General features: G+C 62.5%; 52 protein-coding genes (2 of these 52 only partly in view). 21 read left to right on the top strand and 31 right to left on the bottom strand.

All coding sequences use genetic code 11. The features are described from left to right. The 6 genes in view from G405_RS0110250 to G405_RS0110225 are tightly spaced (at most 57 nt apart) and all read left to right on the top strand, a layout consistent with a single transcriptional unit that may run on beyond the window. Positions 1-362, top strand: partial view of a DUF1036 domain-containing protein gene (locus tag G405_RS0110250; RefSeq protein ID WP_022701430.1) — the 3' portion only. It extends 616 nt beyond the left edge of the window; only the last 362 of its 978 coding nucleotides appear in the window; the start codon falls outside the window, past its left edge; it ends in the stop codon at positions 360-362. Then, positions 359-1078: a pyrimidine 5'-nucleotidase gene (locus tag G405_RS0110245; RefSeq protein ID WP_022701429.1), complete on the top strand. Its 720-nt coding sequence runs from the start codon at positions 359-361 to the stop codon at positions 1076-1078. The genes G405_RS0110250 and G405_RS0110245 overlap by 4 nt, the downstream gene beginning before the upstream one ends. Then, positions 1075-1905, top strand: a complete 831-nt coding sequence (dapD, locus tag G405_RS0110240) for a 2,3,4,5-tetrahydropyridine-2,6-dicarboxylate N-succinyltransferase (RefSeq protein ID WP_022701428.1) — start codon at positions 1075-1077, stop codon at positions 1903-1905. The genes G405_RS0110245 and dapD overlap by 4 nt, the downstream gene beginning before the upstream one ends. A gap of 57 nt (positions 1906-1962) precedes the next feature. Next, positions 1963-3126: a succinyl-diaminopimelate desuccinylase gene (gene dapE / locus G405_RS0110235; RefSeq protein ID WP_022701427.1), complete on the top strand. Its 1164-nt coding sequence runs from the start codon at positions 1963-1965 to the stop codon at positions 3124-3126. Next, complete coding sequence (locus G405_RS0110230; RefSeq protein WP_022701426.1) at positions 3123-3698, top strand: hypothetical protein; 576 nt, start codon at positions 3123-3125, stop codon at positions 3696-3698. The genes dapE and G405_RS0110230 overlap by 4 nt, the downstream gene beginning before the upstream one ends. A 49-nt stretch (positions 3699-3747) precedes the next feature. Continuing rightward, positions 3748-5451: an amidohydrolase gene (locus G405_RS0110225; protein ID WP_022701425.1), complete on the top strand. Its 1704-nt coding sequence runs from the start codon at positions 3748-3750 to the stop codon at positions 5449-5451. A gap of 2 nt (positions 5452-5453) precedes the next feature. On the opposite strand, the gene G405_RS0110220 is transcribed toward G405_RS0110225, so the two are convergent. Continuing rightward, positions 5454-6266, bottom strand: a complete 813-nt coding sequence (locus tag G405_RS0110220) for a glucose 1-dehydrogenase (RefSeq protein ID WP_022701424.1) — start codon at positions 6264-6266, stop codon at positions 5454-5456. Between the two features lie 100 nt (positions 6267-6366). After that, complete coding sequence (locus G405_RS0110215) at positions 6367-6741, bottom strand: Kazal-type serine protease inhibitor domain-containing protein (protein ID WP_022701423.1); 375 nt, start codon at positions 6739-6741, stop codon at positions 6367-6369. Positions 6742-6883: 142 nt separating this feature from the next. On the opposite strand from G405_RS0110215, the gene G405_RS0110210 reads away from it, so the two are divergent. The 3 genes from G405_RS0110210 to truA all read left to right on the top strand — a co-directional run bounded on the left by G405_RS0110210 (position 6884) and on the right by truA (position 9600). Beyond that, on the top strand, positions 6884-7843 hold the full coding sequence (locus G405_RS0110210; protein ID WP_022701422.1) for an SDR family NAD(P)-dependent oxidoreductase: 960 nt from the start codon (positions 6884-6886) through the stop codon (positions 7841-7843). Between the two features lie 66 nt (positions 7844-7909). After that, positions 7910-8842, top strand: coding sequence for a methionyl-tRNA formyltransferase (gene fmt / locus G405_RS0110205; protein WP_022701421.1), 933 nt, complete (start codon positions 7910-7912; stop codon positions 8840-8842). A 2-nt stretch (positions 8843-8844) separates the two neighbouring features. Beyond that, positions 8845-9600, top strand: coding sequence for a tRNA pseudouridine(38-40) synthase TruA (truA, locus tag G405_RS0110200; protein ID WP_022701420.1), 756 nt, complete (start codon positions 8845-8847; stop codon positions 9598-9600). Here the strand turns inward: truA and G405_RS0110195 are convergent. Together G405_RS0110195 and def are read right to left on the bottom strand one after the other, a co-directional pair. Next, the gene (locus tag G405_RS0110195) at positions 9597-10178 is read right to left on the bottom strand and encodes a hypothetical protein (protein ID WP_022701419.1); all 582 of its coding nucleotides are present in this window, start codon (positions 10176-10178) and stop codon (positions 9597-9599) included. The two genes, truA and G405_RS0110195, sit on opposite strands and share 4 nt — an antisense overlap. Further along, the gene (gene def, locus G405_RS0110190; RefSeq protein ID WP_022701418.1) at positions 10175-10702 is read right to left on the bottom strand and encodes a peptide deformylase; all 528 of its coding nucleotides are present in this window, start codon (positions 10700-10702) and stop codon (positions 10175-10177) included. The genes G405_RS0110195 and def overlap by 4 nt, the downstream gene beginning before the upstream one ends. A gap of 130 nt (positions 10703-10832) precedes the next feature. Here def and G405_RS15700 point away from each other — a divergent pair, with 130 nt between their 5' ends. Further along, the gene (locus G405_RS15700) at positions 10833-11744 is read left to right on the top strand and encodes an alpha/beta hydrolase (RefSeq protein ID WP_022701417.1); all 912 of its coding nucleotides are present in this window, start codon (positions 10833-10835) and stop codon (positions 11742-11744) included. On the opposite strand, the gene rmuC is transcribed toward G405_RS15700, so the two are convergent. Beyond that, positions 11735-13222, bottom strand: a complete 1488-nt coding sequence (rmuC, locus tag G405_RS0110180) for a DNA recombination protein RmuC (protein ID WP_028284724.1) — start codon at positions 13220-13222, stop codon at positions 11735-11737. The two genes, G405_RS15700 and rmuC, sit on opposite strands and share 10 nt — an antisense overlap. Positions 13223-13324: 102 nt before the next feature. Between rmuC and G405_RS0110175 the strand changes: the two genes are divergently transcribed. Next, positions 13325-14455, top strand: coding sequence for a GNAT family N-acetyltransferase (locus G405_RS0110175; protein ID WP_156861465.1), 1131 nt, complete (start codon positions 13325-13327; stop codon positions 14453-14455). A gap of 76 nt (positions 14456-14531) precedes the next feature. Beyond that, positions 14532-15659 carry a PQQ-dependent sugar dehydrogenase gene (locus G405_RS0110170; protein WP_022701414.1) on the top strand — a complete coding sequence of 376 codons (1128 nt, stop codon included), beginning with the start codon at positions 14532-14534 and terminating at the stop codon, positions 15657-15659. A gap of 87 nt (positions 15660-15746) precedes the next feature. Here G405_RS0110170 and G405_RS0110165 read toward each other — a convergent pair whose 3' ends face one another. From G405_RS0110165 to G405_RS0110145, 5 genes are all read right to left on the bottom strand, one after another. Beyond that, positions 15747-18395, bottom strand: a complete 2649-nt coding sequence (locus G405_RS0110165) for a TonB-dependent receptor (RefSeq protein WP_022701413.1) — start codon at positions 18393-18395, stop codon at positions 15747-15749. A 325-nt stretch (positions 18396-18720) separates the two neighbouring features. Further along, positions 18721-19680, bottom strand: coding sequence for a zinc transporter ZntB (locus tag G405_RS0110160; RefSeq protein ID WP_022701412.1), 960 nt, complete (start codon positions 19678-19680; stop codon positions 18721-18723). A 29-nt stretch (positions 19681-19709) separates the two neighbouring features. Then, the gene (locus G405_RS0110155; RefSeq protein WP_022701411.1) at positions 19710-20366 is read right to left on the bottom strand and encodes a dienelactone hydrolase family protein; all 657 of its coding nucleotides are present in this window, start codon (positions 20364-20366) and stop codon (positions 19710-19712) included. A gap of 70 nt (positions 20367-20436) precedes the next feature. After that, positions 20437-21138, bottom strand: coding sequence for a response regulator transcription factor CtrA (gene ctrA / locus G405_RS0110150; protein WP_022701410.1), 702 nt, complete (start codon positions 21136-21138; stop codon positions 20437-20439). Between the two features lie 277 nt (positions 21139-21415). Next, positions 21416-22861, bottom strand: a complete 1446-nt coding sequence (locus tag G405_RS0110145; RefSeq protein ID WP_022701409.1) for a KamA family radical SAM protein — start codon at positions 22859-22861, stop codon at positions 21416-21418. A 352-nt stretch (positions 22862-23213) separates the two neighbouring features. Here G405_RS0110145 and fliI point away from each other — a divergent pair, with 352 nt between their 5' ends. The 3 genes from fliI (at position 23214) to G405_RS0110130 (ending at position 25744) form a co-directional block, all read left to right on the top strand. Next, positions 23214-24524, top strand: a complete 1311-nt coding sequence (gene fliI, locus G405_RS0110140) for a flagellar protein export ATPase FliI (RefSeq protein ID WP_022701408.1) — start codon at positions 23214-23216, stop codon at positions 24522-24524. 9 nt (positions 24525-24533) lie between these two features. Next, positions 24534-24953: a flagellar export protein FliJ gene (fliJ, locus tag G405_RS0110135; RefSeq protein WP_022701407.1), complete on the top strand. Its 420-nt coding sequence runs from the start codon at positions 24534-24536 to the stop codon at positions 24951-24953. Between the two features lie 356 nt (positions 24954-25309). Then, positions 25310-25744 carry a hypothetical protein gene (locus tag G405_RS0110130; protein ID WP_156861463.1) on the top strand — a complete coding sequence of 145 codons (435 nt, stop codon included), beginning with the start codon at positions 25310-25312 and terminating at the stop codon, positions 25742-25744. Between the two features lie 6 nt (positions 25745-25750). Here the strand turns inward: G405_RS0110130 and G405_RS0110125 are convergent, their stop codons facing one another. The 7 genes from G405_RS0110125 to G405_RS0110095 form a co-directional block, all read right to left on the bottom strand. Continuing rightward, a complete protein-coding gene (locus tag G405_RS0110125) occupies positions 25751-26581 on the bottom strand; it encodes a CheR family methyltransferase (RefSeq protein ID WP_022701405.1) in 831 nt (276 codons plus the stop codon). Continuing rightward, complete coding sequence (locus G405_RS0110120) at positions 26578-27654, bottom strand: protein-glutamate methylesterase/protein-glutamine glutaminase (protein ID WP_233346023.1); 1077 nt, start codon at positions 27652-27654, stop codon at positions 26578-26580. Before G405_RS0110120 ends, G405_RS0110125 begins: the two co-directional genes overlap by 4 nt. A gap of 13 nt (positions 27655-27667) precedes the next feature. Continuing rightward, on the bottom strand, positions 27668-28033 hold the full coding sequence (locus G405_RS0110115; protein WP_022701403.1) for a response regulator: 366 nt from the start codon (positions 28031-28033) through the stop codon (positions 27668-27670). Positions 28034-28048: 15 nt separating this feature from the next. Continuing rightward, positions 28049-28498, bottom strand: a complete 450-nt coding sequence (locus G405_RS0110110; protein ID WP_022701402.1) for a chemotaxis protein CheW — start codon at positions 28496-28498, stop codon at positions 28049-28051. A 12-nt stretch (positions 28499-28510) separates the two neighbouring features. Next, positions 28511-31264 carry a chemotaxis protein CheA gene (locus G405_RS0110105; RefSeq protein ID WP_022701401.1) on the bottom strand — a complete coding sequence of 918 codons (2754 nt, stop codon included), beginning with the start codon at positions 31262-31264 and terminating at the stop codon, positions 28511-28513. Positions 31265-31366: 102 nt separating this feature from the next. Next, positions 31367-32044 carry a histidine phosphotransferase family protein gene (locus tag G405_RS0110100; protein ID WP_022701400.1) on the bottom strand — a complete coding sequence of 226 codons (678 nt, stop codon included), beginning with the start codon at positions 32042-32044 and terminating at the stop codon, positions 31367-31369. A 65-nt stretch (positions 32045-32109) separates the two neighbouring features. Then, on the bottom strand, positions 32110-32349 hold the full coding sequence (locus G405_RS0110095) for a hypothetical protein (protein ID WP_028284722.1): 240 nt from the start codon (positions 32347-32349) through the stop codon (positions 32110-32112). Between the two features lie 228 nt (positions 32350-32577). Here G405_RS0110095 and G405_RS0110090 point away from each other — a divergent pair, with 228 nt between their 5' ends. Then, positions 32578-34068, top strand: a complete 1491-nt coding sequence (locus tag G405_RS0110090) for a M23 family metallopeptidase (RefSeq protein ID WP_022701398.1) — start codon at positions 32578-32580, stop codon at positions 34066-34068. Between the two features lie 7 nt (positions 34069-34075). Here the strand turns inward: G405_RS0110090 and G405_RS0110085 are convergent, their stop codons facing one another. Further along, the gene (locus G405_RS0110085) at positions 34076-34915 is read right to left on the bottom strand and encodes a dienelactone hydrolase family protein (protein WP_022701397.1); all 840 of its coding nucleotides are present in this window, start codon (positions 34913-34915) and stop codon (positions 34076-34078) included. Between the two features lie 286 nt (positions 34916-35201). Between G405_RS0110085 and G405_RS0110080 the strand changes: the two genes are divergently transcribed. Further along, positions 35202-35636: a glyoxalase superfamily protein gene (locus tag G405_RS0110080; protein WP_022701396.1), complete on the top strand. Its 435-nt coding sequence runs from the start codon at positions 35202-35204 to the stop codon at positions 35634-35636. Between the two features lie 63 nt (positions 35637-35699). Here G405_RS0110080 and clpB read toward each other — a convergent pair whose 3' ends face one another. From clpB to G405_RS0110055, 5 genes are all read right to left on the bottom strand, one after another. Continuing rightward, a complete protein-coding gene (gene clpB, locus G405_RS0110075) occupies positions 35700-38321 on the bottom strand; it encodes an ATP-dependent chaperone ClpB (RefSeq protein ID WP_022701395.1) in 2622 nt (873 codons plus the stop codon). A 281-nt stretch (positions 38322-38602) separates the two neighbouring features. Then, a complete protein-coding gene (gene speE / locus G405_RS0110070) occupies positions 38603-39490 on the bottom strand; it encodes a polyamine aminopropyltransferase (protein WP_022701394.1) in 888 nt (295 codons plus the stop codon). 152 nt (positions 39491-39642) lie between these two features. Beyond that, positions 39643-40092, bottom strand: coding sequence for an adenosylmethionine decarboxylase (gene speD / locus G405_RS0110065; RefSeq protein ID WP_022701393.1), 450 nt, complete (start codon positions 40090-40092; stop codon positions 39643-39645). Between the two features lie 56 nt (positions 40093-40148). Further along, complete coding sequence (locus G405_RS0110060) at positions 40149-41204, bottom strand: 1,9-bis(guanidino)-5-aza-nonane synthase (protein WP_022701392.1); 1056 nt, start codon at positions 41202-41204, stop codon at positions 40149-40151. 2 nt (positions 41205-41206) lie between these two features. Beyond that, positions 41207-42457, bottom strand: a complete 1251-nt coding sequence (locus G405_RS0110055) for a type III PLP-dependent enzyme (RefSeq protein WP_022701391.1) — start codon at positions 42455-42457, stop codon at positions 41207-41209. A gap of 339 nt (positions 42458-42796) precedes the next feature. On the opposite strand from G405_RS0110055, the gene G405_RS15695 reads away from it, so the two are divergent. From G405_RS15695 to G405_RS16985, 3 genes are all read left to right on the top strand, one after another. Continuing rightward, the gene (locus G405_RS15695) at positions 42797-44017 is read left to right on the top strand and encodes a substrate-binding domain-containing protein (RefSeq protein WP_022701390.1); all 1221 of its coding nucleotides are present in this window, start codon (positions 42797-42799) and stop codon (positions 44015-44017) included. A 125-nt stretch (positions 44018-44142) separates the two neighbouring features. Further along, on the top strand, positions 44143-44796 hold the full coding sequence (locus tag G405_RS0110045) for a MarC family protein (RefSeq protein ID WP_022701389.1): 654 nt from the start codon (positions 44143-44145) through the stop codon (positions 44794-44796). A gap of 74 nt (positions 44797-44870) precedes the next feature. After that, positions 44871-45047, top strand: coding sequence for a hypothetical protein (locus tag G405_RS16985; RefSeq protein ID WP_022701388.1), 177 nt, complete (start codon positions 44871-44873; stop codon positions 45045-45047). 1 nt (position 45048) lies between these two features. Here G405_RS16985 and G405_RS0110035 read toward each other — a convergent pair whose 3' ends face one another. The 6 genes from G405_RS0110035 to G405_RS0110010 form a co-directional block, all read right to left on the bottom strand. Next, on the bottom strand, positions 45049-46593 hold the full coding sequence (locus G405_RS0110035; protein WP_022701387.1) for a bifunctional GNAT family N-acetyltransferase/carbon-nitrogen hydrolase family protein: 1545 nt from the start codon (positions 46591-46593) through the stop codon (positions 45049-45051). A 144-nt stretch (positions 46594-46737) separates the two neighbouring features. Beyond that, positions 46738-47571 (bottom strand): N-carbamoylputrescine amidase, encoded by an 834-nt coding sequence (aguB, locus tag G405_RS0110030; protein WP_028284720.1) that lies wholly within the window; start codon positions 47569-47571, stop codon positions 46738-46740. Then, positions 47571-48755, bottom strand: a complete 1185-nt coding sequence (locus G405_RS0110025; protein WP_022701385.1) for a serine hydrolase domain-containing protein — start codon at positions 48753-48755, stop codon at positions 47571-47573. The genes aguB and G405_RS0110025 overlap by 1 nt, the downstream gene beginning before the upstream one ends. Positions 48756-48759: 4 nt before the next feature. After that, entirely contained in the window at positions 48760-49776 is a 1017-nt protein-coding gene (locus tag G405_RS0110020) for an agmatine deiminase family protein (protein WP_022701384.1), read from the bottom strand. Between the two features lie 53 nt (positions 49777-49829). Next, on the bottom strand, positions 49830-51425 hold the full coding sequence (locus G405_RS0110015; protein ID WP_022701383.1) for an alkaline phosphatase D family protein: 1596 nt from the start codon (positions 51423-51425) through the stop codon (positions 49830-49832). 168 nt (positions 51426-51593) lie between these two features. Next, entirely contained in the window at positions 51594-54851 is a 3258-nt protein-coding gene (locus G405_RS0110010; RefSeq protein WP_022701382.1) for a TonB-dependent receptor, read from the bottom strand. Between the two features lie 367 nt (positions 54852-55218). On the opposite strand from G405_RS0110010, the gene G405_RS0110005 reads away from it, so the two are divergent. Next, a complete protein-coding gene (locus G405_RS0110005) occupies positions 55219-56775 on the top strand; it encodes a glycosyltransferase family 39 protein (RefSeq protein ID WP_028284718.1) in 1557 nt (518 codons plus the stop codon). 3 nt (positions 56776-56778) lie between these two features. On the opposite strand, the gene msrA is transcribed toward G405_RS0110005, so the two are convergent. Further along, the gene (gene msrA / locus G405_RS0110000; RefSeq protein ID WP_233346022.1) at positions 56779-57414 is read right to left on the bottom strand and encodes a peptide-methionine (S)-S-oxide reductase MsrA; all 636 of its coding nucleotides are present in this window, start codon (positions 57412-57414) and stop codon (positions 56779-56781) included. Positions 57415-57481: 67 nt separating this feature from the next. Then, positions 57482-57671 carry the end of an N-acetyl-gamma-glutamyl-phosphate reductase gene (gene argC, locus G405_RS0109995; RefSeq protein ID WP_022701379.1) on the bottom strand. The gene runs 755 nt beyond the window's last position, so 190 of the gene's 945 nt are visible here — the last part of the coding sequence; its start codon lies beyond the right edge, outside the window; it ends in the stop codon at positions 57482-57484.

Here is a 57671-nt window from a genome sequence, read left to right as displayed (position 1 = left end):
AAGTGTGCAATGACGCCAATCTGCCCGTCGGCGTCGCGGTGGCGCGGGCGGTTGGCGACGGATTTGAAACCCGCGGCTGGTGGCGCATTGCGCCGGGCGGCTGCGCTCAAACCCTGTCCGCCCAGCTGACAGGCGACGAGACCTATGTCTACGCCCAGCTGATCGACGGCGACGCGCTGCGTCCGCTGGCGTCCGGCACGGAAGCGTTTTGCATCACGCCCGCGCGTTTCACCAGCCAGACTCGCGGTGAGTGCGAGGCGTCCGGCTTTCAGCCCGCCCTGTTTCGGGCCGCGCCTGCCGCTGAGAATGGCGGCAGCATGATGCGGCTTGATCTTGATGACTTTGAGGAACCCCTTCCGTGAACCGAACCCCTGACCTGCACCATGTGGACACCTGGGTGTTCGACCTTGATGAGACGCTCTATCCCGCCGACGCGGCGGTGATGAGTCAGGTCATCGACAAGATGACAGACTGGGTTCAGCGCGAGTTTTCAATGACGCGCGAGGAAGCCCACGCCCTGCAGCAGCACTATTACACAACCCATGGCACCACGCTGAACGGGCTGCTCCTCAACAATCAGGTCAGCGACCTCGCCGCGTTTCTGGATTTCGTGCATGACGTGGATCACTCGGTGATCACACCGGACCCCGAGCTGGCCGACCATGTGGCCGCCCTCAATGGTCGCCGCATCGTCTACACCAACGGATCGCGCAAGCATGCCGAAAAGGTCATCGACCGGCTGGGGCTGAACGGGCTGTTTGAAGACCTTTACGACATCGAAGCCGCGGATTTTACGCCCAAACCGCACCGGGCGGGGTTTGAGCGCTTCACCGGGCATTTCTCGATCGCGCCGCAAAGCACGGTGATGTTTGAGGATTCGGTCAAGAACCTGCAAACCGCCCATGAGATCGGCTTCACCACCGTGCTGGTGCATCCCCCCGTGGAAGCGCTCGCGGATGGCGCTGCGCCCGAACCGCTGATACATCCCGATCATATTCACTACGCCGTGGACTGCCTGCGCACCTTCCTGGGCGACTGGCATGTCGCTGCGGACACAGCAAAGAAGACGACGCCATGAACCATGATGCGCTGAAATCGGTCATCGACGCCGCCTGGGACATCCGCGACCAACTTACCCCCCAGACCCAGGGCGAGGTCCGTGATGCGGTCAACACCGCCCTCAACCAGCTCGACAGCGGCGAAGCCCGCGTCGCCAGCCGCGGCGAGATCGGCGACTGGGTGGTGCATGAATGGCTGAAGAAGGCGGTCCTGCTGTCCTTCCGTCTCAACCCCAACCGGATCATTCCCGGCGGCGCCGATCATGGCCCGTGGTGGGACAAGGTCGCCTCGAAATTTGAAGGCTGGGACGCTGCGGAGTTCGAGCGTGCAGGTTTCCGCGCCGTGCCCCCCGCCGCCGTGCGCCGCGGCGCCTTCATCGGCAAGGGCGTGGTGCTGATGCCGTCCTACGTCAATATCGGCGCCTATGTGGATGAAGGCACCATGGTGGACACCTGGGCCACGGTCGGCTCTTGCGCCCAGATCGGCAAGAATGTGCATATCTCCGGCGGCGCTGGCATTGGCGGCGTTCTTGAGCCTCTGCAGGCCAATCCGGTGATCATCGAGGACAATTGCTTCATCGGCGCCCGCGCCGAAGTCGCCGAAGGCGTGATCGTGCGCGAAGGCGCCGTGCTGGCCATGGGCGTGTACTTGAGCGGCTCCACCAAGATCATCGACCGGGCCACCGGCGAGATGTTCCGTGGCGAGGTGCCGCCCTACGCCGTCGTCGTGCCGGGCAACCTGCCCGGCGAAGACGGCAAGCCGGGGCTCTATTGCGCCGTCATCGTCAAACGCGTGGACGCACAGACCCGCGCCAAAACCTCGATCAACGCGCTGCTGCGCGATTAGACCCTAACTGACCTGTCAGGCATGGCGCCGCGCGCGAAAACGCCCTAAATCTGCGCCATGCTTGATCTGTCTTCGCTCACCGACCCCATCCCGCTCGCCCGCCGCCTGATTCAGGCGCCGTCCGTGACTCCCAAGGACGCGGGCGCGCTCGACGTGTTGTCAGAGGCGCTTGAAGCGCTCGGCTTCGTTTGCCAGCGGTTCAAGTTTGAAGAGGTCGACAATCTCTACGCGAGGCTTGGAAGCGCCGCGCCGGTGTTCTGCTTCGCCGGTCATACCGACGTGGTGCCCGCCGGCGATGACGCCGCCTGGAGCCGCGGTCCGTTCGAAGCGGAAATCGCCGATGACGTCCTGTGGGGACGCGGCGCATCTGACATGAAAGGCGCCATCGCCGCCATGGTCGCCGGCGTCGCCCGGCATCTGCAAAGCCAGGGCGCGCCCGCAGGCTCCATCGCTTTCCTGATCACCGGCGATGAAGAAGGCCCGGCGGTCAACGGCACCAAGAAACTGCTCAAGGCGATCACCGACAAGGGCGAAAAACTCGACCATTGCCTGGTGGGCGAACCCACAAACCCGCATCACCTGGGCGATACAATCAAGGTGGGACGCCGCGGTTCGTTGAACGGGGTGATCACGGTCACCGGCCAGCAGGGTCATGTGGCTTACCCTGAGAAGGCCGAGAACCCGATCCCTGTCCTGATCGACCTTTTGAACCGGCTGACCTCGCGCACCCTGGATGAGGGCGCACCGCATTTTCAGCCCTCAAATCTCGAGGTCACAACAATTGATGTGGGCAACGCCCCCCATAACGTGATCCCGGCCAGGGCCAGCGCGAAGTTCAATATCCGGTTCAACACCGCCCAGTCCGGCGATGATCTGAAACAATGGATACGTGAAGAAGCCGCCGCCGCTGAAAACGGCACGTTCTGCGAGATTGATCTCGATCTCACCGTCACCGGGGACGCGTTTCTGACCAAGACCGGCCCGTTCACCAGCTTGCTCCGCGACGCGGTCAAGGACCACACGGGACGCGAACCGGCGCTGACCACGGGCGGCGGCACGTCTGACGCGCGCTTCATCAAGGATTACTGCCCGGTGGCCGAATTCGGCCTGGTGGGCGAAACCATGCACCAGGTGGATGAGCGCGTGCCCGTCAGCGATGTGACCGGGCTCGCCGCGATCTATGCAGACGTGCTCGACCGGTATTTCAAGACGTTTCCATGATGAACCAAGCCCTCAAGGATATGCGCTCTGGCGTCGACGGCGTGTTTGCGCTGATGATGTTCAAGTCAGACTGGCGCAAGCACTTCGACATGAGCGTGACCGGCGTCGGCCGGTCCTTCATCGGCGTCGTTCTGGGCCTGCCCGCCTTCATCTTCCTGATCTACGGCATCAATTACTTCATCGCCGACAACGCCAGCTATTTCGAAGCGGACGCGAGCTATTCGCTTCTGGACGCCATGCTGAGCTGGGCGCGCTTCTGGCTGGTCTTCCCGGTGGTCGCCATGGGCATGGTGATGGTTCTGGGCGTGAAAGACCGCTACGCCAGCTGGCTGGTGACCCATAACTGGACGGTCTTGTTGCTAGTCCATGTCCAGGCGCTGATGCTGGCGCTCTACCCTGCCGGGCTGGCCGATGCGGGCGCCATGGGGCAAGTCACCTCGCTTTACAATTTCGTGCGCCTGTTCGTGCACTGGCGTGTGGCGCACGCCGCGCTGGGCTTGCCGCCCCTGCTGGCGGCGGCGGCGGCTGGCGTGCCCCTGATCATCGACTGGATGATCATGACCGTGACCTGAGGCCCGCACCGCGCTAGTTTCCCTCTCACATCGTCCTGGGGAGGGATATATGATCCGCACGTTTTCACTGGCCGCGCTGTCCTTCAGCGCTTGCTCGCTGGCGCTGGGCGCCTGTTCCGAACCGCTCGACCCGCAGGTTGCGGGTCCTGACGCCGCTGACCGGGTGTTCACCGGCGGCCTGATCTACACCGGCGTCGAGGCGAGCCCCACTGCCGAGCTGGTCGCAGTTGATGACGGACGGATCGTCTTTGTGGGCAGCGCCGCAGACGGTGAGGCGTTCATCGGCGAAGACACGCAGACCGTAGACCTGGCGGGCGCAACGCTGTTTCCCGGTTTCACTGACGCGCACGCCCATGTCATCGGCGTGGGCGAGCGCGAACGTACGCTGAATCTCGAAGGAACCGCCTCCGTCGCTGATCTGCAGGCCCGCATTGCGGAGGCCGCCTCGGACGCCAGCGCCTCGATCATCTCCGGCCGTGGCTGGATCGAAACCCATTGGCCCGAAGAGCGCTTCCCCAACGCCGCCGATCTGGATGCGGTCGAGGCCGAGCGTCCAGTCATCCTGGTGCGTGCGGACGGCCATGCGCTGGTCGCCAACACCGCCGCGATCGAAGCCGCCGGGATCACTTCGGAGACGCCTGACCCCGAAGGCGGCGCTATACTGAAAGATGAGAGCGGCCAGCCCAACGGCATGTTCATCGACACCGCGATGGCGCCCTTTGCGGCGCTGGCGGGCCAACCCGACGACGAGGAGCGTGAGACTCTTTATCGTCTGGGCGCTGAAGTGATGGCGTCCCAGGGCTGGACCAGCGTGCACGATATGAGCGTGCCCTATGCGGACGTGGACATCATGGCGCGCCTCGCCGAAGACGGCGCGTTTCCGATCCGCGTGTCGGTCTACGCCAATCCGGAAGACTATGACGCGGTCGCCGCCCAGGCCCCTCGCATCGAGGGCGATGGCCGGGTCGTGGCGCGCGGCGTGAAATTCTACATGGACGGCGCGCTCGGCTCCCGCGGCGCAGCACTGTTAGAACCCTATGACGACGCGCCGGACACCACCGGCCTGTTCCTGTCTGAAGAAGAGCGCGCGGAAGCGATGATGCAGCGCGCCTTGCAGGATGGCGTCCAGCTCGCCATTCACGCCATCGGCGATGCAGGCAATCGCGAAGTGCTCAACTGGATGGAGGATAGCTTCGCCGCCATTCCCGCCGAGGCGCGCGCCGTGGCCGAGCCTCGTTGGCGCGTGGAGCACGCCCAGGTGCTGCACCCCAACGACATTCCGCGCTTTGGCGAGATGGAGGTGATCGCCTCCATGCAGCCCAGCCACGCCATTGGCGATCTGCACTTCGCCGCCAGCCGCATCGGCCTGAACCGGCTGGAAGGCGCCTATGCCTGGCGGACGCTGATCGAGGACGGCGCGATGATCGCGGGCGGCTCTGACGCTCCGGTAGAGCGGGGCGAGGCGCGGATCGAGTTCTACGCCGCCGCCGTACGCCGCGATCTCAACGGCTTTGCCGACGAGCACTGGAATCTCGATCAGGCGCTGGATCGTGAAACCGCGCTGAAGCTGTTCACGATCTGGCCGGCCTACGCCACCTTCCGCGAGGACGAGCTGGGCACGATCGAAGTGGGCAAGCTGGCGGATTTCTCCGTCTTTGACCGCGATCTGATGACCGTGCCGGACGCCGAGCTGGCGGAGGCCCGTCCGGTGATGACGGTGGTCGACGGCGAGGTCGTCTGGCGCGCGGAGTAAACTCAGTCCTCAGCCCGGCGCGGTGAAGACGCCGCGCCGGCGAGGATGCCGCCATCCAGATGCAGATCTGTCCCGGTCATGTAGCTGGAAGCGCTTGAGGCGAGAAAGAGCGCCGCATCCGCCACTTCTTCAGGACGGCCGAAACGGCCCATGGGGATGCCAGCCTCCACATCCGCGACGGCGCGGTCGCGGGCGTCGCCTTCGCCCAGCATGTCCTCCCACATGGGAGTCAGCACGGCGGCGGGGAGAATGGCGTTGCAGCGAATGTCATAGCCTGACTGGGCGCAATAGAGCGCCACGGTGCGCGTATGGTTCAGGACCGCGGCCTTTGACGCCGCATAAGCGGCCGCGGCGGGAATGCCCACCACGCCCGAGCGCGAAGACAGATTGATGATTGAGCCGCCCTTGCGCGCCTTCATCAGCTTGATCGCCCACTGACAGCCCAGCATGACGCCATCGGTGTTGACCTGATGCACGGCGCGCCAGGCGTCCAGCGTCACATGCTCGGGATCGTGAAGGCTCGGCGCCTCACCGCCAAAGCCCGTGATGCCGGCGTTATTGACCAGAACATCCAGCCCGCCCCAGCTTTGCTCGACCCACTCCGCCGCCGCTGACCAATCGGCTGGCTCACCCACGTCCAGAGTTCGCGCGTGCGCCCGCTCGCCCAGTCGTGCGGCCAGCGCCTCGACGCCGGCGCCGTCAATATCGGTCAGAAGCACCTGAGCGCCTTCAGCCACGAACGCTTCAGCGATCGCAGCGCCAATGCCGCGCGCAGCGCCGGTGATCAGAGCGGTCTTGCCGGTCAATTGAGCCATGGGGCATCTCCTGTCGTCAGACAGGCTGCTTACCCGGTTCCAGCGCGTTGCGGAACCGGGCGCTCAAGCCAATGACTGAGCGAAAGCCGTCATTCAGCGCTTACTGGCGCGCCTGACACTCGCCCTCATGCACCACGCTGGCGCCCGCAGCGGCGGCGGTGCAGGCATTGCCGTAGGTCTGGCCGTCACAGCCGCAGACCGGGCGATACTCGCGGGTGCATATTTGCGGGCGCGCGGTGCAAACGCCCATCTGGTCCGCGGCGCCGCATTGGGCCGTGGGCGCGTAAGCGCAATAATTGGCTCCGGCGTCTGCGCCTTCGCACCTGACGCCCGCCATGCCGCCGCAGGCTTCGCCCAGCCCAACGACACGCCAATCGCCGCCCCCAGGGCCGCCATTGACCGGGCCGTCACCCGGCGTCGCAGCGCTACAGGCGCCCAGCACCAGAACCGCCAGTAAAGTCAGAATAGTCCGCATGTTCGTCCCCTTTGAAACGCCTAAGCCCTTTCAGCCTAGCATGGCTTGCTGACCCGTGCCTGAACGGCGCGCCATCAGAAAGCTGGCGTCCTGTGATTTGACGCGCGACACTGAAACGCACAGCGAGAGGATAGGTTCGATTATGACTGATGACCGCCAGCAGCCCGTCGACAGCCCGTTTCACATGCGCTCCACCGCCAAGGAGGTCGCCCAGGCCGCGGACCTGGCCGGAAAGACCGTGATCGTCACAGGCGGTTATTCCGGCATCGGGCTTGAGACCACGCGCGCCCTGTCTGACGCGGGCGCCCGCGTGATCGTCACCGTCAGGACGCCAGAGAAGGCCCGCTCCGCTCTGGACGGACTGCCGGTCGAAACCGTGACGCTCGACCTGATGGAACCCGACAGCGTCAAGACAGGCGCGCAAGAGATCCGCGCTCTGACACCGGACGGCATCGACCTGCTGATCAATAACGCCGGCATCATGGCGACGCCCTTGCGGCGCAACTCCAAGGATTGGGAGAGCCAGTTCGCCACCAATCATCTGGGCCATTTCGCGCTGTTCGCGCAGCTTTCCGACCTGCTGCTAGAACGCCCCGGCGCCCGCGTCGTGGCGCTGTCCTCGATCGCGCACCGGATCTGTGATGTGAACCTTGAAGACTGGAACTGGGACGCCGGAGACTACGAGAAATGGCCCGCCTATGGCCGCTCGAAAAGCGCCAACGCCCTGTTCGCGCTGGAGCTGAACCGCCGCTATGAGGATCGGGGCCTGAAAGCCTATTCAGTCCATCCTGGCGGGATCATGACCGAGCTGCAGCGCGATCTCGCCGATGAAGAGATGCGCGCCATGGGCTGGTTCAACGAAGACGGCACGACCAAGGATGTGTTCAAGACGGTCGAGCAAGGCGCCTCCACCACGCTGTGGGCGGCGACCTCACCCCTGCTGGAGGATCGGGGCGGGGTCTATTGCGAGGACTGCAATATCGGCGCGCTGAACCCGCCCGAAGGCGTGTTCTATGGCGTTCAACCTCATATCCGCGACGCCCAAACCGCACAAAAACTCTGGACGCTGAGCGAAGAGATTACAGGGCTGAAGGCGGTGTAAGGCTTTTACTCCGCCGCACTTCGGTCTAGGTGCAGGCCCGTAACCTGACAGCATTGATTTAGAGCCATGACCTTACGCCTCGCCTTCATGGGCACCCCTGAATTCGCCGCCGCCTCGCTCGCCGAGATTGTCGGCGCCGGTCATGATGTGGTCGCGGTCTACACTCAGCCTGCTCGTCGCCGTGGACGCGGGCAGGCGATGGTGAAAACTCCGGTGCATCAGCTCGCCGAGCTGTTCGGCCTGACCGTCCATACGCCCGAAAGCTTCCGCGACCCTGAGGTGATCGCCCAGTTCGAGAGCCTCGATCTCGATGCGGCTTGCGTCGTCGCCTATGGCCAGATCCTGCCGCAGCAAGCGCTCGATGCGCCGCGCCTGGGCTGTCTCAATCTGCACGGCTCGCTGCTGCCGCGCTGGCGCGGGGCGGCGCCGATCCAGCGCGCCATCATGGCGGGTGACGAGGTCACCGGCGTCCAGATCATGCAGATGGAGGCGGGGCTCGATACCGGCCCGGTGCTGATGAGCGAAGTGGTCCCCATTGCTGAGACCGACACCGCGTCCACCTTGCATGACCGGCTGATGAGCACGGGCGCCCAGCTCTGGCCGCGCACCCTCGCCGCGCTCGAGCGCGGCTCGCTCAGCGCAACGCCGCAAAGCGAAGAGGGCGTCACCTACGCCAGGAAGATCACCCGCGAGGATGCGCGCATCGACTGGAACAAGCCCGCCGGTGAAGTCGCCGACCAGATCCGCGGCCTGTCGCCTGTCCCCGGCGCGTATTTCGAACTGGAAACCGAGACCAAGCCGGTGCGCGTGAAGGTCCACTTCGCCCAACCTGAAAAAGGCGACGGCGAGCCCGGCGAGGTGCTGGACGACGCCTTACTGATCGCCTGCGGGCGCGGCGCGGTGCGCCTGACCCGGCTCCAGCGCGAGGGCAAGGGCGTGATGGACGCGAAGGCGTTCCTCAACGGCACGGACGTGCCCGCCGGGACGGTTTTGCGCTAATCATGCCGCGCTACAAGCTCACCATCGAATATGACGGCGGCCCGTTCGTGGGCTGGCAACGCCAGAAGAACGGACCCTCCGTGCAGGGCGCGCTGGAGCAGGCGGCGGAAAAGCTTGATGGCGCGCCGCGCGAGATTTATGGCGCGGGCCGCACCGATTCCGGCGTTCATGCCCTGGGCCAGGTCGCGCATGTGGATCTGGACAAGGATTTGCCCGCCGACAAGGTCCGCGATGCGCTGAACCACCATCTCAAACCCCATCCGATTGCGGTGGTGGAGGCCGAGCGCGTCTGCGATGATTTTCACGCCCGCTTCAAGGCGAACCGGCGCGGCTATATCTATCGCCTTCAGGCCCGCCGGGCGCCGCTGACCCTGACCCGCGGCCAGGTCTGGCGCGTCTCGCAAGCGCTGGATGTGTCGGCCATGCACGCCGCCGCCCAGCATCTGGTCGGCACCCATGATTTCACGACATTTCGAGATTCCCAGTGCCAGGCGGACAGCCCCGTCAAATCACTCGATCAGATCGCGGTGTTCCAATCGGGCGCGGAAATCCATGTGACGGTTGAAGCGATCAGCTTCCTGCATCGTCAGGTGCGTTCGATCGTTGGGTCTTTGGTGGAAGTCGGCTTCGGCAAATGGACGCCTGAGGATTTCAAGGCGGCGCTTGACGCCGCGGATCGCACGCGCTGCGGCCCCGTGGCTCCGCCGGACGGGCTTTATCTGGCGTTCGTGCAGTATCCAGGCGGGTTTGAGGCCTAGTCTTCGGCGCCCCAGGGCGCAGGCGGGGTCTCGACCGGCTCGGTGAGGTCAAACTCCACCGCGAAATGCCGGTTCGGACGGTCCAGCGCGTAGATGAAGCTGTCCTCGGAGAGGGTGATCGACCAGACATTCGCCATGGAAACCGGAATGCCTTCGCGCTCGAACAGCGCCTGGCTTTCGGCGTCCGCGGGGAAATCGGCGCGGATCGCGCCGGCAGGGCCGACCGTATCGCCGCCATACTGGGTCAGCACGTCTTCAGAGCCGTCTTCATGACGGTGATCATGCTTGAGGCGCAATCCGCCTTCAGGCAGACGCGTGATCACCCAGGTGCGCGAGCGGTCCTCGCCCACATGAAACGGCACGCGCAGCTCGGTTTCGCCGCATTCGCGCACATGCATGACAAGGCGTTCGGACGCGAAATCCGCATCGCGCTCATCTTCTGACGTGACTTCGCCCTCAAACGCCTGACCGCAATAGACGCTCAAGCGGTCAAACAGGTCCGGGTCTGACTGCGCGGCAGGCGCACAAGCGACAAGGATGAGCGGCGTCGCCGCCATCAGAACACGTGACAGGGTCATTCCGCCGCCTCTGCGGGCGCGCCGCGTTGCTTGACGAGTTTCTGGACTTTCTTGACTGCCCGCTCGCGCTTGAGACGCGACAGATAGTCGATGAACACCACGCCTTCGAGATGGTCCATCTCGTGCTGGATGCACACGGCGAACAGGTCTTCGGCGATCAGCTCGCGCTTTTCGCCGTCATAGTCGAGGAACTCGACCTTGACCTTTTTCGGACGCTCCACGCTGTCATAGATATCAGGCACGGACAGACAGCCCTCCTGATAGGGTTTGAGATCTTCTGTCAGCGGCGTGATCACCGGATTGACGAAGAAGCTCGGCGTGGTGCGTTCATCCGTCAAATCCATGACGATGACGCGCTTGTCCACGCCCACCTGGATGGCGGCCAGACCAATGCCGTCCGCTGCGTACATGGTCTCCACCATATCATCCATCAGGTCGCGAAGTTCATCATCCACCGCGTCGACCGGTTTGGAGACCAGCTTCAGGCGCGGATCGGGAACAGTGAGGATTTCTCGAATAGCCATGTCGCTTAGGTAATCGTGCAAAGGGTTAGGTTCAAGTTTGTCTGGCTGTCGCAGCGCCCCGATCAAACAAAGCGCTGGCTAACCTCGCCAGACGCGATAGCGTCAGGCTGCAAATTGAGGGGATCATACCATGAAGGCGTTCATTCTGGCAGGCCTGCTGGCCGCTGCGTCGCCCGCCGCCGCATTGTCTCAAGCATTAGAACCGGTGTCCCAGAGCAACATCGTCATTGGCGAGAGCTTCAGTCTGGACGCGCCAAGCCTGGGCGATGAGCGGGAGATCAATGTCTGGCTGCCACCCTTTTATGACGAGCTGGAAGAGCCACTCAACGTGGTCTACCTCGTTGATGGCGCGCAGGATCAGGACTTCGTCCATATCGCAGGGCTGGCGCAGCTGGGCGCGCTCAGCTGGCAGTATGAGCCCTTCATCCTGGTCGGCGTGCAGACGAAAAATCGTCTTCTCGAGCTGACGCGGCCCGCGGCCGATCCGCGCTATCAGGCCCAGTTCGAAGACCAGGGCGGGTCGGAAGACTTCCTCGCCTTTCTGACAGAGACCGTCATCCCCTTCATCGACAGCCGGTATGAGACGTCAGACCGTCGGGCGTTGATCGGGGAATCGCTGGCCGGCCTTTTTGTCACCGACACCTTCCTGTACGTGCCCGCGAGTTTCACCGATTACATCGCTGTCAGCCCGTCTCTGTGGTGGGATGAGCAAGCGACCGGCCAGGAAGCGGCAGCGCTTGTCGCCGCCCATGACGACGCCGAACGCAGCCTTTACATCACCATGGCTGATGAAGGCGGGACCATGCAGGCCGGGCTCGATCACCTTCTGGAGGCGCTTGAAGCCCACGCGCCGGAGGGGCTCGACTGGATCTATGTGGACCGCTCACAGACCGAAACGCATTCCACCATTTTCCATCCGGCGGCGCTGGACGCGTTCCGCACTCTCTTCACCCTGCCGCCCTATGAGTATGGCGAGACGCCCTGGTATCTGGTCGAAGGCGGCGAACCGCCTGCGGACGAAGATGCGCCCGGTCAGCCCTGATCGGTCTCAGGCGCGGACAGAAGACGCGGCGATTCATCGACCTGGGCGGGCGGCTCCACCAGCTTCATCTGGCCGTTGAGCTGGGCCATGTCGCGCGCCTTGGGCAGGACGCGGCTGTCAAACGAGCCCACGGCCTTGTTGTAATTGAGCGTCGCCGTCTTCAGCCCCGCGCCCACGCGGCCTAAATGGTCTGTGAACGTGGTCAGGCGGCTATACAGCTCATCGCCCAGCGCGGCGACTTTCTGGGCGTTCTGTTCGAGCTTTTCCTGACGGAAGCCGTACGCCACCGCCTTCGCCAGCGCCAATAGAGTGGCTGGCGTGGTGATGATCACATTGGCCTTGATGGCGTCGTCAAACAGGCCTGGATCTTCCTCAATGGCGGCGGAATAAAAGCTCTCGCCGGGGATGAACAGCGCCACAAAGTCGATCGCGCCGTCCACGCTGGCGGCGTATTCCTTTTTCGCGAGCTGTTTGACGTGGGTCTTCACCTGAGCGGCATGGCGGCGCAGCGCGTCGCGGCGGGTAGCTTCATCCTCGGCTTCCACAGCATCCAGATAGGCGGTCAGCGCCACCTTTGAATCGACCACGAACCGGCCCCCGCCCGGCAGCTTGATGACGAAGTCCGGCCGCAACGCCGCGCCTTCGCTGTCGCGGGTCTGATGCTGGGCGTCGTAATCAATGTTCTTGGTCAGGCCCGCCAGCTCGAGAATATTCTCCACCGTGCGCTCGCCCCATTGCCCGCGCGTGGTGGATTTGCGCTGCAAGGCGTTCACCAGCTTGGAGGTTTCCTTGTGCTGGTCGTTGAGCCCCTGAGACAACTTGGTGATCTGCTCGGCGATCGCGCCGGAATTGCGGGCGCGCTCCTGCTCCATCTTGTCCACTTGCTGACGGAACAGATCGAGGCGTTCGCGGATCGGATCGACCAGGGATTTCACACCGCCCTGGGCCTGCTCATGCTGGGTCTTGAAGTTCTGCTGCGCCTGTTCGAGCAGCTTTTTCGACGAAGCGTCCAGCGCTTCGTCCGCCAGCGTCTTGAACCGGTCCTGCATCTCCTGGCTCAGCGCCGTCAGGCGCTCGCGCTCGGCTTTCACCGCTGCTTCGCGCTCTTCCAGACGTTCCTTCAGCGCCTGCAATTCAGACGACGCCCGCTTTTCCGCCTGCCGCGTCTCTTCAAGCTGCTCTTCCAGCCCTTCAACGCGGGACGCCCGTGTCCGCGCCTCGGCCAACGCCTGCTCGGCTGCGTCGCGCATGGCGCGTTCACTGGCGAGCTCCGCTTTCAGCTCATTGACGCGGCGCGCCTCGGTCTGCGCTTCGCGCAACTCAAGCTGGGCCTCAGACAAAGCGCTCTGCCCGTCACTCAACTGGGCGCGCAAGCCATCCGCCTCACCCCAGGCCTTGCGCAGGATCAGCGCGCCCACGCCTCCCAAAACGAGACAGGCGCCGCCCAGGGCGATCAAGGCGATTGAAACGGGATCCATGGTGCACCTCGGCGTCAGAGCGGAACGAAACAGGACCATACATGAGTCCCGTTCGGCGCGCGCCTTGCATTTTCACCTGAAAGAAGACTTCAGGGGGTGAATGTGCGTCTGTTTGATACGCCTCTATCAGCACTCGGGAGCCGCGATCTCGATCGGTGGCGCGAACTCGCTCACCCGGGCGGCCGGCTGACCAGCCCCTATCTCCTGCCCGATTTCGCCCAGGACGTGGACGCCCAGCGCCATGACGTCCACGTCATCATCGCTGAAGAGAACAGCGCCCCGATCGGTTATTTCGCCTATCATGCGCCCCAGGGCGGCATTGCGCGCCCCGTCGGCGCGCCACTGTCAGACTATCAAGGCTTCGCCGCCATCCCCGGCTTCAAGGTCGAGGAGACAGCCCTTCTGTCCGCCATGGGCGCAGACGTTCTTGTGTATGATAACTGGCAAGGCGAGGCGCTGGGAAAGGTGCGGACTGAAACCCGCTCCTCGATCATTGATCTCAGCGATGGCGTTGACGCCTGGATGGCGCGCAAAGAGCAGACCCAGCACAAGCATTTCAAGAAACTGCGCCAGCGCCAGCGCAAGGCCGAGCGCGAGTTCGGCCCGATCCGCATCGTTTTCGGCGACCCGCTGGGCGAACGCTTTGAAACCCTGCGCGCCTGGAAGAGCGCTCAATACCGGCAGACGGGGTTGCTGGACCTGTTTGATATTCAATGGGTGGACGGCGTGATCCGCAATTGCGCGTCGCGCAGTTTTGGTCCCTTCCGGGGCCTGGTCGCGTCGCTCTATCTGGGCGACCGGCTGGCCGCGGTGGAAATGGGGATTGTCGCCGGCGATATCTATCATTCGTGGATGCCGGCCTATGACCCGGCGTTCAGCGCCGTCTCCCCTGGCCATCTTCTGTTGCAGGGCATTATCGAGGCCGCGCCCAATATGCGCATAAACCGCATTGATCTGGGCGGCGGGGAGCACGCCTATAAAGACGCCTACACCGATTATGAGACCGTGCTGCAGGGCGGTCGCGCCATGAAACCCAGCGCCGCGATGGCGGGCCTTCTCGCCTGGGACAGTGCGGAAGCGGCCTGTAAAATCCTGCCAGGTCCGCTCTCGAAAGCGCCGCTGAAGCTGCGTCGTCGCTGGGCGCATACGGCGGCCGCAGAGCCTGTGCTGACCCGCCGCGTCAAACGCATGGGCGAAGCCTTCCTCAAAGCGCCCCTGCGGCTGACAGCCTGACGCTTCAAGCCGATTGCATGTTTCATTTGGCGTCTGATCGCCTATCTTCCCCTCAAGTCAATTAGGGGAGAACGCCATGATCCGTTTCGCCGCCGCCAGCCTGAGCGTGCTGGCTCTGTCGTCCGCCAGCCATGCGCAGGATGTCATTGAAAGCGAACAAGCCGACTTCATCGTGGAAACCGTCGCGGGCGGGCTGGAATATCCCTGGTCCATCGCTTTCCTGCCGGACGGCGCATACCTGGTGACCGAGCGCGAAGGCCGGTTGCGGGTCATTGATGAGAATGGCCTGCGCGAAGCCCCGGTGAGCGGCCTGCCCGATGATCTGCTGGTCGAACGCCAGGGCGGCCTGCTGGACGTGGCGCTGGCGCCTGATTTCGCCACCAGCCGCACGATCTATTTCAGCTATGCTGAAGGGACCGCGGAGGCGAACAACACCGCCCTCGCCCGCGCTCAGCTCAGCTCAGACCTGACCACGCTGGAAAACGTCGAAGACATCTTCCACGTCAATTTTGAAAAAGCGCGCGGCTTTCACTTTGGCGGCCGCATCCTGTTCAATCCCGACGGCACGCTGTTTCTGACCCTGGGTGATGGCGGCAATTATCAGGACGAAGCCCAGAACCCGGAAAACCATCTGGGCGCGGTGGTCCGCCTCAATCTTGACGGCTCGATTCCAAACGATAATCCAGAGATCGAGAACGGCGCGCCGGGCGTCTACAGCTTCGGACACCGCAACGCCCAGGGCATCGCCCGCAATCCCGCCACCGGCTCGGTCTGGGAGCTCGAGCATGGCGCGCGCGGCGGGGACGAGATCAACATCCTGGCCTCAGGCGACAATTATGGCTGGCCGGTCATCACCTACGGGATCAATTACGACGGCACCATCATCACTGAAGACCGCGAACGTGACGGACTGACCCAACCGATCTGGTACTGGAATCCGTCCATCGCGCCGTCCGGCATGGATTTTTACACCGGCGACGCGTTTGAGCACTGGCAGGGTGATCTCTTCGTGTCCGCTCTGGCGGGCAGCAAGGTCGAGCGCCTTGAAATTGACGGAGACCGCGTCATCAGCGTCGAGCCTTTGCTGGCGGATATGGGCCAGCGCTTCCGCGATGTGCGCACCGGCCCGGATGGCGCGCTGTACGTGCTGACCGATGATTTTGAAGGCTCGGTCCTGCGTCTGGTTCCGGCCGAGGCTGACTAGCCCTCTCGCCTGCCTTCAGGGGGCGCCGATAAAAGAAAACCCCGCCGGTCAGACCGGCGGGGTTTTTTCGTCTCGTCTGGCCTTGGTCTAGAACTGCTTGCGCAGCGTCACGCCATAGGTCCGAGGCTGGTTCGGGTAGCCCGAGAAGGAGCCGGACTGAAGCGTCGTCGGGAAACCTGAGGTGTAGTACTCGTCTTCATTCAGGTTGCGGGCCCAGAGGAGCGCTTCCAGACCGTTATCCAGATTCACGCCGACCGCCGCATTCAGCGTGCCGACCTGACGCGTGATGGTGTCAGGCAGGTTCTCCAGCAGTCTGACTTCTGACTCGTACTGGTAATCAGCGCGGACAAACGCCTCGCCACCTGAGAACGGACGCATATAGGTGAAGCCGAAGGATCCCGCGAACTCCGGAATTCCCGCCACAGACTGGCCGGAGAGGTCGCCACGACCGTCAGCGACTCCATCCGCCAGATCAACCTGACTGCCCGTCACCACAGGCGCGCCTGGATAATTGTCATATTCAGCGTTCATCCAGATGCCCGACAGGGTCAGGGTCAGTCCGGGGATGGCCGGCGGATTAATGGTGCTGTCAAATTCCAGACCCTGGCTGGACTGCTCACCGGCGTTGATGACAGCAAACCCGGCGCCCTGGAAGACCGAAGACTGGAAGTCTTCAATGGTCTGATCAAAAAGCGCCACATCCAGGGAGCCCCAGGAGAAGCGCGTCTTGAAACCGACTTCCAACGTGGTCGTGATTTCAGGACGGGCGAAGCGTTGGTTGCCCGCAACCCCAAGCGCTTCCGCCGTATTCACCACGGTCGGAAGACCCAGCGCATTGTCAGCCGCCAGTTCGCCAGCAGCGCGCAAGGCGGCGATGTCGTCGGTGTCGGGCCGCGTATCCGGCGTCAGATTCCACGACGAGGCTTTAAAGCCACGCGCATAGGAGACGTACACGTTCGTCCGGTCCGTCGCGTCATACGCCAGGCGGAAGGTGTAGGGCACATCGTTATCGCTGGTTTCACCCGACTCGACCGAGTTGGGGAATGGGGTCAGCGCGCCCAGCGGCTGCAGGCCGAGCTGGAAGAAATCCAGAAGCGGGTTGGCCAGAGGCAGACCGGTCAGCGGATCCACCACCACGCCGTTCACCAGCACGCCGCCATTGCCCAGAGCGGTAGAATTGAACGTGGTCGAGGCGTTCACAAACGCACCGAAGACGCCGGGTTGAGCGGCCGCAAATGCGCCCACTTGCGTAGGGTCATTGGGATTGACGCCCACGCTCTGCAGGAAGCTGCCCAGACCCAATTGAACGAAGTTCAGGTCCGAGAACGGGTTCGTGCGGATCACATTGGTGAAATCAACTTCCTTGTTGGTTTCGAAGTAAGCGAGACCCGCAGTCAGAACCAGACGCTCGGTCAGATTGAAATCCACCTGGCCGAAAATCTGGAACTGTTTGTCCGACTGCTCCGCCGTGAACCGCGTGCCGCCGCCTTCTGCATAGAAGGTGCCCGGCGCAAAGCCGAGCGGGGTTTCAAACGCCGCCAGAGCGCCGCCGGTGAGAATGTCCACATAGGCGCGCGCGTCGGCGCCATAGATGCGGGCGTCCTCGACATTCATGCTTTCATCGGAATAGAACGCGCCCAGCAAGAAGAAGGCGCGATTGTTCCAATCCCCGGTCAGGCGGAATTCCTGGGTGAAGGTATCCACATCAAGCCCGCGGATATTGGTGCCCAGAATATCAAGATCGGTGAAGTCGCCTTCATAGTCGACAAAGTCTTCATACTGACGGAAAGCGGTGATGGAGCTGAAGGTCAGGCTGTCGCTGAGCTCCCAGTCCGCCTGCAAGGAAATGCCCGAGTTCTCGATCTGGTTCTGGTTCGCCACATTCGTCGCGATCTGATACTCGAAATCCGGGCCAGCAGAGGTCTGGCCGCCCAAGAGCCCCCGGATCGCCGGGCCGGCCGCTCCGTCGGTGATCCGGTCCGTCCCGCAGCACTGCTCGTCAATTTCATCGTAATCCACGATCAGACGCAGTTCGAGATTATCGGTCGGCAGCATCAACAACTGGCCGCGAACCGCCCAGCGATCGCGATCATTGTAATCGCCGCCCGTGCCGACATTGTCATAATAACCGTCACGCTGGTTCATGCTGCCGGACAGCGAGAACGCAACATTCTCAGACAGAGGCCCGGTCACGGAGCCCTTGAGAATGGACTGGCCGTAATTGCCGAACGTCACCTCGCCCTGACCGCCCCATTCAAACGCAGGCTGCTCGGTGATGATGCTGACCACGCCAGCGGTGGCGTTCTTGCCAAACAGGGTCGATTGCGGCCCCCGCAAGACCTCGACACGCTCGATGCCCATCAGGTCAGACAGAACAGAGCCTGCACGCGGGCGGAACACGCCGTCGATATACACAGCCACGGACGGCTCGATGCCGGGATTGTTGGCGCCATTGCCCTGCCCGCGAATAATGAAAGTGGCGTTCGAGCTACGCTCCAGCTGGCTCACCCGCAAGGACGGGACGACAGATTGAAGGTCGATCGCGTCGATGATCTGCGCGTTCTGGATGGTTTCAGCCTGCACGACGGACACCGCGATCGGCACTTCCTGCAAGGTCTGTTCACGCTTCTGAGCGGTCACCGTGATGACATCAGGTTGCTGAGCTTGAGCGATGCCGGTCAATCCGGCGGCGAGAGCGGTCGCGCCAAGCGCGACCGACCTGATCGAGTGCTTCATAGTGTCCTCCCCGTCGCCCGGCAGCTTTGGTGCTGCACACTTTGTTTTGGCGATAGCAAACGCAGGATAGTAATATCATCATTACGTTAGCAAGCAGGGAGCCTTATTATTGCTCAAATTTGGCTTCAGTGCGCCATTGATGCCTCAGCAGCAGGTGCAGCAAATGCACTACTCTTATTCTTTTTTCCATTTGAAAATGCAGAGGTAAACAACGCTTCGCACTGCATGATCCGATACCTGCTGCTGCGCCCTGGTCCAGGTCTCCACTCGAGACAATCGCCCCTGCAAGCGCCGCCCGCCTCCTCCGGACAGACCTGCGCAATAGCTAGAGCCAGCCCTTGCGGCGGAACCACCAGACCAGACCGCCCGCCAGGCCCAGACACGACGCGCAGACCAGGGCGAAGGCATAGGGCCAGTGCGCGCCGGGAAGGCCGCCCACATTGATCCCGAGTAGCCCGGTCAGAAAGCCCAGCGGCAGGAACACCGCCGCGACGACGCTCAAGAGCAACATGGCGGCGTTCATCTCTTCAGCACGCGCATCCACCATCTGATCATTGAGGATGGAGCTGCGCTCTCGGATCATGTCGAGCTCCTCCACCAGACGGGCCAGCCTGTCAGCGGTTTCACGCAAAGTGACCCGCACACGGGGATGGTGAAGCGGGCCCGCATCCTCCAGCGACAGGCGCGCCATAATATCGCGTTGCGGCGTCAGATAGCGCCTGAGCGTGATTGTGGTGCGGCGGATCTCCGCCAGCTCGCCGCGCAGCCGTGACGCCCTGTCCACGCTGCGCTCTTCAAGATCGTCGATCTCATCGACCAGCGCCTCCAGCACCGGCTCCATCCGCGCCGTTAATCCTTGAGACAGCGCACATACAAGATCGGCTGGCGTCGCGGGAGCTGAGCCCCGGGCCATCTGCTCGGCCATCTCAGACACCGCCATCAGACGGCGCAGACGCGTGGTGATCACCAGCCGGTCTGTCACCCACAGCCGAAGCGACACCATGTCCTCGGGGTCGGAATTGGGGTTCAGATTGACCCCGCGCATGATCAGGATCAGCCCGTCCGCATGTTCAGCCATGCGCGGGCGTGTATCGGCGCGCATCAGCGCATCCGCCACCACCGGATCAGCCTGTTCGGAGATCCAAGCAAAGGCGTTCGGGTCGCTCAGGTCCAGATGCACCCAGCGATAGCCGCCAGCTGGCGGGCTCGTGTCCAGGTCGGTGACCGCCTTGGCGGCGCCAGCCTCGGAGACATCATACGCGTGAATGGGTTTGGGAGCAGCCATGAGACATCCTGACGACGAGGACGAGGCGCCTAGAGCGCCGCATCAAACAAGGACAGCATCCTCGCCCAGGCGGCGTTCGCCGCCAGAGCGTTATGCTGGGTACGCTGGCTGCACATGAAACCGTGAGCAGCCTCATAGCGATAAAGCGACAGCTCGGGCTTCACCGCAAGCATGGCTCGTGTCACCTCATCAGGCGTATGCCGGTCATTGTGCGCCAGATGAACCTGAACCTGACCCTGCGGCGCGCCATCCAGATGGTCCGCCATGCGTGTGGGATAAAACAACGCCGCCGCCTGGACAGGGTTCCGGCACGCCGCTCGCCAACCCTGACCCCCGCCCCAACAAAACCCGATGACGGCGGCAGGCTGTCCCTCCAGCGCGTCAAATGCAGCGGCTATGTCCAGGTCCAGCAAGCTTTGATCGGTCTTTCCCACTGCCGCCAAGCCAGCTTCCGCATCGTCATATGAGATCGGGCGCGAGACGCCGGTTCGCGCAAACAAATCCGGCGCGATCGCCAGATATCCCGCCTCGGCCAACCTTTCGCAGATCTGGGTGATATGACCGGTCAGGCCGAAAATCTCCTGCAAGACCACGACGCCGCCTTTCACCGTGCCGTTCGGCTCGGCGCGCCAGGCGGAGTGCTCAAAGTCATCATCAGAGATCAGGCTTTGAAAGCGAGCGTGCATGATACCCTCCTGCCGAATACGAAAAACCCCGAGCCAGGGCCCGGGGTTTTCAGTCAGACATGTTGATCGCCTAGGCGCTGGCGGCGCTGATCTCGTCAGCCGGATCGCGCAGCACATATCCGCGGCCCCAGACCGTTTCGATATGGTGATCGCCATTGGTGGCCGAAGCGAGCTTCTTGCGGAGTTTGCAGATGAAGACGTCGATGATCTTCAGCTCCGGCTCGTCCATGCCGCCATAAAGATGGTTGAGGAACATTTCCTTGGTCAGGGTCGTGCCCTTGCGCAGGGAGAGCAGCTCCAGCATCTGGTATTCCTTGCCGGTCAGATGCACGCGCTGGCTGTTCACTTCGACGGTCTTGGCGTCGAGGTTCACGGCGATGTCGCCCGTCTTGATGATCGACTGGGAGTGACCTTTGGAACGGCGCACCACGGCGTGGATGCGGGCGATCAGCTCTTCCTTGTGGAAAGGCTTGGTCATGTAGTCGTCAGCGCCCGAGCCGAGGCCGCGCACCTTGTTATCGATGTCGGCATTGCCGGACAGGATCAGGATCGGCGTATCCACCTTGGCCACGCGCAGGGTTTTGAGCACGTCAAAACCGGGCATGTCCGGAAGATTCAAATCCAGAAGAATGATGTCATAGTCGTAGAGTTTGCCGAGATCGACACCCTCTTCGCCAAGGTCCGTCACATACGTGTTGAAGCCCTCGGACTTCAACATCAGTTCGATACCTTGCGCTGTCGCGCGATCATCTTCGATCAGCAGAACCCGCATCGGTTCCCTCCCATGTCCGACGCACGAATCACCGCCTTCGTACGACGTCACAACCGTTAACCTTGTTCGCTATCAGAGGCGAGAAACCCTTATGGGAAGTTAACGACTGTTTGACTCAGCGGATGGAATCGAGTCCTGCGCAACAAGTCGCGCAATAAATCCTATTTTAATCATGAGCTTGGTTTTTTCTGAAAAAACTCACGAATCGTAAAAAAGCGCCTGCGAGGACCCCGCAGGCGCTTTTCAAAATCGTGGAAAACTCGGAAAAGTTCAGGCGTTATTCCGCCGCCTGCAAGAGCGCCGGGGCGAGCGCCGCCAGTAGCGGACTCCACTTGTCGCCGGCGTCATGAACGCGGCCGTCATAGAGGATGCGATCCTCGTATCCGCTGATCCACAACGCGTCCGGATTACGCCGCGCAATGACGATATCGCTCTGGCGATCCGAGTAGGGAGTCCTGTGAAGACGGAAGATCACCAGCCCGTCCGCCAGAGCCTCTCCCAATTCACCGCCCAGCGCTCGCAAGCGCTCATCCCCGTCAATGACGGAGACCATCTCCATCTTGCCCGCCTCGGTGGACAGGGCGAAGCGCGAGCGCTCGATCCCTGACAGGCCGTGCTGACTTTCAGCGTGGAGCTTCCAGGCTTTCTCCACCGGCACGGCGAAGGCGCGAAAGCCCTCGATCTCGCGGCACTGGAAGAAATAATGGTTGTTGACGCCCATGCGCTTCAATTCGCGCTGCATCAGGCGCAAAGCGTCCGCATCGTCATTGACCCCGTCAATGATCGGCGTCTGGTTCTCAAGCGTCACGAAGGGCCGTGATTTGAGCCGGGTCGCCGCCCGCTCCACCAGCGGGTTGCGCAGATAACCGCCACGCTCATTGCGCACATACTCGCCCGCATCGTCGAGGCGCAGGAATTCGTCCACGTGGGTGAAGTGAACCATGAAGGCGACCAGCACATTGGGGTGCACTTCATGGAAAAGGTCCAGCATCTCGAAGAAGTTGTCGTCAAAGCGCTCGGGGAAGAACGCCATCTCCTTGGTGCCGATGCGGATGACCTCAACCCCGGCTTCCGCCAGACCGTTCAGATAGTCAAAGAGGTTGCGGTTGGACAAAACCATCGGATCGCCGCCCGAAAGCAGCACTTCGCGCACCTTGGGTTTGTCGGTGATCTCGCCGCGTTCGACCTTGGCGTTGTGGGTCTCGATATAGTCCTTCACCTCGTGGATCGAAGCGGTGTCCTTGCCCGTCTTGCCGGTCAGAAAGTCAGACCGGTAGCAATACCGGCACCAGCTTGAACAGGTGCGCACCACATAAACCAGGCATAGCTCGTACTTATGCAGCAGGCCGGGAATGGGGCTGTATTTGAGCTGGTTGGACGGATCCGCCTCGCCCGACAGATCATCCATTTCCTCGGGGCGGGCCTTGATCAGGTTCTTCACGGCGTCCGAGCGTTTCGCGAGATTGAGATAATAGCCCGTCGCGCGCGGCGGCAGACGATCAGACACCCCCGCCTCTTCAAGCGCGTCCAATTCGTCAGAAGAGTATATCGCGGCGCCGCCCTCGCTGAGATATTTACGATAGCGCGGCAGATCGTGGACGACGTAGCGATTGAACTTGCTTTCGTCGATGCGCGCATAAAGATTGTCTTTATTTTGACGCGAAACGGCTTTTTTCTTCGGGCGCGATCCTGCGATGCGCACAGTCTTGGCGTTGAGCGACATGTGGCTTCCTCGTCGTCGAATACTCGGCGGCGGCGTCTGCGCCAGCGATGTGAACTAGTGAGAGCCACCGACCGGCGGCCTCTCGAACGCGCGTCAGAGCTTTTCTTGAAAGCCTCGATCAGCGGCGTATCGGCTCGCAATCAGGCGCGTGGTCGCGTCAGCGCGTCACGGCGGCCCCTAAAGCCAAGGGGAACATAGTCATTCGCACTCAAAAGAAAACAGTCCTACGGTAGAATCTTGCCACAGCGATTCATGCCGTTTGCGCAGCGACGTTTACGCGGCTGAAACCGCGTTTGGGTTAAGTATGGGTTCAAGTCGGGCAAAACGCCCGCAAGCAAACGCGAGAAGTGCGGTGGATAGCCTGATCGACCGGATCTCCAATCTGGAGACCCGAACGTTCAAAGGCCGCGTATCAGCGGTCAACGGCCTGTTGGTCGAGGCGGAGGGGCCGGCGATGGCCCTGACCCTTGGCGCGCGCGCACATCTTGATGGTCCGGTGAAAGCCAGTTTCGAAGTTGTCGGCTTCCGGGGCGAGACCGCCCTGATGATGGCCTATGATGATCTGACGGGCGTGCGCCCCGGCGCGATTGCGACGCTCGACCCCCGTGGCGCGGCCATCCGTCCGCACAAGGCGTGGCTTGGCCGGGTGATGGACAGCTTCTGCCGCCCGCAAGACGGGCTGGGTTTCCTGCCTGAGGGCGATGTTGAGTATGCGCTGAAAGGCCGTCCGCCCAGCGCTCATACTCGCCAGCGCCTGGGCGAACGCCTGGATCTCGGCGTTCGCGCCATGAATGTGTTCACCCCGATGCGGCTCGGCCAGCGCCTGGGCGTCTTCGCCGGCTCGGGCGTGGGTAAATCCGTGCTCTTGTCGATGCTGGCGCGAGGCAGTGAAGCGGATGTCATCGTTATTGGCCTGATCGGCGAACGGGGCCGCGAAGCGCGCGAATTTGTCGAGGACGTGCTGGGCCCGGAAGGCCGCGCGCGTTCCGTCGTCATCACCGAAACCTCTGATGCGCCAGCGCTGGCGCGTCGCCGGGCGTGTTACACGACCATGGCGGCGGCGGAATATTTCCGTGATCAGGGCCTGAATGTTTTGTGCCTGATGGATTCAGTCACACGCTTCGCCCTGGCGCAGCGCGAGATCGGCCTGGCCGCCGGAGAGCCGCCGACGACGCGCGGCTACACGCCGTCTGTCTTCGCCGAACTGCCCGCGCTTTTGGAGCGCGCTGGCCCCGGCCCCAACGGAACCGGCACGATTACGGGCCTGTTCACCGTGCTGGTGGACGGCGACGACCATAACGAACCCATCGCGGACGCCGTCCGCGGTATTCTGGACGGCCATATCGTGATGAGCCGGACCATCGCCGAGCGCGGACGCTATCCCGCGATCGACGTTCTGAAATCAATTTCTCGCTCCGCGCCTGAGGTGTATGCGCCCGAAGAAGCGCCGCTTGCACGCGAAGCACGAAAACTCCTCGCCGCCTATGCGGATATGGAGGAGCTGATCCGACTGGGAGCCTATTCCAGCGGATCAAACCCGGAGGTGGACCGGGCGATTGCGGTCAATGAACCGCTCGAAGCATTCCTGGGTCAGGGCAAAGACGAGACCTCGTCCATTGATGAGAGTTTCGCAAGCCTGGCCGGGATATTGGGTGATGGATAGGGATAAGACATGGCGACACGTTCTCACGCACCGCTGATCCGGCTGGCCCGGTTCAAAGTGGAAGAACTGCAAAAGCAAATGGCCGAGATCGAACGCGCACGCGCCTCGATCAACGACCAGATCGACCGGCTTGAGGAAAGCGTTCCTGAAGAGCAGGCGATCGCAGATGAAAACCGTGACGGCTATCTGGCCTATGGCAGCTATGCCCGCTCGGTGATTCAGCGCAAGGACAAGCTGCGCACGTCTTTGGGTGAAGTGGACGCCCAGGCGGATGAATTGCGCGGACGCCTGGAAGCGGCCTTCGCCGATCTCAAGAAATACGAATTGCTCGAAGAACGACGTTTGCTGCGCATTCAGGATGCGCTCAAGGCCGCCGAGCAAGCCGAGATGGACGAGATCGCAAGCCAGATGCGACAGCGCGCGCAGTAAGGCTCTCTCGCGCCACACCTGATTTCCGAACATCGCCTGACGCGTGTCAGGAGAGTTTTAGCTTGCCCTCATTTGTTACCAAGGTATTAATTCCTCAGGGGATGAAGGACTTGGGCAGGTCTATGACGGGGCGGCGCATATTGGAATTAAGTCTGGCCGCCATCATTGGCGGCGGCGGGCTTTTTGCGGCTTTTGCTCCAGGCGCCGCGCCCGAGGCGCCTATCCACGATCTCAGCCCCGAACTAACGGGCCGCTCTTTGCCCACGCCGCGGCTTAACCCCGCCTCACTTCAAAACCCTGACTTTTATCGCGATTTACGCATTTCTGACGCCTCACGCCGGGTCGCCAACGCAATCATGGCGCCGACCAGCAGAGCGCAGACATTCACCCCTCGCTCCGAAACTCGAACGCCCGAAGCCTCCATGGAAGGCTTCGCCGTCTCGCCGCGGGCCCACTCTGAATCCGGGGATGGCTGGTCTGCGACCGCTCTGGGCATCCAGGTGCGTGTTTCACCCGATACCGGCGCAGCCGAGCCGAACTGGTGGATTGTCGGCGGCGCGGGTCGGGAAAGCTATGCTGTCTCACCTGAAGGCTTGCGCGAATACACGCTGGCGCCGTTCTCATCTGAAACGGTGATCGGCGACACCCATCTGGGCGTCGCCGTCAAATTGTCAGACCGCGCCCATGCGAGTTTCGGCTATGTGCGCGAGAAGCGTGAGTTTCATCTTGGGCGTGAAGACTGGGAGGAAGAAGAACACTTCCTCGGCGTCGGCCTGCACGCGCGCTGGTAGCCCCGATCAGGCGGCGTTGGTCAGCTTCGCCGCCATCGCCGGCTTGGCGTAAAGGCCGCGATGGCCGCTGATCGGACGCAGATTGTCCGTCAAACCCACCACCGTCTCAGCGGCGCCGAGCAGCAAGAAACCGTCATCGGCCAGCAGCGACGCCAGACGATCCAGGATTTTCGCCTTGGTCTGGATATCGAAATAGATCAGCACATTGCGGCAGAAAATCACGTCCATGCGACCAAATCGCGAAAAATCGTCAAGCAGGTTGGCCTGCTCAAACCGCACTTTCTGTCGCAATTGCGGTTTGATCCGCCAGGAATCGCCCACCTGATCAAAGTTCTTCACCAACCGCTGGATCGGCAAACCACGTTGCACTTCAAACTGGGTATAGATCCCAGCCTTGGCCTTCTCCAGAACCGGCGCGCTCATGTCGGTCGCCAGAATGTCTGCGTTCAGGCCGGGAATCTCATCCAGCAGCATGCCCAAAGAATACGGCTCCTGGCCGGAGGAGGCTGCGGCGCACCAGATTTTCAGGGACCGCCCCATCCGCGCTGACTTCAGCGCCGGCGCGATGACGTTTTCAAACAGGTCGAAAGGCGTCTTGTCGCGGAAGAAGAACGTTTCGTGGGTGGCCAGCGCTTCACTCGCCGCAACGCAAATCCGGGTATCGCCGCGCATCATGGCGTCAATCAACGCCTCGACAGACGCAAAGCCTTCCTTCCGCGCAAGCGGGCCCAACCGGCTATCGACCAGGTAGGCTTTTTCCTGCCCCAGAACCAGGCCGGAACGCTTGCGAACATCCTGACAAAGAAAGTCAAACTTGTTGGAAGGAAGAGCGCTCATAGCGGTCCTTTCAGGCGCCGGGACAGCTCCGGGCCAATATCTTTCAGGCTTAAGATCTGGTCTGCGAGTCCCGCTTCGGCCACCGCGCCCGGCATGCCCCAGACCACGCTGGACGCCTGGTCCTGCGCGATCACCTGGCCGCCGGCTTCACGGATCGTGCGAGCGCCGTCGCGTCCATCATGCCCCATTCCGGTCAGCACGACGGCGAGCACGCCGTTGCCTGCAACCTTGGCGCAGCTGTTGAACAACGGATCCACGGCGGGACGGCAGAAATTCACGGGCGGGGATTGGTCGATATGGGTGCTGATCACCCCATTGGCGGACCGCAGAGTCATGTGGAAATCACCCGGCGCGAGATAGATGCGCCCCGGACGCAGCGGTTCGCCTTCCTTGGCTTCGGCCGCTGGCATTCCAAGCTTGCTCAGATGTTCGGCCAAAATCGCGGTGAACAGCTTGGGCATGTGCTGAGTGATGACGATGGGTACTTTGATATCCCGCGGCAATGCGGCGATGACTTCGCGCAGCGCCTGCGGGCCGCCTGTAGACGACCCGATCGCAATCAGGCTGGGCTTTCGCGCTGGCGCAACAGGGCGCGGTGTCGCCGGACGCACAGCCGCCGGACGCGGCGCGACGCCTGCAGACCGCGGGCTGAGCGCGACCAGCTTGTCGAGCAATTCCTTGCGATAGGCTTCCGCTCCGGCCACGCGGCCGGCTTCAGGCTTGGGCGCATAGTCAGCCGCCCCCAGAGACAAGGCGCGCATGGTGATCTCGCCGCCCTTCAGGGTCAGCGTCGACGCCATCACGACCTTGGCCTTGGGGCACGCCTTGAGGATCTGCGGCAGCGCGGTCAGCCCGTCCATACGCGGCATCTCGATGTCGAGCACCACAATATCGGGCTGCAGCTCTGCAGCCTTGCGCACGCCCACTTCACCGTCTGCGCAGGTCGCCGCCACTTGCAATCTGGAGTCGGCTTCGATCCAGCGCGAGACCAGACCGCGCACGACGGCGCTATCATCGATGATCAGGACGCTGGGCAAACCGCTCCGGCCGGCTGGAGAAGGAGAAACGCTCACGAAAGCATCCGTTCTAGACCAGGCCGGTCTCTGCAAATTTGGATTCGATGATGTCGCCGTCAAACGGCTTCATGACGTATTCATCAGCGCCCGCGCGCAGCGCCTGGGTGATATGGGCCATATCGTTTTCAGTCGTGCAGAACACCACGACCGGTTTTTTCCCATTGGGCTCTTCGCGCAGTTTGATCAGGAAATCGAGCCCGTTCATCACAGGCATGTTCCAGTCGAGAAGCACAGCGTCAGGCATGGTTTTCTTGCAAAAATCCAGAGCCTGCTGACCGTCGGCCGCCTCTTCACAAGTGAAGCCGAGATCTTCGACGATCTTGCGCGCCACTTTCCGGATCACCCGGCTGTCATCCACTACAAGGCAGGTCTTCATACCCATGCTCCTCGATTAAGCCGCAAGTCCGGCTTGCCAGGCGATCAGCGCTCTGATGTCCAGAACCGCCAAAAGGTCTTTTTCCAAGCGGTGCACCCCTTTGAGCAGGGCGCGCCATTGCGGGTCCAGGTGTGCGGGGGTCGGTTCGAGCGTATCGGGCTTCAGCCGCATCACTTCTCCGACCTGATCCACCAGCACGCCAAACAGCTCGGTGCCTTCTTCAAGGCCCAGCGCCATGGCCGATGCGCCAGGTTCACGCGGCGGCAAACCCAGACGATGGCGGGCGTCCACGGCGGTGACGATACGGCCGCGCAGGTTCAACAGGCCAGCGACCTCGCCCGGCGCACGTGGCACGGACGTGACGTCTTGCGGAGAAAACACCTCCCGGATCTGCTTAACTTCGACGCCGAACAGCTGATCGCCGATCCGGACCGTGACGTATTCGAAGCTATCTTCAACAGACATGCCTGTTCTCCTCTAGGCCGCGCTGCGCGCTGCTTGGTCCAGCGCTGCGATCAGGCCGCCACGATCTCCAGCCGGCATGATGGCGACAAAGCCATCACTCGGCGTGGCGTAATCGTGCTCACCCACGCCCAGTCTAGGCACATTGGTGTAAACGCCTTCTTCCTGAAGACGCGCAAGTGCAGCCGGGTCGCCGACGAGCACATCATATTCCGCGCCCATGGTTGCGGCGTCGCGCGCTTCGTGCAGACCGCCCGCCACCGTCACGTCATAACCCGCCGCCGCCAGAAGCGGGGCCAGCATGCGTCGGGAGAAGGCGTCCGCCTCCACCAGCAGCACCGCATTGCGACCCGTGCCGGTCCGGCCCTTGCGCTGCGGCGCGCCAGCCCAGGCGCGTTGCATGTGCCAGGCGATGTCGAGGACTTCGGTCGCCTTGCCCTTGATGATGGCCGAGCCGATCACGCCGGGACGCTCGGATCCCATTTCCAGGTCGAGACGCTCTTCCACCACATCGAGAATTTCGTCCACGGCCACGCCCGCAGACCGGCCATCCTCGGCGAACACCAGAACCGGCTGTCGGCCTTCGGTCTTGAAGGTGTCCATGCCGCCCGCATGCGCCAGAGGCAGCAAGCGTCCACGATACTGAACCACGTAACGGCCATCGGTCTGTTCGATGGTGTTTGATTCAAAGTCTTCCAGACGCGTGATGAGGCTGACAGGAACCGCTTTCGGCTCTTCACCGCCCGCACGCACCAGCAGCAGACGCTGTCGGCCATTGGCGCCATTCGCTTCGGCCGCATCCTCTGCGGTCGCGTCGCTCTTCTCCTCATCCTCAGCGGACGAGGTTTCCTGAGCCAGACCATTGGGATCCAGGATCATGATGACCGAACCGTCGCCCAGAATGGTCGCGCCGGAGAACACGTTGATGCTGCGCAGCGGTCCGGAGAGCGGTTTGACCACGATCTCTTCGGTGTCCAGAACATCATCGACCACCAGGCCGATCTTGCGGCCCGCCGCCTCCAGAACGATGACATAACCCGTCATCTCATCCGCAGAAGTCGGCGGAGCGGTGTTGAGGACTTCGGTCAGCGCAATCACAGGCAACAGACGATCCCGCAGGCGGATCATGTTCGCGCCGTTCAGCGTTTCGACTGCGATAGAAGAGCCGGCGCCCACACGGACCAGCTCACGCACGGAGAGCTGAGGAGCAGCAAAGCGCTGTTCGCCCGATTTGACGATCAGTGCGGAGACGATCGCCAGCGTCAGCGGGATCTTGATCGTGAAGGTGGTGCCTTTGCCCTGTTCGGAGAACAGTTCGATGGACCCGCCGATTTGTTCGATATTCGTCCGGACCACGTCCATGCCGACGCCGCGGCCGGACAGGTTGGTCACAGCGGCCGCCGTCGAGAACCCCGGAGCGAAGATGAAGCGCTGGATCTGCGCCTCGCTCATCGTCTCCATTTCGGCTTCGGTGGCCAGGCCCTTCTCAAGGACCTTTTCACGAATTTTGACAGCGTTCAGACCTCGGCCATCATCCGTGATCTTCATGATGATGGCGCCGCCTTCGTGATAGGCGGACAGTTTCACAGTGCCCATTTCGCTCTTGCCGGCGGCCACCCGTTCCTCGGGGGTCTCCAGGCCATGATCGCAGGAATTGCGGATCATGTGGGTGAGCGGGTCACGGATCAGCTCAAGAACCTGGCGGTCAAGTTCGGTGTCTTCGCCTTCCTGAACCAGGCGAATCTTCTTGCCGACTTCCTGGCTGACGTCGCGCACGATGCGCGGCAGTTTACGCCAGGCGTCGCCGACGGGCTGCATGCGGGTCTTCATCACCCCGTCCTGCAGCTCTGCAGTAACGGAGGACAGGCGTTGCAGCGGCGTCTTCAGGGCTGAATCGTCGGAATCGCGTACAATCTGGTGCAGCTGATTACGCGCCAGAACCAGTTCGGACACCGTCGTCATCAGGTTCTCAAGCGTATCCACATTCACGCGGATCGTCGCCTGGGAGCGGTGCGAGGTTTGCTGTCCAGCATCGTCATTGGCGGCCGCCTTGGCCGGCGCGGCCGGCGCCGCAGCCGCCGCCTTCGGCGTAGGTTCAGCTTCAGCTTTCACCTCAACCTCAGCCTCGAGCTCTTCTGCTTCTGCGTCGTGTTCAGCTTCAGAATCCGCGTCCGCATCAAACTCCGGTCCCGGCGTCGACATGAAGGCCGCTTCCAGATCAGCCAGAGAGACTTCGCCGGGCCGCAAATCACGCCCCAGATCAGCGTCGAAGCCCGTAGGCGCTTCTTCAGCAACCACTTCAGGTTCGGGTTCAGGCTCAGGCTGCACTTCTGGCTCTGGCACCGCTTCAGCGACCGGAGCCGCAGCCCCGCCAGCTTCTCCCGGATCGCCCTTGCCCATGGACAGCGCTTCAAGGCGGTCGATCAAGTCGCGGTCTTCGCCCGCAGGCTCAACGCCGTTCTGTTCGAGGCCGTTCGTGATCTCTTTGATCCGGTCAAGCGATTTGAGAACCACGGTCACCGCCGTGGAGTCCGCGATCATGTCGCCGTCGCGGAACTTGCCCAGCAAGGTTTCACCAGCGTGGGCGATGGCTTCCAGTCTTTCCAGACCCAGGAAGCCGCACGTTCCCTTGATGGTGTGCAAGAGCCGGAAAATATTATCCAGCGTCGCGCGATCCGTCGGATCTGCTTCAAATTTTACAAGCTCTTCGTCAATGACGTCGAGGCTTTCCGACGTCTCTGCGAGAAACTCGCCGATCAATTCATCCATGGTCAGCCCCGGTGTTACAAAGCGGCTTTGTCACCTAGACTGTCACGGGCAGAGTTAACGCAAGGTTGGGAACCTGCGCATTCCGACAAAAGATGTAATGTTTTATTCAGCGGCCTGAATCTGAGCGCCTTCAGGACCGATCAAAGCCGCCAGCTCGACCCGGTCGCCTTCCAGCTGCGCCTCGGCCCGGCCACCGCTCTCACGAGCAATCAGGCCTGCATAATAGGGCTGCACGGAACGACCATCATAACCGTCTTCAGGCCGCTCGCCACGGATGGCTTTCTGATAAGCCTCGTCCAGTCTCAGCCGCGCGCCCTTGGCGATGACGCGCAAACGCGCGCCCCCGTCGGCGCTGGCGGACGCCTCGACAATCACATCACCGCCTCGCGGAAGGCTGTCCACTCCGATCCAGATCAGATTGAGCAACACCCTTGCCGCAGTCTTGCTGATGGCGCCGCCATCAGACGGCCAGACCAGGTCCGGGCGGGAATCCTCGAACATGGGGGTGGCCAGAGCCTTGATCTCGGACAGGGCGACTTCACCGCCCCGAGAGCCCGCTGCGCCGAAACAGACGCGGGCATATTCCAGCTTGGCCCGAATCTGTTTCGCGCCCGTGCGCAACAACGCAATCGCGTCGTCACGCATGTCCAGCGCACTGTCGTCGTCGAGAACGGACAGAGCCGCGCCCATAGCGCTGGTGGGCCCCGCAATGTCATGGCAAACGCGGGAGGACAGCAAAGCTGCGAGTTCGGCGGCGGTGGGGGCGATCTGAGTGCTCATGGAGATATGTTTAATGCGATTCTCGACGGAAAAAGGGTTAACGGCCTGCGTCAAAATCAGAGGGCTCAGGCGCCGTCGTCCAGATCGTCATGCCCGCTGCGACTGGAATGAAACACCAACGCCATAAGCCCCACGCCCAGCGCAGCCGTGAGGACGACGCCCAGCCCCATGGCCAGCCAGCCATGCCAGCTGATGCTGAACGCCACATCCCCGCCATCCATGCTGGTCCAGATATAGACAGAGACCCAGAGCGCGCCCGCCAGCAAGAGACCCAATACGAGACTAAGGAGAAGAACACTCTTCATGGACAAACCTTTCCTGCGGCCCGACGCAACGGCTCGCATTCACTATCTTTGCAACCTGTTAAGCGATGCATCCTAAATGCGAAAGACCAAGCTAACTCTTTGTCACGTCTTTGCGCGTGCGCCATGCCTAACTGGAATGAAGATTGCAGCTTAAGGCACTTCCAGATGCGTTTCAGGCGCGCTAGCATTCCCCGGCTGCTGGGGAGCAACGAGGGAAAATCTGCGTACATGTCCGGATTTGATGTGCACTTGGCCGACGCCCGGCGTTCACGCTCGTTAATCTTCTTTGTCGCCGTCGGCGCTGCGCTTGTACTGACGGTCGGCTTTCTGATCAGCCGCGATCAGTCTGATCCCCGTCTCTCCGCTCAGGCCCAGACCGAACGGGCAGAGCAGATCGAGACCGCCGCCGATACGGCGCCCCCCGCCCCCACGTCCGCTGTTTCAGCCGCCCCCCTGTCACGGCTTGATACGCCGCAAGCGCTGGTGATGTCTGAACATGCTTTGTTCACGAACGCCGATGTCCGCCCTGACGTTCAAAGCCGGGACGTCACCGTGCGCCGCGGCCAGACTTTCGCCAGCGTGCTGGCGGACGCCGGCGCGGACCGCATCGACGCCGCACGGGCGATCAATGCGCTCGATCCGCTGTTCTCGGCCCGCCTGTTGCGTGCAGGCCAGGATCTGACCCTGTTTTTTGAAACGCCGACAGCCTCAGAGCTGCAGCTGGCCGCCGCAACCGATGCGCCCGTCGCTGAAACGCGTCTGGCGGGCTTTTCTTTCCGCCCGGACCAGGAACGGACGCTCACGGTCTCGCGCGACGGGGACGGCCAGTTTCACGCCCGCGAAGCCACTGCCAGCCTGCAGCGCGAAGTGGTCCGGGTCACGGGCGAAGTCAGCTCGAGCCTTTATCTGTCCGCCATCGAGCTGGGCGCCACTGATCGTGTCGTATTCGAACTCGCCAACATTCTGGGCTTCGCCGTCGACTTTCGCACCGTGCAGCCCGGCGACCCGTTTGACGTGGTCTTCGAGCGCTTTGTGAACAGCCGCGGCGAGACCGTGCGCACCGGGAACATCTTGTATGTGGTGTTTGACGGGCGCGGCGATCCTCTGGAATATTTCCGCTATGAAATGGAAGATGGCGAAGTCGGCTATTACACCGGAGAAGGCGAAAGCGCCCAGCGCCTGCTGATGCGCATGCCTATCAACGGCGCACGCATCTCCTCTTCCTTCGGCATGCGTTTCCACCCGGTACTGAACCGCAACCGGCCTCATAACGGCACCGATTTCGCAGCCCCGCGCGGCACGCCAGTGATGGCGGCGGGCGCAGGCATTGTCGAACGCGCCAACCGGTTCGGATCCTTCGGCAATTATGTGCGCATCCGTCACAGCAATGGTTATGAGACCGCCTATGCGCACCTGAACGGTTTCGCCAGCGGCATCCGCTCGGGCAGCCGCGTCCAGCAAGGTCAGATCATCGCTTATGTGGGCACGACAGGTCGCTCAACCGGTCCGCACCTGCATTATGAAGTGCATCTGAACGGCAATCCCACCAACCCGATGAGTCTTGACCTGCCTACGGGCCGGCGACTGGAATCTGACGAATTGTCAGACTTCATGAGCGCGCGCGATCAGCTGATCGAGATCCGCGACAGCGCTCCCCCAGCGCTAGAGACCACTGACTCTGCGCCGTTTCTGACCGCAGATAACGCCGGCGACGCCTGAGCGTCTTCTATCGGTTGGTCTGCAGACGATGGCTGAGAAAAGCCAGCACGTCCCGCGCCGCCTCATAGGTGGGCTGGCCGTCCTCGGCGATCAGATCCTTGGTCAGCACCGCATGCGGAAACGGATTGCCGTTCGGGTTCTTCGCCTCATCAGGCAGCACCCGCGTCTCCAGCTTGTCGCCCAGCACTGCTTGCAAGGCCGCGAACCGCCCGGCCTTGCACGACGGATCGCCGTCAAAGCGCAGGGCCATCACCTCAAGGTCATCGCGCGCGGAGAGCGTCTGGGCCTCATCGGGATCAAGATGCACGGAATGAGCAGCGTTGAACGGCAAGGCCGGTTCGCCCGCTACGGCCGCAATAACGCTGGGCTCGACCGCCACTGACCAGGCGAAATTGCCCGTCAGGCACAAACCGATCGCGCCCACGCCGGGACCGCCGCACTCTTCATGGATTTCGCGGGCCAGCGTGCGCAACCAGTCTGAGATGGGAGAGCCGCCGGTGCGCGCAAACAGCCGGATTTCCCGGCTGATGCAGGCGCGCGCCATGCCGCCCACCTTGCCATGAACCTGAACCAGTTCTTCATGCGGCGTGCCGACCGGGTCATAGAGCGCAGGCGCATAGACCCGGAACCCCGCCGCGACCAGCCAGTGCGCCAGACGCCAGAACTCCGGCACAAACCCCGGCAGCTCATGCATCAGAAGAAGCCCCGGCCCCTCGCCCGCCACCAGAACAGGGTGGGCCATGCCCTGCGCTTCCCAATCAAACACGTCGGTGAAAGGGGTGCGGTCATCAAGAGCCAGCACGTCAGCAAACACGGTATGGCTGAATAGGTCTTGCGCCTGCTGCATCGGGGCGGCCTCTTCTGATGGTGTCCACGCGTTGAGTGTGGCCTCTTTCTGCAGCGACGGACAGAGCCGATCGGGGAATGAGCGCGTTTTGCCGTCAAAGGGAACGCTTGACCTACTCCGCTCCAGGGCGTAAATCCCCCGCCGGGCTGGAAGCGCCCGCCGTCCGCAAGACCCATGGGTCTTTGGTGAAGTCTTCTTTTTCTTGTGCATGTCGTGCAGCTCATCAAGCGGCGCGGCGGCAATGCGGGCCCCGCCGAACAGGCCGCCTTGATGAAAGGCGCACACCATGACGACTCAAATCCTGCCCGACCTCACCGAGCTGAAAGCTCAGGCCAAACGCCTGCGCGCAGCCTTGGAGACCGAGGGCGACTTCATCACCCATTCCGAAGCGCTCGAGCTGATCGCCCGGCAATATGGCCGCCGGGACTGGAACACGCTTCACGCTCAGGTCGGAAACCGCCCCAGCGAGCCCTATCATATGGGCGGCCAATGGGCGGGCACCTATCTGGGACAGCCCTTCACGGGCGTTATTCACGCCTTGAAAAAACTCGATGACGGGGCGCACTACGAAATCAGTTTCGACTTTGATGAAGCGGTGGATGTGGTGAAATTCGATAGCTTTTCCGCCTATCGAAAACGCGTGACGGTCACGATGGACCGTCAGGGACGCTCGGTGCAGAAAACCTCGGACGGTCAGCCTTATCTGACGCTGGCGAGGTGATCGCGCAAAAAAAGAGGCGGAGCATGATGCTCCGCCTCTTCTCTTTTTGAGGCTCTCACGGGCCTATTGAATGACCGCAGCCTTGGGCGGCTGGGCGTTCCGGCTCACGGCCTTGCCGTTCACCGTGAGCGCATCGCCTTCAGTTGAGACTTTCAACGTCTCGCCGTCATGCAGGCTGCCTTCCAGGATGAGCCGGGCCAGCGGGTCCTGCAGCTCTTTCTGGATCACCCGTTTCAGAGGCCGCGCCCCGTAAGCGGGGTCATAGCCCTTGGTCGCCAGCCATTGCCGCGCGCCGTCATCAAGCTCCAGCGTCATGCGGCGATCTTCCAGCAGCGCTTCCAGACGCTTGAGCTGGATGTCGACAATCGCGCCCATATGCTCCTCGGCCAGACGACGGAACAGGATGATCTCGTCAATCCGGTTGAGGAATTCAGGGCGGAAGGCGCCGCGCACCACATCCATCACCTGATCACGGGCCTCCTCGACATCGCCGGACAGCAGGAATTCCGAGCCGAGATTGGACGTCATGATCAGGATGGTATTGCGGAAATCCACCGTGCGGCCCTGGCCATCGGTCAGGCGGCCGTCGTCAAGCACCTGCAAGAGCACGTTGAAGACGTCCGGATGGGCTTTCTCCACCTCGTCAAACAACACCACCTGATAGGGCCGGCGCCGCACGCTTTCTGTCAGCGCGCCACCTTCTTCATACCCGACATAGCCCGGAGGCGCGCCGATCAGACGGGCGACGGAGTGTTTCTCCATGTATTCCGACATATCCATCCGCGTGATCGCGGTTTCATCGTCAAACAGGAACTCCGCCAACGCCTTGGTCAGCTCGGTCTTGCCCACGCCCGTGGGCCCCAGGAACAGGAAGGAGCCGATGGGACGGTTGGGGTCTTTCAGACCTGCGCGCGAGCGGCGAACGGCGTCAGAGACCGCTTGCAGCGCCTCTTCCTGACCGACCACGCGTTTGCGCAATCCGTCTTCCATCTTCAGAAGCTTCTCGCGCTCGCCTTCGAGCATCTTGTCCACGGGCACGCCGGTCCAGCGGCTGACCACGGCGGCGATCTGCTCTTCGTCCACCACTTCCTTGACCAGCGCGGAGTCATTGGCGGCGCCGTCGGCGGCGTCCTCGGCTTCCTTGAGCTGTTTTTCCAGCTGCGGGATCTGGCCGTATTTCAGCTCGGACGCCTTGCCCAGATCGCCCCGGCGCTCGGCGTCGGCGAGTTCGGCGCGCAGACGATCCAGCCGCTCCTTGATCTCGGTCGAGGAGGCCAGCTTGTCCTTCTCCGCACGCCAGGCGGCGGTCAGCTCGGCGGACCGGCCTTCCAACTCGGACAGCTCCTTGTGCAACGCCTCAAGCCGCTGCTTGGAGGCGTCATCGCCTTCCTTCTTCAGCGCTTCAGCCTCGATCTTCAGCTGGATGATCCGGCGGTCGAGCTCATCAAGCTCTTCGGGCTTTGAATCCACCTGCATGCGCAAACGCGCCGAAGCCTCGTCCATCAGGTCGATCGCCTTGTCGGGCAGGAAGCGGTCGGTGATATAGCGGTTGGACAAGGTCGCCGCCGCCACGATGGCGCCGTCCGCGATGCGCACGCCGTGGTGCACTTCGTATTTCTCTTTCAACCCGCGCAGAATGGAGACGGTGTCCTCCACGCTCGGCTCTTCCACGAAGACCGGCTGGAAGCGCCGCGCCAGGGCCGCGTCCTTCTCCACATGCTTGCGGTACTCATCCAGCGTCGTCGCGCCCACGCAGTGCAGCTGACCGCGGGCCAGCGCCGGCTTGAGAAGGTTGGACGCATCCATAGCGCCATCGGTCTTGCCCGCGCCCACCAGCGTGTGCATTTCGTCGATGAAGAGGATGATCTGGCCGTTGGCGGACTCCACTTCATTGAGCACCGACTTCAGGCGTTCCTCAAACTCGCCACGGTATTTCGCGCCTGCGATCAGCGAGCCCATGTCGAGCGCCAGGAGTTTCTTGTCCTTGAGACTCTCCGGCACGTCGCCATTGACGATGCGCAGCGCCAAGCCTTCGGCGATGGCGGTCTTGCCCACGCCCGGCTCGCCGATCAGCACCGGATTGTTCTTGGTGCGGCGCGACAGCACCTGAATGGCGCGGCGGATTTCCTCGTCGCGGCCAATCACCGGGTCGAGCTTGCCTTCACGCGCCACTTCGGTGAGGTCGCGGGCGTATTTCTTGAGCGCTTCATAGGTGTCCTCGGCCGATTGCGTATCGGCAGTGCGGCCCTGGCGCAGATCATTGACGGCGGTGTTGAGCGCCTGGGGCGTGACGCCCGCCTGGGTGAGGATTTCCTCGGCCTTCTGGCCTTTAACAAGGCTCAGCCCCTGCAACAGCCGCTCGGCGGTCACATACTGGTCGCCCGCCTTCTTGGCGGCGTCTTCAGCGGATGAGAATACTTCCGCGGTCTTGGGCGCCAGATAAATCTGTCCGGTCGCGCTCTCCACCTTGGGAAGCGCGCCCAGCGCCCTGTCGGTCAGGTCCGCGGCCAGATCGGGACGACCACCCGCCGCCTTGATCAGATTGACCGCCAGCTGCTGGTCGTCATCCAGCAACGCCTTGAGGATATGCTCGGGCGAGAAATGCTGGTTCTTGTTCTTGAGGGCGAGCCCCTGAGCCTCTTGCAGGACGCTGCGGGCCCGGTCGGTGAATTTTTCAAAGTCCATAATCATGTCTCCTGAGTGTCAGCGAGACAGGCGGGGCCGGTGACCTTCTTGGAAGCATCCCCACACCGCCCTGTCACCTCTCGAAGTAGGTGTTGCATATCCAGCACACAAGAGGCTGGGCGGGTAAAGAGGCGAACGGTCGCAGGGAGGAAGGGGCAGTGGCGTTAGAGCGGGCGAAGGCTGTCCCTCTCCCCTTGGCCAAGGAGGAGAGGGGAAGTGACACCCAAACAAAAAAGGCGGCGCAGTCGCCTGCGCCGCCTCTCAATCCTCATGCCTGGCCCTTACGCGATTTTCTCGGCGATATAGGGCGGCAGGGCAAAGCTGCCCTTGTGGATCTCGGGGCTGTAATACTTGGTCTTTATGTTCAGCGCCGCAAAGCGCTCGCGAATGGTGACGATATCGCGATCAAAGGTCGCGCCGTCATTCGTGGCGAAGCCCAGCGCCATGAAGCCGCCCGAAAACGCCGGCACGCAGATCAGGTAAAAGCCTGAGTGCTCAAACAGCGCCTTGAAGCTGTCGGAGGTGGATTTCACCGGCTCAGGGTGGATCGCGGCGAGCCCGGACTGGGTGACGATGACGCCGCCCTCGTTCAGGAGCTTGGAGCACGCGGTATAAAATTCACGGGTGAACAGCACCGCGCTCGGCCCGACCGGGTCCGAGGAGTCAATCAGGATCAGGTCGAACGTGTCGGTGGTCTCCTCGACATATTTCGAGCCGTCCGCGATCACCACATTGACGCGCGGATCCTCGAACGAGCCTTGGGAGACGTCCGGGAACCATTTTTTCGAGAACTCGATCACATCGGGGTCGATCTCGACGAGGGTGATGGACTCCACACCCTTGTGCTTGAGCATTTCGCGCATGGCGCCGCCATCGCCGCCGCCCACGATCAGCACGCGCTTGACCGCGCCGTGCGACAAGAGCGGCACGTGGCTGACCATCTCGTGATAGATGAACTCGTCGGCCATGGAGACCTGGACCAGACCGTCAATCGCCAGCACGCGGCCATTCTCATTGTTCTCGAAGACGATCAGGTCCTGAACGTCGGACGCTTCGGCGTACAGAAGCTTGTCGATGCGCAGGCCGTTGCCGATGCCCTCGCTCAGCGATTCCCGGAACCACAGATCGCCATTGGCGTCGCGATAGGTGTGCTTGGCGGTGTCGGTCATGAAACTCTCCTGATGGCGCGTGCAGGAACGCTAGGGGGCGGGACGCGGGGTTTACTCGCGCCCACGCCGCGTGAAGGCAAGAAAAAATATGAAAGGGAGCGGCTCCTCACAGAACCGCTCCCCTATCAGTCAGCCCGTCGGGCGAAGTGCGCTTACGCGCCCTCGCCGCGCAGGATTTCAGTGACGCGCACCTCGGCGGCCTCAAAGGCTTCCTTGAGGATCGCCACAGCCTTGATCGGCTGGGCGTCGCCGCACATGAACACGTCAAACGCGGCATAGTCGCGCTCGGGCCAGGTGTGGGTCGAGATGTGGCTTTCCGCCAGCACCGCCACGCCCGACACGCCGCCATTGGGCTCGAAAACGTGCGTATGGATGTGCAGAAGCGTCGCGCCGCAAGCAGTCACGCAATCGCGGAACGCCTGCTGAATGCGGTCTTCATCGGTCAGGTGACGCGCGCCCATCAGATCGATGATCAGATGGCGACCGGCCACCTGTTTGCCGTCGACCATGATGAAGTGATCAAGATCGTCTTTGGCGTTGGCGTCGACCGGTTCGAAGTCGGTGTTGTACTGGGGGCTGTCCGCCAGGGTCAGTCCGTCCATGAGAAGGTCCCTTCCATGTGGGAACGCGGCGCGTCGGCCGCGCTCAGTCCCGTGTTCTAAAAAGCGTCGTTGAAAAGGTCGGCGAACCGACGGCGGGGGCGCTGTTTCCAGGCGCCGCGGTGATAGACGTCCGAGACGATGACCGGCGCCACAGTGGTGGCTTCGGCGAACACCATCTGCTCCAGCGCCACATCCACCTTGCCCCAGGAACACGCTTCCTTGAGGGTCGAGGACGAACAGGCGCCGTCACGAACGTCGGCCACGGTGATCTGCACCGCGTATTTGTGCATTTCCACGTCTTCATGGCCGAGGATTTCTGCGCAGACGACCGTGTCTTGCGCGAAGTTCTTCGGCACGCCGCCGCCCACCATGAACAGGCCGGTCGAGCCCGCCTTGATCTTGATGTCGGTCAGTTCGCGGAAATCGGCGACGGAATCGATGGACACATAGCCCTCGCCCGCCTTGATCCGGTTCACCTGGTGTTTGACGAGGCCGAACCCGGCCGAGCAATCAGAGAACGCCGGCACGAAGATCGGCACGCCATGGCGATAGCACTCTTCAATCAAAGAGCCCTCTTTCTTGGCGTTGCCGTCCGCGAGCCATTTGCCCATCGCCTTGATGAAGGTGCGTGAGCTGATCGGACCATTGGGCAGGCTGTCAGCGATGTCGCCGATGATGTGGTCGCACGCCTGCAGGTCTTCCTCGTCGATATAGGTGTCGTAAATGCGGTCGATATAGAGGTCGCGCAGCACCCGGTCGTCAGGAATCTCTTTGGCCTGGTAGTGCTTGAAACCCACCGCCTCGAAGAAATCCATGTCCACGATGGACGCGCCCGTGGCCACCACGGCGTCGACCATGTTGTTGCGGATCATGTCCCGCCACACATGCATGCAACCGCCCGCGGACGTAGAGCCCGCCAGCGTCAGGATCACCGAGCAGTCGGGATCTTCCTGCGAAGCCTGCAGGATGCGCGCAGCCCGCGCCGCATCGCGGGAGGTGAAGCTCATCTTCTCCCAGGCGTCGATGATCACGCGACCGTCAAAGCTCGCAATGTCGATATGTTCGACCGGGCTGGAGAGCAGCTCGGCCTTGCGGTTTGAGGTGTCAGCCATCCTCAACGCCTTTTCATGATGCGGTTACGACGACGCCGGTTGAGGCGCGGAAAAGAGACCACGCGGTCGCTCTCATCATCGTGCCCCACGACATCCGCTACCGGACGGTCATAGACAGAGGCCCAGGGGAAGTCGGACACCGTTTCGGTCTCCACCTCTCCGAACCCATTGAAACGGGTGGCCATGGCGACCCCGTATGCGCCCATGAGCGCAAACTCGATCACATCGCCCTCGGACAAATCCGCAGGCAGCTCGATCGGCGCCGCGACCGCGTCAATGGCGTCACAGGTCGGCCCGTACAGACGGAAGGCCGCGGTCTGAGCGCTCGGCTCCCCCTTGGGACGGTGCACGCGGATCGGATAGGGCCACTTCATGTGGACCAGATCGAACAACGTGCCGTAAGCGCCGTCATTGAGGTAAACCTGATCGCCCTTGACCAGCTCGACGCGGGTCAGGATCGACGTCGCTTCCGCGCACAGCGCCCGGCCCGGCTCGCACCACAGATCGGCGTTCTCGAGAACCATCATCTCCTCGAACGCGTTCTCGATAGCGGCCACATATTCAGACAATGGCGGCGGCGTCATGCCGGGATAGGCGACAGGGAAACCCCCGCCCACATCCACGATATCCACGGTGACGGCCGCGCGCTTGATCAGGCGCGACACATCCAGCATCGCTGCGCGATAGGCGCTCGGCGCCATGCACTGGCTGCCCACGTGGAAGCTCACGCCCAACTCGTCGGCATAGGCGCGAACGCGCTGGATCAGGTCCACCGCGACGTCTTCGGACGCACCGAACTTGCCCGCCAGCGGCAGGGTCGCGCCGTCATTGGAGACAGCGATCCGCACCACCAGGGTCAGATCCTTGGCGTAGCCGGTCTCGGCGAGAATCTTTTCAAGCTCGGCCTCGCAGTCGAGCACGAAAATGCGCACGCCATGATCAAAATAGGCCGAGTGAATGGCCCGACGGCTTTTCACCGGATGCATGAAGGCCATGGTGGCGTCCGGACAGCGTGACGCAATCAACTCAACTTCGTTGAGCGACGCCACGTCGAACCAGCGCATGCCAGCCGCATACAGAGTATCAATCACCCACGCAGACGGGTTTGATTTGACCGCGTAGAGAACTTCGCCGGGAAAATTGTTCTGGAACCAGGATGCCGCAATCGTCAGTCGATCGGGCCGCGCGCAGGCGACCGGGCCTTCGACAGGCCGAGAGCGGACCAGGTCCAGGGGCGTATGGTAATGAGACAACTCACGGAACCCCCTGCTTGTTGTTAACCCAATCCGGCATCGAGCGGATCGCCTCCGCCGGGACGGCGCGAATTAAATCCTGTGACCCGTCATGTAAAGCTGAAAATCCGCGCGCCATAATTTTTTTTCGTCGGGGCCTGAGCCGTTTCATCCCTGCCTGCTTGTGTCTGCTTCACAAAGAGGTCAACTAATCAGACCCTTGGACGTTTCAAGCGTGGCGCGTGACCTCTGCGCCATTGCGCCGTCAAGAATGGCTTGCACACCCGTCATAAAACTGATGCATCCCTCACGTTAGAAGAACCAACGCCGCCGACGATGAAAAGTTCCGGGAGAGACGCCATGCCAAAACTCCGCGCCGATCACCTGCTCCTCGTTTTCGCAGCGCTCAGTCTGATGGCCTGCGGCGAGCCGCGCGAAGACATAGTGCTGCTTGATGAACCCGCGGCGCCAGCCGCAACCGCCCGCACCGAATCCCAACCCCTGGGCGCGGGCGTCGGCGGTCGCGATGGTCTGCGCATGGTGGGCTCGTCCACCGTCTTTCCCTTCGCCACTGCGGTGGCTGAGAATTTCGGCGCGAAGAGCACCTTCCCCACTCCGGTGGTGGAGGCCACCGGCACGGGCGGCGGCATGAACTTGTTCTGCGCCGGCGTCGGGCTGGGCTTTCCGGACCTGACGGGGGCGTCGCGCCCCATCAAGGCGACCGAGTATCAGCTGTGCCAGGACAATGGCGTGGTCGCCATCACCGAAATCCCGATCGGCTATGACGGCATCGTTCTGGGCAATTCAATCAGCTCAGACGCAATGGATATCGAGCGTGTGCAACTGTTTCTGGCGCTCGCCGCAGAAACCCCGATGCCGATCACGGAACAAGGCGAACCGCTTTTTGATAACCAGGGCGCTTTGAATGCAGGGCGCAGCTTTGGCGAGATCGCCGGCTTTTCATGCCACAGATTCATTCCCAACCCCTTCCAGCGCTGGTCTGACATCTCATCTGATCTACCCGCGGAACGCATTGAAGTCTTCGGCCCGCCGCCCACGTCAGGCACGCGCGACGCCTTTGTCGAACTCGACATGATCATGGGCGCGCGGGAAGTGGAATGTCTGTCAGCCCTGTCCGAAAGCGACGAGCATGTGTTTGAGCGCCTCGCCTCTCGCATCCGCGAGGATGGCGCCTGGGTGGATGCAGGCGAAAACGACAACACCATCGTGCAAACGCTGGCCAATTCCCCCACCGCGTTCGGAATATTCGGCTATTCCTTCCTGGAGCAGAATGGCGACCGCATCCAAGCGGCCCGGATCGACGGCATCACCCCGAGCTATGAGAACATCTCCAACGGCGTCTATCCGGGCTCGCGTTCCTTGTTCGTCTACGTCAAGAACCAGCATGTGGGCGTCGCGCCGGGCCTGCTTCCCTTTGTCGAAGAGCTGACCAGCGAGGACGCCTGGGGTCCGTTCGGCTATCTGGCCGAGCGTGGCCTGATCGCCTTGCCGGAGGCCCGCCGTCAGCAAGCGGGACAGGCCGCACGCGCCCTGACGCCCATGCAGACCCCAGAGCGATAATCACGCGGCGCCCTGTCCCGCGTCCTGCGTTATGACAGGGCGGACTTGCAAGGACGCGGCCTCGCCAAGGCTGTGCGGGCGTGTTAGGCCGAAACCGTATTGCACGGTTCGAACTGGGGACACCTATGGACGCGATGGATCTGAGCCTTTTGACGGCCTCTCTGGTCACCTTTTTCGTGGTGATCGACCCGATCGGCGTGGCTCCGATTTTCGCAAGCCTGACCGAAGGCTCCACCCCGGCGCACCGACGGGTGATGGCCATCAAGTCGGTCCTGATCGCGACGGCTGTTCTGTTTGGCTTCGCCTATCTGGGCGAATGGCTCCTCAGCGCTCTGCATGTGAGCCTGGACGCCTTCCGCGCCGCGGGCGGCGTGCTTCTGTTCATGCTCGCGCTCGACATGATTTTCGAGACCCGCTCCAAGCGCCGTGAAGAACGCGCGGAAGCGCTGAATGAAGCGGATGAGGAAATCGCGGGCACCAACGAAGACATCTCCGTTTTCCCCATGGCCATCCCCATGCTGGCCGGTCCCGGCGCCATCGCCTCCATCATGCTGTTCATGAATGAAGCGGAAGGCCTGGGCGGCCAGGCCATGGTCTTCATCGGCATGGGCGCCAATCTTGTTCTGTGCCTCGGTCTGTTCCTGGCCGTGGGCGCGATCATGAAACTGATCGGCGATACGCTGGCCGCGATGATCACCCGTATCCTGGGCGTGATTCTGGCGGCGCTGGCGGCGCAGTTCATCTTTGACGGCATCAGAGGCGCGCTCCTGGCCGGCTAGGCGCGTCGCTCTTACCAATTGTTAGCGGGTGCGGGTGTAAGCTCCCCTTCTGTTGATGTTGGAGCCTGCATTCCGTGTCGTTCCGCCTGATCATACTCGCCATCGCGGCGATCACCGCCATTGGCGGACTGCTGGCGGGCGCCCTCAGCTTGATGGGCGGCGCGCTGGATCAGGCCGTGGCGTTCACCTGGCCCGGCCTGGCTGGCGCTGTGGCGCTGGCGCTGATCGCCCCCGGTCGTCCCGCCAAGTAGTCTAGCCGCGGTCTTTCCAGACAATCCGATAGAGATCGAACCGGCGGTCGCGCAGATTGCGCACCGTGCCCGACCGACGCGCCTGCACAAGGTCATCGAGATGCAGGTCCGCAACGGCGATCGTCTCCACGTTCTCGCTGGTTTCCGCCGCAATGCCGTCCCGCGCAAACGGGAAGTCGCACGGCGTCAGAATCGCGCTCTGGGCGTAGTTGATGTCCATGTTCTCGACGCCGGGCAAATTGCCCACATTGCCGGCGGTGACGACGTAGAGCTGGTTCTCGATGGCGCGCGCATGGGCGCAATAACGCACCCGCAAATGACCGCCGCGGTCATCGGTGGCGTAGGGGGCGAAAATGATCTTCGCGCCCTCATCGGCCAGGCGACGCGCCAACTCTGGGAACTCGGTGTCATAGCAAATGAGAACGCCCACAGGACCGCAATCGGTAGGAATGGTGGCGACCGCATCGCCGCCCTTGATGTTCCACCAATAGCGCTCGTTCGGCGTGGGGTGGATCTTCTCCTGTGCGTGCACCGAGCCGTCGCGCAGGAAGACATAGGCGACGTTCTGGATGTCGCCGTCATCGGTGCGCGTGGGGTGGGAACCGCCGACAATGTTGATGTTGTAGCGCACGGCCAGCGTGCTCATCAGCTCGACGAAGCCCGGCGTATGACGCGACAGGGCGGCGATGCTTTCCTCGGGCGTCAGCTTGCGCTTTTCAAGCGCCAGCAGGGCCACGGTGAACATTTCAGGAAAGACGCAGAAATCCGCGCGATAGTCGGAGCAAACCTCGACGAAATATTCGACGTTGCGCTCAAACTCCTTGAGCGTCTCCATCGAGCGCATGGCCATCTGGATCGCCGCCACCCGCACGGTGTTGGGCGTGGGCCGGTTCACCGGGCCATTGCTCTCCACATACATGGGATTGCGCCAGACCATGCGCGCCGCGGCGCCGCCTGAATCCGCATCGTCGGGCAGATAGCCCTTGAGGACGCCCGCCGGCTCATACCCCATACGCATCTGGAAGTTCAGAACCGGATCGCGCAGCTCATTGTTGACCACGGCGTCGAGATAATCCTGCGGGGTCGGGTATTGCTTGCGCTTTCGGCGAAACCCCGCCATGCGGCCGCCAAACACGACGCCCTTCAGCCCCCATTCCTCACACAGAGCCTTGCGCGCGTCATACAGGCGCTGGCCAATGCGCAACCGGCGGCGGCTGGGATCGACCGCCACTTCCATGCCGTACACCCAGTCGCCATCGGGATCATGACGCGCCGCAAACCCGCCCCCGGTGATCGACGCCCAGCTATGGCGGGAGAACGCAGCCTCTTCATCAATGATGAAGCTGGCGCACCAGCCTACCAGGTCGCCTTCGTATTCGACCACGAACTGGCCTTCGGGGAAGTTCGCGATCTGACCGCGGATCATGGCGGGGGTATCGGGATCCCAGCCCGGATAGGCGCGCTCCTGCAGGTCCAGAATGGCGGGCACGTCAGACAATGTGGCGGTTCGGACCAGAAGTTTTGCGGAGCGGCGGGTCTGGGTCATCAAAAGTCCCTTCTGGACACCATAAACGGCGCTGCGCCTCCCCGAAGGTCGCGCCGCGCCGCCTTGAATTCATCATGTCGGCGCATGCCGACTTCAGCCTACAAACGCACCAAGCGCGCAAAGGTTTCCCGGCTTGCGCAGCGCCTAGAGATACAGGTCCGGCCGCCGATCGCGGAAGAAGCCCCAGGCCGCCCGAAACGTATCGAGGTTCTTGCGGTTGAACGTGGCGGTCAGAACCCCGGTCTCGGTCCGCCCCAACTCGGCCTTCACCGCGCCAGTATTGTCGGTGATGAAGCTGGTGCCGTAGAAAACCTGTCCGTCCTCGTCGCCGATCCGGTTGGCGGCGCCCACGGGGATGCAATTGGACACCGCGTGTCCCTGCATCGCCCGGCGCCAGGCCGCCGCCGTGTCCATCTCCGGCGCCTGGGGTTCAGCGCCGATAGCGGTGGGGTAGAGCAGCATTTCAGCGCCCAGCAGCGTCATGGAACGCGCAGCCTCAGGGAACCATTGGTCCCAGCAAATGCCCACGCCCACCTTGCCGAACTTCGTATCCCAGACCTTGAAACCGGTATCGCCGGGCCGGAAGTAATACTTCTCCTGATAGCCCGGCCCGTCAGGGATATGGCTCTTGCGGTAAACGCCCAGCGCCTGGCCGCCCGCATCCACCATGACCATGGAGTTGTAATACTGTGGTCCGTCACGCTCATAGATCGAGACGGGGATGGCCACGTCCAGTTCCTGGGCGAGCTTCTGCATGGCGATGACGCACGGATGCTCCAGCGCCGGATAGGCCGTCGCGAACCAGTCCTCGACCTGGGTCTTGCAGAAATACGGTCCCTGGAACAGTTCGGGCGGCAAGATCACTTGCGCCCCCTGCCCGGCCGCGTCGCGCACCAGTTCGGAGATGGTCTTGATATTGTCGTCCATGCTCGCGTTCAGCGACGCCTGCAGGACCCCCATGGTGAAAGTATCGGTCATCATCTCATCCGCGCGATGGCGTCATCGACGAAGGCCCCCGGGCCGTCGCCAGTGCGCATGTCCATAGCCGTCGGCCACAGCAGACGCGGCAAGCCCACATCCGCATTCCATAACGCGACGAAGGCGAAACCGGTTTCAGGCTCCAGCACGACCTGCGAGCCATAGCCCGCCAGCGCGCCGCCATGAACGATCAGCGTGCGTTCGCCCTGCCAGTCATAAATGCGCCAGCCCAGCCCGTAAGACGTATCCTGGACGCGGCCCAGGCGGCGCAGATTGCGCGTTTCGCGCAAGGAGCGGGTTTGCGGCGTGTGCGCACGCTCGACGCCCTGTGGCGACAAGCCAAAGCCTTCAGGATCCATCTGCGCCTGCGCCCAGATGATCAGATCATTGAGGCTGAGCGACACGCCCGCCGCCGCCGGCAGGGTGTCGTAATCGGTCGCAGTCCCGCCCAGCCTTTGCCGACGCCCGAAATGCGGCGCGGCATAGCTCTCCGCGCGCGTCAGGTTTTCCGCGCCGAACCCTGCGCTGTGCATGCCCAGCGGATCAAACAGATAGGTCTGGACCGCCTCGGGATAGCTTTGCCCGGTCGCGTCCTCGATCAGGTCACGCACCACGTCAAAAGCGACGTTCTGATAGGTATAACACGCGCCCGTCTGACACAGCAGAGGCACTTCGGTCAGTCGCGCCCGCACGGTGTGTGCGTCCTGCCCCGCCTCGATCAGATTGTCATAAGCGTTCGGCGGCAATCCGGTCTGGTGGCTCGCGAGCTCGCGCCAGGTCGGTTGGCGGGCGCCGCCAAGATCCAGCACGGTTTCAGGCACCCGCGCATCCAGGCTGACCAGACCCGCTTCATCCAGAAGGCCCAGCATGGTGCCGGCGAAGGTTTTCGACACCGACGCCAGGCGGAACACCGTATCCGCCGTCACCGCCTCGCCTGAACCGCGCACGGTTTCGCCGGAGGTATAGATCGCCACCGGCTCGCCGTTTTCCAGGATCGCCGCGGCGAAGCCCACCATGCGGTCATGATGGGCCACATCAGCGACTTCAAGCTGGAAGGCGTCCAGATAATCAAGCGCTTGCTCAACAGCCTGCATCGGCGCTTCAGGCTCCGGCGCAGGCGAACTCGCCGTCACATCAGACAGGGCCAGGGTCAGAACGCTGAGCGGTAAAGCGAGTGCAATCAATGTGTCATCCAGCCTGATCGGGTTGGTTACAAGTGACGCAATGGAATGCGCCGCCGCCTGTCAGGATATGGTTTGCGGGGCTGGCGACAACCTCATGATCGGGAAAAGCGTGGGAAAGTGCGCGCACCGCCGCCTCGGAATGCCGGTTATAAGCCGGCATCACCACATGGCGCGGCCCGATGATCCAGTTCATGTGAGACGCTGCGGCCGGGCCGCCATCCTCCCCCATCACAAAACCGGGGGAAGGAATTTCAATCACTGTCAAAGCCCGGCCTTTGGCGTCCTTCGACGCTTTGAGCGCGCGAACCGTGCGGGCGTAGAGCGCGGTGTTGGGATCGCCCGGACCTGAAGGACGCTGGGTGACAACGACGCCCGGCGCCGCGAACCGCGCCAGATTGTCGATATGACCGTCGGTATGATCCCCCGCCAGCCCGTCATCAAGCCAGATCACTTTCTCCACGCCGCAAGTGCGTTTCAGATCGGCTTCGACCTGAGCGGATTTGAGCTTGGGGTTGCGATTGGGGTTGAGCACCACATCACGCGTGGTGAGCACAGTGCCGTCGCCATCAAACTCCAGCGCGCCGCCTTCACAGATCCAGTCGAGCGTCTCGATCTTGGCTCCGGCCTGTTTGGCGATCACGGCGCCAATGGTCTCGTCGCCCGGATATTCGTACTTGCCGCCCCAGCCGTTGAACTTGAAGCGAAGCGCTTTCAGCCCCTCTGAAGAGGTCACGAACACCGGGCCGGTGTCGCGCGTCCACACATCGCCATAGGGCGCGCGCACATACCGGGCCCTGTCGCCCATGGCGCGTCGCGCGCTCGCCTCGGTCTCGGCGTTCGCCACATAGATCGTGAGCGGCTGCGCCTTGCCGTTCGCGCCAGGGGCGGCGGCCAGGCTCAAAAAACGGGCAAATTCCTCGCGCGCGCCATCCAGCGCATCGGCCCAGTCCTCATGATAGGGCCATGCGGTATGAATGACGGTTTGAGAGGCGGTTTCGTGGGGTACGGAGCGTGTGGTCATAAAACGCCAATATCACGCGCCGCACCCCGGCAATAGCGGATTTATCGCTATGCTCAGACTTCCACCGCACCGGGTTGTCCGGCTTCGATCACATACTGTTTCTGGTTGCGTGGCGCATACCCGTCCCGGCGCGACACATCACCCACCACGCGCAGATCCACCTCGGCGCGCTCCCGGCTCAGACGGATCAGGCCATAGCCTTGCTCGCGGGTGTCGAAATGCTTGATATGCGGGTTATTGGGCAAGAAGGCGGCGGTGCTTTCATAGCCGCCGCGCTGGCTGGTGACCGCCGTGGTGACAAATTCAGAGGCCACGGTCGCCGAGTTCATGTCCGCATAATCCGCCTTCACATCGGTGACCCAGTAGCAATGCGTGTCGCCGCCCAGAATGATCGGGTTGGCGTTTTCACGGCGCGCCAGGGCGTCGACCAGGCGTTGGCGAGCCAAGGGATAGCCGTCCCAGCCATCGGTCCAGACCATGGCTTCACCGGTTTGCGGATTGGAGAAATTGAACGGCGAGAACAAGGTCGGCTGAACGATGAAGCTCCAGATCGCGCCGGATCCGGCGACGCCGCGCGACAGCCAGTTCTCCTGCGAACCGCCCAGATAGGTGCGGTTCGGGTCTGTCAGCTCCTCACAGCTCGCCGGCACGATATTGCCGCCGCGATCGGTTTCGGACGGGCACGCCATCGGCGTCTTGAACTGGCGACCGTCGGTCATGTTCACTTCCGCGAGATCGCCGAACACGGTCTGCCAGTAAATACGCATCCGGCCCGACGCGCGCTCCAGCATGGAGCGGCGGCGCAGGGGCATGTTTTCCCAATAGGCCTGGTAGGCGGCGAGGCGACGCGCGCGGAACTCTTCCGCCGAGACAAACGGCTGCTCGCTGATGTCGCCCGCGTAATCGTTATCCACTTCGTGGTCGTCCCAGGTCACAAGCCAGGGCGCGATGGCGGCGGCGGCCTGAAGATCGGGGTCAAGGCGATACAGCGCATGCACGCGGCGATAGTCTTCCAGCGTATAGGGCTCGGGCGTCACATGGCGGCGCACCTGCGGTCCCCAGCTGGATTCGTAGATATAATCGCCGGTGTGCACGATCAGGTCCGGGCGCTCTTCAGCCATGTTGCGATAGGCGTGGAAATAGCCCTGCTCGTAATGCGCGCACGAGCACCAGGCGATCTTCATCGCGTCCACGCCAGACCCATAGGCCGGGGCGGTCAGCGCACGACCGGTCGGGCTCGTCACGCCGCCCGCATGAAAGCGGAAGAAGTATTCACGTCCAGCCGGCAGTCCGTAAATCTCGGCATGGACGGAATGCCCCCAATCGGGCAGCGCCCGCTCGACGCCGGAGCGCACGATCAGGGTGAAGCCTTCGTCTTCGGCCAGCTCCCAGCTCACATCGACGGCTTCAGGCGCCATGCCGCCATCGGGATCGAGCGGGTTCGGGGCGAGGCGCGTCCACAGCACGAACCCGTCAGAGGTCGGCTCGCCAGACGCCACGCCCAGAGAGAACGGATCATTGCGAAAGACCGGTGCGGAGCCTTGCGTCACCGGCATGGTGCAGCCCGCCGTCAGGGCGGCGGCGGCGCCGGAAGCGGCGGAGGTCAGGACGAAACGGCGCGTCCATGCAGAAGCGAGAGTGCGGACCATGATCTTTTCCCATGCCAAGAAGCTGTCAGCGTGGGCTTTGCATACCGCGCAGGGGTCACAGTTTTGCGACGACCGGGACGTCGATGAAGGCCTTGCAGGCATAAAAAGAAAAGGGCGGCCCAAAGAGCCGCCCTTTCCCGTAATCCAGCCGTATCGGCGTTGGAGTTCTTAGAACTCGTAACGCAGGCCGATGCGGATTTCGTAGACCGAGTCGTTGCGGTCCAGCTCGTTGATGTCGCGGCCCGCAGCCCGGAAATCGTTGTAGCGGTACACGCAAGACGCTGCCGTGGTGCAGGTGGTGCGGATGTCGTCACCGCGCAGAGCGGTGGCGCCGTCAACACCATTCAGAGCCACGTCGGTCGCCGACACCAGGTCCGCATCAACAGCGGTGAACTGACCGAAGCCCGGACCGTTGGTCTGGGAACCCCAATCGGAGTTCAGCAGGTTCGGGAAGTTCACGATGTCCATCACGAACTCGAAGTTGTTGTCGCCGACAAAGCGATCAATACCCGGAATGCCCGGCAGTTCCTGCGTGAAGCGAAGGTCCCATTGCTGGTTCCAGGCGCCAGACGCGCTGTTCACCGGCATGATTTCACCTTCTGCGGCGCCTGCACGGTTCACCAGATCATAGAAGCCTGCCGTGTCGAAGCCGGTTGCGAACACAACGTTCGCGTCGCCGGTCCGGGTCGGGACGTAGATCGGGTTGTTGTCGTACGGGCTCTCGCCTGCGCCGGCGCGGCCGAACAGGGAGTTGGAACCGCTGACGTCATAGGTCAGGAAGTACGGGGTGCCCGAACGGATCTGGCCGAACACGTCCACGCGGGAGGTCAGATCAGAGATGATCTCACGCTCATAGGACAGGCCAATCTTGAAGGAGTGCTCGATCTCCCAGAAGGAGGTGCGCACTTCAGGATTGTTGCGGTCGATCGCAGACAGGCCGCGCCAGTTGGAGATGCCGCGCGAAGAACCGCCCTCGGAAACCCAGTCCACATCCTGATAGGCGTAGCTGGTGTAGAAGCCGAAGCCGTTTTCGTAGTCTTTCTGAACAGCGACAGAGAAGACGTGGCTTTCAGAACCGTCAGCATTGCCCAGCTCGGTCAGGTTGGCGAAGCCAAGATCGTCAAGGTCCGCATAGATGGTGCGGCCATCAGGCGCCACGCCGGTCGGCAGAGCCGCCGCCAGGTCCGTCTGAGCGCGGTTGCGCCAGATGAAGGCGTCCTGCGGGGTGGTGTAGAGCCAGGAAGCGGACAGCAGGTAGCCGTCGCCCAGGCCCAGGGCCTCAAGGTTCAGATCGTAATCAACGCGCAGCGACGCTTTCCAATCGGACGGGATCTCGAAGTCGTCAGCAACAACGTCGATCACGCTGCCGGTGGAGCCTGCAACGCTGTCCAGCAGCGGCTGAGGCACGGTCAGGCCGGCGGTCGGGGTGCCGGAGCTCTGGCGAGCAAAGCCGGTAGCGCCCTGGAATGCGTTGGAGATCCAGACTTTCGGCTCACCGCCGGCGAACAGGCCGAAGCCGCCCGTCAGAGTGGTGCGATCATTCGGCTCCCAGCGGAAGCTGGCGCGCGGCATGATCAGGTCCAGGCCGTCCAGGTTCTGGCCGGTGGTGTTTGCACCGTACAGCGCATCCACATCCGCGCTGAGCGGCGGAACATCGTCCTGCTGATAGGTCTCGTAGCGCACGCCGAAGCCGACTTCGAGATTGTCACGAACCTGCCAGGTGTCCTGGGCGAAGAGGGTGATCTTCTCAAGGCCGAACGCAGCCGCTGCGTCATCAGCATTGTTGGTGTTGGCGTTGACGTAGTCGATTTGCGGGGTGTTGTTCGCAATCTCGTCAAGCGAGCGGTAGATGAAGCGGCCATTGGAGCCCGCAACAAACAAGTTGAACAGCGAGTAGTCTTCATACTCGGCGCCGAAGGTGATCAGGTGATCGCCCAGGATGTAGTCGCCTTGTGCGAAGAGCTGCAGACGCTCGTCGTTAAACTCGTTGGCGTGACGGAAACGGTCACAGCCGCCCACGAAGGTTTCTTCGCCATTGTCGATCAGAAGGCCTTCCAGCGGAGAGCCAACCAGATCATCCGGCGTCAGGCGGAATTCCAGGTGCGCGGTGTCGGAACCGGCGCGGCAGAGCTGGCCGCGGGAGAATTCCTTGTAGGTGGCGCGAACGGTGGTGGAGAAGTTGTCGCTCCAGTCAGAGAACACTGAACCGGAATAGGAGGTCAGTTCGACAGGAATGTCGTACCAGGCCGATTCAAAGTTCTGACGACCCGTGGAGGTGCCGCTCTCTTCAGTGGACTGGTAGGTGAACGACGCACGGTGGTTGTCGTTGATGTTCCAGTCGATCTTGCCGATCAGGCGCTCGGAGGTCACCGGGTTGGACGTGACGGTCGGACGGCCGCCCATGTCGTAGCCCAGATTGTCCAGAACGTACTGGTTCAGGGCGCCGTAGAAGTTGGTGTCGATGCCGTCATTGCTGTCGCCGACGGAGTAATCCGTGCCGGAGCCGGATTCAAACTCGTCATAGGAGACGAAGAAGAACAGGCGGTCTTCGATGATCGGGCCGCCCAGGGTGATGCCGTATTCTTTTTCGTCAAACGGGGCGATGTTGACGTCTTGGCCGTCGATCCGGTCGCCGAAATACTCTTCGTCCTGATAGTAGTAATACAGAGCGCCGTCGAACTCGTTGGTGCCCGATTTGGTGGTGATGTTCACCAGGCCGCCGGTGAAGCCGGATGCGGTCACGGAATAGTCGGACGCCACCAGAGACGCAGATTCAACAGCGTCCAGGGAGATCGGCGAACGCTCGGTTGCGTAGGTGTTGGAACCGAGACCGAAGTCGTCCTGCTGCAGCGAGCCGTCAATGGCCAGGCCGTTGAAGCGCGGGTTCACGCCGGCGACGTAGAGCTGGCCTTCGCCGTCGGAGAACGCCAGCGGGTCGCGCACCAGGGTGCCGATCACGTCGCGGTTGGCGGACGGCTGGTTAGCGATGTCGTCAGCGGAGAAGTTGGAGCCGACGCCGTTGTTCAGGTCCGTGGTGTTGATGGCCTGACCGGTGACGACGATCACGTCAGCGGCTTGCGGGTTCAGGGTCAGGGTCAGCGGGGACTGGTTGCCCGGACGCAGGTTGACGCCGTCCAGAGCTTCGCCCTGGAAGCCCGGCGCTGCAACGATGATGCTGTACGGACCGCCAACGCGCAGACCGGACTGGAAGAACTGACCCGTTTCGTTGGTCACGGCGCGCGAGGCGGTGCCCGACGGGCTGTGGATGATGGTGACGGTCGCGCCGGACACAGGAGCGCCGGACGCGTCAACAATCTCACCACGCAGGTTTGCAGAAGTGGTCTGTGCGTGCACGGCGGCAACCGGCGCCAGCGCTGCAAGCGCGGCTACCGAAGCGCCGTAAGCGAACTTTTTGAACATCGCCATTGTGGAGGGTCCCCTAAAAATCGACCTGATGAAAGGCAGGGGCACTACGCCCTTGCTTCGAGGGGGGCCTTAAAATCCGGTGCTAACGATTGCGTGACGGGTATGTGAACGTTTTGCGACGGCGCTCAGGGCGCCAATCCGTCAACAGAGCGTCCCGTGTGCGCCGTTAACTCAGTATTAGCGTGTGCTCGCAAGGAGATTCAGGATCGGCTTGCAGGCCCATTAACAACGGCAGGGTCGAAAACCCTGTTAGTCGTGTTTGTTGCTCTGCACCAAGGCGTTTTGGATCGTTGCATATAGGCCACGCTTTTTGAACGGTCAGGCAAGGGCTTTGACAGTCCGGCGGCGCAGCCGCATGAAGCCTTTCATGGAAAAGTTCAGCCCCACACCCTCAGATTCGCCCTCACGCAGCTGGATGCGTATGACCGTGCTCATCCTGGGCGGTCTTCTTGTCCTGCGCATCCTGGCTTTACTGGCTGATCCCAACAGCTTGTATGCAGACGAGACCCAGTATTGGCTCTGGTCGCGTTCGGTGGACTGGGGGTATTTCTCCAAACCGCCCATGATCGCCTGGATCATCGCCGCCACCACCGCCATGTTCGGCGACGCCGACTGGGCGGTGCGGCTGGCCGCGCCCTTCCTGCATACGATCACCGCAATGATGTTGGGTTTGACCGCGGCGCGCCTGTTTGACGCCAGGGTCGGCGCGTTCACCGCTCTGGGCTGGGCGACGATGCCGGCGGTCTGGCTGTCCTCCACCATCATTTCCACCGACGCCGTGTTGATGGCGGGCTTCAGTACGGCGCTCTATGCGCTGGTCAGGCTGCGCGAAGGCCCGGACTGGCGCTTTGCGTTGCTGCTCGGCGCAGCGGCGGGCTATGCATTCTTGTCCAAATACGCCGCCATCTATCTGTTGATCGGGCTCGCCGTCAGCGCCGTCATCGACGCGCCGTCACGGCGCGCGCTGATCTCGCTTCAGGGCGCCGCGGCTTTGGCGCTGTTCGCTCTCATCATTGCGGGCAATATGATCTGGAACGCCCAGCATGACTTCGCCACGGTCAGCCATACCGCCGCCAACGCCAACTGGAGCGGGACGCTGTTTCATCCCGAAGAGCTGGCGGACTTCCTGTCCGGTCAGCTGGGTGTGTTCGGCCCGGTCTTCTTCGTCATCCTGATCGCGGCGGTGATGACGACGTTTCGCGCCACTACGCTGGCGTGGAACACGGCGCGCCCCCGCCTGATGCTCGTCGCCTTCTGCCTGCCGGTGCTGGTCATCGTTTCCGCCCAGGCCTTCATAAGCCGGGCGCACGCCAACTGGGCCGCTTCCGCCTATCTGACCGGGTTGATCCTGGTCATCGCGTTTCTCTTGCAAGGCCCGGCCTGGCGGCGCTGGGCGCTCTATGGCTCGCTGGGGCTGCATACGGTCGCCGGGCTGGCCTTGATGGCGTTCGCCGCCTCTACCCCGCTCTCAGACGCCGCAGGCCTCGCCAACGCCTTCAAACGCGTGCGCGGCTGGCCGGAAACCGTGCAGGCGGTCGAGCGCATCGCACAGGAGCAGGACATCACCAATCTGGTCTATGACAACCGCAACGACTTTCACCAGATGCAACGCTATGGCCAGGGGTTTGACGGCCAGATGTTCATGTGGGTGCGCGCGGAACATGCGCAGAATTTCGCTGAGCAGACATGGCCCCTGCCTGACGGCTTTGCAGAGCCGGTGCTCATCATCTCGGAACGGCCCGAAGAGACGCTGCTGATGGAGTGGGACTTTGCGCAATTTGAACAGGTGGACGAGGTTTCGATCCCCTTGGGCGGGGACCGCTATCGCACCTACCAGGTTTTCCGGGCGCAAGGCCACCAGCGGCGCGATCGCGACGCGGCCTATGAAAACCGCGTCGCGGAGCTACGCGCCGGATCGGACTAGCGGCTACTCGACGTCGTTCCAGATCTGGCGCAAACGCGCATCCCGGCGACAGCCGAAGCGATAGCGCTGATAGCGTGCGGGGCGCTCCAGATAATAGTCCTGATGTTCGGCGCCCGCCGGCCAGAAGGTGGTCAGGTCCTCGACGGGCACGATGATCGAACGCTCAAACAGGGCCTGCACCGATTGGCGTGACGCCTCGGCTGCAGCGCGTTGCTCGGCGTTGGCGGTGTAGATGCCCGGCGCATAGCCTGATCCGCGATCACAGAACTGCCCGCCCTCATCAAACGGGTCCACATTGCGCCAGTAATGGTCAAGCAAGGCCTCATAGCTGACCACGCTGGGATCATAGATCACGCGCGCCGCTTCGTGGTGGTCGCTGCGTCCACGAGCCACGTCGTAATAATCGGGGTTTACTTCCGTGCCGCCAGCGAAGCCGGACACCACTTCGACGACGCCGTCGAGCTTTTCAAAATCCGCTTCCGTGCACCAGAAGCAGCCCGAAGAGAACACGGCGTGGGCCAGCCCGTCCGGAAGATCGGCGCCCGCCGCCTCGGCCGGGCGAACATAGTCGTCTGATTGCGCCAACGCGGCGCCGGACAGGGCGAAAGCCGCGAACGCGGCGGTGAGGACAGCTTTCATAAGGGCCTCCATAGGGGTTTCCCTATAGATGTGGGCCAAAGCCGCTCACCGCCAAGTCACGAAGCCGTCAGTTTTGCTGCGGCTTGAAGCCGGGCAGCGCCAGTCCCAGACACAGATTCTGCATCGCCTGCACCGCGGCGCCTTTGAGGAGATTATCGAGCGCGCACACCATGACGCCACGGCGGCCATCTTCGCTCAAGGCGAACCCGCCCAGAACCGCGCCCGGATTATGCGCGCCTTCAATGACTTCCGGCGCC

The organism is Oceanicaulis alexandrii DSM 11625 (assembly GCF_000420265.1).
Classification (GTDB): Bacteria; Pseudomonadota; Alphaproteobacteria; order Caulobacterales; family Maricaulaceae; genus Oceanicaulis; species Oceanicaulis alexandrii.
Note: the sequence above shows the minus strand (reverse complement) of the source record. Positions and strands in the feature narration are given on the sequence as shown.

Coding starts and splice junctions, on each gene's coding strand:
- dapD (WP_022701428.1), top strand. CDS start 1,075: ATGAACCATGATGCGCTGAAATCGGTCATCGACGCCGCCTGGGACATC.
- dapE (WP_022701427.1), top strand. CDS start 1,963: ATGCTTGATCTGTCTTCGCTCACCGACCCCATCCCGCTCGCCCGCCGC.
- G405_RS0110230 (WP_022701426.1), top strand. CDS start 3,123: ATGATGAACCAAGCCCTCAAGGATATGCGCTCTGGCGTCGACGGCGTG.
- G405_RS0110225 (WP_022701425.1), top strand. CDS start 3,748: ATGATCCGCACGTTTTCACTGGCCGCGCTGTCCTTCAGCGCTTGCTCG.
- G405_RS0110220 (WP_022701424.1), bottom strand. CDS start 6,266: ATGGCTCAATTGACCGGCAAGACCGCTCTGATCACCGGCGCTGCGCGC.
- G405_RS0110215 (WP_022701423.1), bottom strand. CDS start 6,741: ATGCGGACTATTCTGACTTTACTGGCGGTTCTGGTGCTGGGCGCCTGT.
- G405_RS0110210 (WP_022701422.1), top strand. CDS start 6,884: ATGACTGATGACCGCCAGCAGCCCGTCGACAGCCCGTTTCACATGCGC.
- fmt (WP_022701421.1), top strand. CDS start 7,910: ATGACCTTACGCCTCGCCTTCATGGGCACCCCTGAATTCGCCGCCGCC.
- truA (WP_022701420.1), top strand. CDS start 8,845: ATGCCGCGCTACAAGCTCACCATCGAATATGACGGCGGCCCGTTCGTG.
- G405_RS0110195 (WP_022701419.1), bottom strand. CDS start 10,178: ATGACCCTGTCACGTGTTCTGATGGCGGCGACGCCGCTCATCCTTGTC.
- def (WP_022701418.1), bottom strand. CDS start 10,702: ATGGCTATTCGAGAAATCCTCACTGTTCCCGATCCGCGCCTGAAGCTG.
- G405_RS15700 (WP_022701417.1), top strand. CDS start 10,833: ATGAAGGCGTTCATTCTGGCAGGCCTGCTGGCCGCTGCGTCGCCCGCC.
- rmuC (WP_028284724.1), bottom strand. CDS start 13,222: ATGGATCCCGTTTCAATCGCCTTGATCGCCCTGGGCGGCGCCTGTCTC.
- G405_RS0110170 (WP_022701414.1), top strand. CDS start 14,532: ATGATCCGTTTCGCCGCCGCCAGCCTGAGCGTGCTGGCTCTGTCGTCC.
- G405_RS0110165 (WP_022701413.1), bottom strand. CDS start 18,395: ATGAAGCACTCGATCAGGTCGGTCGCGCTTGGCGCGACCGCTCTCGCC.
- G405_RS0110160 (WP_022701412.1), bottom strand. CDS start 19,680: ATGGCTGCTCCCAAACCCATTCACGCGTATGATGTCTCCGAGGCTGGC.
- G405_RS0110155 (WP_022701411.1), bottom strand. CDS start 20,366: ATGCACGCTCGCTTTCAAAGCCTGATCTCTGATGATGACTTTGAGCAC.
- ctrA (WP_022701410.1), bottom strand. CDS start 21,138: ATGCGGGTTCTGCTGATCGAAGATGATCGCGCGACAGCGCAAGGTATC.
- G405_RS0110145 (WP_022701409.1), bottom strand. CDS start 22,861: ATGTCGCTCAACGCCAAGACTGTGCGCATCGCAGGATCGCGCCCGAAG.
- fliJ (WP_022701407.1), top strand. CDS start 24,534: ATGGCGACACGTTCTCACGCACCGCTGATCCGGCTGGCCCGGTTCAAA.
- G405_RS0110130 (WP_156861463.1), top strand. CDS start 25,310: ATGGCGCCGACCAGCAGAGCGCAGACATTCACCCCTCGCTCCGAAACT.
- G405_RS0110125 (WP_022701405.1), bottom strand. CDS start 26,581: ATGAGCGCTCTTCCTTCCAACAAGTTTGACTTTCTTTGTCAGGATGTT.
- G405_RS0110115 (WP_022701403.1), bottom strand. CDS start 28,033: ATGAAGACCTGCCTTGTAGTGGATGACAGCCGGGTGATCCGGAAAGTG.
- G405_RS0110110 (WP_022701402.1), bottom strand. CDS start 28,498: ATGTCTGTTGAAGATAGCTTCGAATACGTCACGGTCCGGATCGGCGAT.
- G405_RS0110105 (WP_022701401.1), bottom strand. CDS start 31,264: ATGGATGAATTGATCGGCGAGTTTCTCGCAGAGACGTCGGAAAGCCTC.
- G405_RS0110100 (WP_022701400.1), bottom strand. CDS start 32,044: ATGAGCACTCAGATCGCCCCCACCGCCGCCGAACTCGCAGCTTTGCTG.
- G405_RS0110095 (WP_028284722.1), bottom strand. CDS start 32,349: ATGAAGAGTGTTCTTCTCCTTAGTCTCGTATTGGGTCTCTTGCTGGCG.
- G405_RS0110090 (WP_022701398.1), top strand. CDS start 32,578: ATGTCCGGATTTGATGTGCACTTGGCCGACGCCCGGCGTTCACGCTCG.
- G405_RS0110085 (WP_022701397.1), bottom strand. CDS start 34,915: ATGCAGCAGGCGCAAGACCTATTCAGCCATACCGTGTTTGCTGACGTG.
- G405_RS0110080 (WP_022701396.1), top strand. CDS start 35,202: ATGACGACTCAAATCCTGCCCGACCTCACCGAGCTGAAAGCTCAGGCC.
- clpB (WP_022701395.1), bottom strand. CDS start 38,321: ATGGACTTTGAAAAATTCACCGACCGGGCCCGCAGCGTCCTGCAAGAG.
- speE (WP_022701394.1), bottom strand. CDS start 39,490: ATGACCGACACCGCCAAGCACACCTATCGCGACGCCAATGGCGATCTG.
- speD (WP_022701393.1), bottom strand. CDS start 40,092: ATGGACGGACTGACCCTGGCGGACAGCCCCCAGTACAACACCGACTTC.
- G405_RS0110060 (WP_022701392.1), bottom strand. CDS start 41,204: ATGGCTGACACCTCAAACCGCAAGGCCGAGCTGCTCTCCAGCCCGGTC.
- G405_RS15695 (WP_022701390.1), top strand. CDS start 42,797: ATGCCAAAACTCCGCGCCGATCACCTGCTCCTCGTTTTCGCAGCGCTC.
- G405_RS0110045 (WP_022701389.1), top strand. CDS start 44,143: ATGGACGCGATGGATCTGAGCCTTTTGACGGCCTCTCTGGTCACCTTT.
- G405_RS0110035 (WP_022701387.1), bottom strand. CDS start 46,593: ATGACCCAGACCCGCCGCTCCGCAAAACTTCTGGTCCGAACCGCCACA.
- aguB (WP_028284720.1), bottom strand. CDS start 47,571: ATGACCGATACTTTCACCATGGGGGTCCTGCAGGCGTCGCTGAACGCG.
- G405_RS0110020 (WP_022701384.1), bottom strand. CDS start 49,776: ATGACCACACGCTCCGTACCCCACGAAACCGCCTCTCAAACCGTCATT.
- G405_RS0110015 (WP_022701383.1), bottom strand. CDS start 51,425: ATGGTCCGCACTCTCGCTTCTGCATGGACGCGCCGTTTCGTCCTGACC.
- G405_RS0110010 (WP_022701382.1), bottom strand. CDS start 54,851: ATGGCGATGTTCAAAAAGTTCGCTTACGGCGCTTCGGTAGCCGCGCTT.
- G405_RS0110005 (WP_028284718.1), top strand. CDS start 55,219: ATGGAAAAGTTCAGCCCCACACCCTCAGATTCGCCCTCACGCAGCTGG.
- msrA (WP_233346022.1), bottom strand. CDS start 57,414: ATGAAAGCTGTCCTCACCGCCGCGTTCGCGGCTTTCGCCCTGTCCGGC.